This window comes from Methylobacterium sp. GC_Met_3 (assembly GCF_026540775.1).
Lineage (GTDB): Bacteria > Pseudomonadota > Alphaproteobacteria > Rhizobiales > Beijerinckiaceae > Methylobacterium.
The window spans coordinates 1-56,468 of the sequence record NZ_JALNUL010000024.1 but is presented as its reverse complement, the minus strand read 5'-3'; the positions used below and the strand labels follow the sequence as shown (position 1 = coordinate 56,468).

51 protein-coding genes (1 of these 51 running past the window's edge) are annotated in these 56,468 nt (G+C 70.6%); 27 read left to right on the top strand and 24 right to left on the bottom strand.

The window, feature by feature from the left end; translation table 11 throughout:
- From OXS27_RS22175 to OXS27_RS22165, 3 genes are all read left to right on the top strand, one after another.
- Positions 1–184: the end of a cobyric acid synthase gene (locus OXS27_RS22175; protein WP_267358694.1), read on the top strand. The gene continues 1,259 nt to the left of window position 1, outside the view; the window shows 184 of its 1,443 coding nt (coding positions 1,260–1,443); its start codon lies off the left edge, out of view; its stop codon occupies positions 182–184.
- A gap of 79 nt (positions 185–263) precedes the next feature.
- A complete protein-coding gene (locus OXS27_RS22170) occupies positions 264–1,610 on the top strand; it encodes an MFS transporter (protein WP_243925308.1) in 1,347 nt (448 codons plus the stop codon).
- Positions 1,611–1,711: 101 nt separating this feature from the next.
- The gene (locus OXS27_RS22165; RefSeq protein ID WP_243925309.1) at positions 1,712–1,888 is read left to right on the top strand and encodes a hypothetical protein; all 177 of its coding nucleotides are present in this window, start codon (positions 1,712–1,714) and stop codon (positions 1,886–1,888) included.
- A 146-nt stretch (positions 1,889–2,034) separates the two neighbouring features.
- Here OXS27_RS22165 and OXS27_RS22160 read toward each other — a convergent pair whose 3' ends face one another.
- The 3 genes from OXS27_RS22160 to recG form a co-directional block, all read right to left on the bottom strand.
- Positions 2,035–2,949 (bottom strand): NAD(P)-dependent oxidoreductase, encoded by a 915-nt coding sequence (locus OXS27_RS22160; RefSeq protein ID WP_267358693.1) that lies wholly within the window; start codon positions 2,947–2,949, stop codon positions 2,035–2,037.
- 160 nt (positions 2,950–3,109) lie between these two features.
- Positions 3,110–3,433: a hypothetical protein gene (locus tag OXS27_RS22155; protein WP_267358692.1), complete on the bottom strand. Its 324-nt coding sequence runs from the start codon at positions 3,431–3,433 to the stop codon at positions 3,110–3,112.
- A 274-nt stretch (positions 3,434–3,707) separates the two neighbouring features.
- Positions 3,708–5,924 carry an ATP-dependent DNA helicase RecG gene (gene recG / locus OXS27_RS22150; RefSeq protein WP_267358691.1) on the bottom strand — a complete coding sequence of 739 codons (2,217 nt, stop codon included), beginning with the start codon at positions 5,922–5,924 and terminating at the stop codon, positions 3,708–3,710.
- A gap of 86 nt (positions 5,925–6,010) precedes the next feature.
- Between recG and OXS27_RS22145 the strand changes: the two genes are divergently transcribed.
- Positions 6,011–7,039 carry an alpha/beta hydrolase gene (locus OXS27_RS22145; protein ID WP_267358690.1) on the top strand — a complete coding sequence of 343 codons (1,029 nt, stop codon included), beginning with the start codon at positions 6,011–6,013 and terminating at the stop codon, positions 7,037–7,039.
- A 131-nt stretch (positions 7,040–7,170) separates the two neighbouring features.
- Entirely contained in the window at positions 7,171–8,385 is a 1,215-nt protein-coding gene (locus tag OXS27_RS22140; RefSeq protein WP_267358689.1) for a UbiH/UbiF family hydroxylase, read from the top strand.
- 35 nt (positions 8,386–8,420) lie between these two features.
- Here the strand turns inward: OXS27_RS22140 and OXS27_RS22135 are convergent, their stop codons facing one another.
- Both OXS27_RS22135 and OXS27_RS22130 read right to left on the bottom strand, forming a co-directional pair.
- Positions 8,421–8,765 (bottom strand): hypothetical protein, encoded by a 345-nt coding sequence (locus OXS27_RS22135; protein ID WP_243925317.1) that lies wholly within the window; start codon positions 8,763–8,765, stop codon positions 8,421–8,423.
- A gap of 171 nt (positions 8,766–8,936) precedes the next feature.
- Positions 8,937–10,223, bottom strand: a complete 1,287-nt coding sequence (locus tag OXS27_RS22130; RefSeq protein WP_243925318.1) for an AMP-binding protein — start codon at positions 10,221–10,223, stop codon at positions 8,937–8,939.
- A gap of 464 nt (positions 10,224–10,687) precedes the next feature.
- On the opposite strand from OXS27_RS22130, the gene OXS27_RS22125 reads away from it, so the two are divergent.
- Entirely contained in the window at positions 10,688–11,473 is a 786-nt protein-coding gene (locus tag OXS27_RS22125) for an invasion associated locus B family protein (protein ID WP_243925319.1), read from the top strand.
- 175 nt (positions 11,474–11,648) lie between these two features.
- Here OXS27_RS22125 and OXS27_RS22120 read toward each other — a convergent pair whose 3' ends face one another.
- The 3 genes from OXS27_RS22120 to OXS27_RS22110 all read right to left on the bottom strand — a co-directional run bounded on the left by OXS27_RS22120 (position 11,649) and on the right by OXS27_RS22110 (position 13,859).
- A complete protein-coding gene (locus OXS27_RS22120) occupies positions 11,649–12,638 on the bottom strand; it encodes a DUF4424 domain-containing protein (protein WP_267358688.1) in 990 nt (329 codons plus the stop codon).
- Between the two features lie 84 nt (positions 12,639–12,722).
- Positions 12,723–13,061 (bottom strand): heat shock protein HspQ, encoded by a 339-nt coding sequence (gene hspQ, locus OXS27_RS22115; protein ID WP_243925321.1) that lies wholly within the window; start codon positions 13,059–13,061, stop codon positions 12,723–12,725.
- A 48-nt stretch (positions 13,062–13,109) separates the two neighbouring features.
- Positions 13,110–13,859 carry a DJ-1/PfpI family protein gene (locus OXS27_RS22110; RefSeq protein WP_243925322.1) on the bottom strand — a complete coding sequence of 250 codons (750 nt, stop codon included), beginning with the start codon at positions 13,857–13,859 and terminating at the stop codon, positions 13,110–13,112.
- Positions 13,860–13,912: 53 nt separating this feature from the next.
- Here OXS27_RS22110 and OXS27_RS22105 point away from each other — a divergent pair, with 53 nt between their 5' ends.
- Positions 13,913–14,896 (top strand): helix-turn-helix domain-containing protein, encoded by a 984-nt coding sequence (locus tag OXS27_RS22105; protein WP_267358687.1) that lies wholly within the window; start codon positions 13,913–13,915, stop codon positions 14,894–14,896.
- A gap of 78 nt (positions 14,897–14,974) precedes the next feature.
- Here the strand turns inward: OXS27_RS22105 and OXS27_RS22100 are convergent, their stop codons facing one another.
- The 4 genes from OXS27_RS22100 to OXS27_RS22085 all read right to left on the bottom strand — a co-directional run bounded on the left by OXS27_RS22100 (position 14,975) and on the right by OXS27_RS22085 (position 19,909).
- On the bottom strand, positions 14,975–15,457 hold the full coding sequence (locus tag OXS27_RS22100; RefSeq protein ID WP_267358686.1) for a DUF1203 domain-containing protein: 483 nt from the start codon (positions 15,455–15,457) through the stop codon (positions 14,975–14,977).
- Positions 15,458–15,743: 286 nt separating this feature from the next.
- Entirely contained in the window at positions 15,744–16,793 is a 1,050-nt protein-coding gene (locus OXS27_RS22095; protein ID WP_243918907.1) for a CoA ester lyase, read from the bottom strand.
- 253 nt (positions 16,794–17,046) lie between these two features.
- Entirely contained in the window at positions 17,047–18,393 is a 1,347-nt protein-coding gene (locus OXS27_RS22090) for a tlde1 domain-containing protein (protein WP_267358685.1), read from the bottom strand.
- Positions 18,394–18,568: 175 nt separating this feature from the next.
- Positions 18,569–19,909 (bottom strand): MFS transporter, encoded by a 1,341-nt coding sequence (locus tag OXS27_RS22085; RefSeq protein WP_267358684.1) that lies wholly within the window; start codon positions 19,907–19,909, stop codon positions 18,569–18,571.
- 140 nt (positions 19,910–20,049) lie between these two features.
- On the opposite strand from OXS27_RS22085, the gene OXS27_RS22080 reads away from it, so the two are divergent.
- Positions 20,050–20,403: a hypothetical protein gene (locus tag OXS27_RS22080; RefSeq protein WP_243918901.1), complete on the top strand. Its 354-nt coding sequence runs from the start codon at positions 20,050–20,052 to the stop codon at positions 20,401–20,403.
- A 31-nt stretch (positions 20,404–20,434) separates the two neighbouring features.
- On the opposite strand, the gene mfd is transcribed toward OXS27_RS22080, so the two are convergent.
- A complete protein-coding gene (gene mfd / locus OXS27_RS22075; protein WP_243918899.1) occupies positions 20,435–24,034 on the bottom strand; it encodes a transcription-repair coupling factor in 3,600 nt (1,199 codons plus the stop codon).
- 519 nt (positions 24,035–24,553) lie between these two features.
- Between mfd and OXS27_RS22070 the strand changes: the two genes are divergently transcribed.
- Positions 24,554–24,901: a BrnA antitoxin family protein gene (locus tag OXS27_RS22070; RefSeq protein WP_267358683.1), complete on the top strand. Its 348-nt coding sequence runs from the start codon at positions 24,554–24,556 to the stop codon at positions 24,899–24,901.
- A gap of 21 nt (positions 24,902–24,922) precedes the next feature.
- Here the strand turns inward: OXS27_RS22070 and OXS27_RS22065 are convergent, their stop codons facing one another.
- Positions 24,923–25,153 carry a hypothetical protein gene (locus tag OXS27_RS22065; protein WP_243918895.1) on the bottom strand — a complete coding sequence of 77 codons (231 nt, stop codon included), beginning with the start codon at positions 25,151–25,153 and terminating at the stop codon, positions 24,923–24,925.
- 11 nt (positions 25,154–25,164) lie between these two features.
- Positions 25,165–25,461, bottom strand: a complete 297-nt coding sequence (locus OXS27_RS22060; protein ID WP_243918909.1) for a succinate dehydrogenase assembly factor 2 — start codon at positions 25,459–25,461, stop codon at positions 25,165–25,167.
- A 189-nt stretch (positions 25,462–25,650) separates the two neighbouring features.
- On the opposite strand from OXS27_RS22060, the gene OXS27_RS22055 reads away from it, so the two are divergent.
- From OXS27_RS22055 to OXS27_RS22045, 3 genes are all read left to right on the top strand, one after another.
- Entirely contained in the window at positions 25,651–26,628 is a 978-nt protein-coding gene (locus tag OXS27_RS22055; RefSeq protein ID WP_267358682.1) for a quinone oxidoreductase, read from the top strand.
- The gene (gene pncA, locus OXS27_RS22050) at positions 26,625–27,251 is read left to right on the top strand and encodes a bifunctional nicotinamidase/pyrazinamidase (protein WP_267358681.1); all 627 of its coding nucleotides are present in this window, start codon (positions 26,625–26,627) and stop codon (positions 27,249–27,251) included. Before OXS27_RS22055 ends, pncA begins: the two co-directional genes overlap by 4 nt.
- A gap of 90 nt (positions 27,252–27,341) precedes the next feature.
- A complete protein-coding gene (locus OXS27_RS22045) occupies positions 27,342–27,542 on the top strand; it encodes a hypothetical protein (protein WP_243918883.1) in 201 nt (66 codons plus the stop codon).
- Between the two features lie 64 nt (positions 27,543–27,606).
- On the opposite strand, the gene OXS27_RS22040 is transcribed toward OXS27_RS22045, so the two are convergent.
- From OXS27_RS22040 to rimO, 3 genes are all read right to left on the bottom strand, one after another.
- Entirely contained in the window at positions 27,607–27,837 is a 231-nt protein-coding gene (locus tag OXS27_RS22040) for a hypothetical protein (RefSeq protein WP_243918881.1), read from the bottom strand.
- Positions 27,838–28,051: 214 nt separating this feature from the next.
- Entirely contained in the window at positions 28,052–29,134 is a 1,083-nt protein-coding gene (dinB, locus tag OXS27_RS22035; RefSeq protein ID WP_267358680.1) for a DNA polymerase IV, read from the bottom strand.
- A 299-nt stretch (positions 29,135–29,433) separates the two neighbouring features.
- The gene (gene rimO / locus OXS27_RS22030; protein WP_267358679.1) at positions 29,434–30,795 is read right to left on the bottom strand and encodes a 30S ribosomal protein S12 methylthiotransferase RimO; all 1,362 of its coding nucleotides are present in this window, start codon (positions 30,793–30,795) and stop codon (positions 29,434–29,436) included.
- Between the two features lie 373 nt (positions 30,796–31,168).
- Here rimO and pabB point away from each other — a divergent pair, with 373 nt between their 5' ends.
- The 6 genes from pabB (at position 31,169) to OXS27_RS22000 (ending at position 37,284) form a co-directional block, all read left to right on the top strand.
- Positions 31,169–32,539 carry an aminodeoxychorismate synthase component I gene (gene pabB / locus OXS27_RS22025; protein WP_267358678.1) on the top strand — a complete coding sequence of 457 codons (1,371 nt, stop codon included), beginning with the start codon at positions 31,169–31,171 and terminating at the stop codon, positions 32,537–32,539.
- Positions 32,536–33,159, top strand: coding sequence for an aminodeoxychorismate/anthranilate synthase component II (locus OXS27_RS22020; RefSeq protein ID WP_243917520.1), 624 nt, complete (start codon positions 32,536–32,538; stop codon positions 33,157–33,159). The genes pabB and OXS27_RS22020 overlap by 4 nt, the downstream gene beginning before the upstream one ends.
- Positions 33,146–34,009, top strand: a complete 864-nt coding sequence (locus OXS27_RS22015) for an aminotransferase class IV (RefSeq protein ID WP_267358703.1) — start codon at positions 33,146–33,148, stop codon at positions 34,007–34,009. Before OXS27_RS22020 ends, OXS27_RS22015 begins: the two co-directional genes overlap by 14 nt.
- Positions 34,006–34,452 carry a DoxX family protein gene (locus OXS27_RS22010; RefSeq protein WP_243917518.1) on the top strand — a complete coding sequence of 149 codons (447 nt, stop codon included), beginning with the start codon at positions 34,006–34,008 and terminating at the stop codon, positions 34,450–34,452. The genes OXS27_RS22015 and OXS27_RS22010 overlap by 4 nt, the downstream gene beginning before the upstream one ends.
- Positions 34,453–34,683: 231 nt before the next feature.
- On the top strand, positions 34,684–35,214 hold the full coding sequence (locus OXS27_RS22005; protein WP_243917516.1) for a ferritin-like domain-containing protein: 531 nt from the start codon (positions 34,684–34,686) through the stop codon (positions 35,212–35,214).
- Between the two features lie 372 nt (positions 35,215–35,586).
- The gene (locus tag OXS27_RS22000) at positions 35,587–37,284 is read left to right on the top strand and encodes a HAMP domain-containing methyl-accepting chemotaxis protein (protein ID WP_267358677.1); all 1,698 of its coding nucleotides are present in this window, start codon (positions 35,587–35,589) and stop codon (positions 37,282–37,284) included.
- A gap of 9 nt (positions 37,285–37,293) precedes the next feature.
- Here OXS27_RS22000 and OXS27_RS21995 read toward each other — a convergent pair whose 3' ends face one another.
- From OXS27_RS21995 to OXS27_RS21980, 4 genes are all read right to left on the bottom strand, one after another.
- On the bottom strand, positions 37,294–37,635 hold the full coding sequence (locus OXS27_RS21995) for a hypothetical protein (protein WP_243917512.1): 342 nt from the start codon (positions 37,633–37,635) through the stop codon (positions 37,294–37,296).
- Positions 37,636–37,712: 77 nt separating this feature from the next.
- Positions 37,713–38,585 (bottom strand): nucleoside triphosphate pyrophosphohydrolase, encoded by an 873-nt coding sequence (gene mazG, locus OXS27_RS21990; protein WP_243917510.1) that lies wholly within the window; start codon positions 38,583–38,585, stop codon positions 37,713–37,715.
- A 188-nt stretch (positions 38,586–38,773) separates the two neighbouring features.
- Complete coding sequence (locus OXS27_RS21985; RefSeq protein ID WP_267358676.1) at positions 38,774–41,038, bottom strand: TonB-dependent siderophore receptor; 2,265 nt, start codon at positions 41,036–41,038, stop codon at positions 38,774–38,776.
- Between the two features lie 378 nt (positions 41,039–41,416).
- Complete coding sequence (locus OXS27_RS21980; protein WP_267358675.1) at positions 41,417–42,730, bottom strand: alpha/beta hydrolase; 1,314 nt, start codon at positions 42,728–42,730, stop codon at positions 41,417–41,419.
- A gap of 318 nt (positions 42,731–43,048) precedes the next feature.
- Here OXS27_RS21980 and OXS27_RS21975 point away from each other — a divergent pair, with 318 nt between their 5' ends.
- Entirely contained in the window at positions 43,049–43,213 is a 165-nt protein-coding gene (locus tag OXS27_RS21975) for a hypothetical protein (protein WP_243917505.1), read from the top strand.
- 85 nt (positions 43,214–43,298) lie between these two features.
- Here OXS27_RS21975 and OXS27_RS21970 read toward each other — a convergent pair whose 3' ends face one another.
- Together OXS27_RS21970 and OXS27_RS21965 are read right to left on the bottom strand one after the other, a co-directional pair.
- Positions 43,299–44,936 carry an acyl-CoA synthetase gene (locus OXS27_RS21970; protein WP_243917503.1) on the bottom strand — a complete coding sequence of 546 codons (1,638 nt, stop codon included), beginning with the start codon at positions 44,934–44,936 and terminating at the stop codon, positions 43,299–43,301.
- 219 nt (positions 44,937–45,155) lie between these two features.
- Positions 45,156–45,716 (bottom strand): PAS domain-containing protein, encoded by a 561-nt coding sequence (locus OXS27_RS21965; protein WP_243917501.1) that lies wholly within the window; start codon positions 45,714–45,716, stop codon positions 45,156–45,158.
- A gap of 371 nt (positions 45,717–46,087) precedes the next feature.
- Here OXS27_RS21965 and OXS27_RS21960 point away from each other — a divergent pair, with 371 nt between their 5' ends.
- The 8 genes from OXS27_RS21960 (at position 46,088) to OXS27_RS21925 (ending at position 56,144) form a co-directional block, all read left to right on the top strand.
- On the top strand, positions 46,088–46,735 hold the full coding sequence (locus OXS27_RS21960; RefSeq protein ID WP_243917499.1) for a ParA family protein: 648 nt from the start codon (positions 46,088–46,090) through the stop codon (positions 46,733–46,735).
- The gene (locus OXS27_RS21955; RefSeq protein ID WP_243917497.1) at positions 46,719–47,045 is read left to right on the top strand and encodes a ribbon-helix-helix domain-containing protein; all 327 of its coding nucleotides are present in this window, start codon (positions 46,719–46,721) and stop codon (positions 47,043–47,045) included. The genes OXS27_RS21960 and OXS27_RS21955 overlap by 17 nt, the downstream gene beginning before the upstream one ends.
- Positions 47,046–47,820: 775 nt before the next feature.
- Positions 47,821–49,845, top strand: a complete 2,025-nt coding sequence (locus OXS27_RS21950; protein ID WP_267358674.1) for a methyl-accepting chemotaxis protein — start codon at positions 47,821–47,823, stop codon at positions 49,843–49,845.
- Positions 49,846–50,008: 163 nt separating this feature from the next.
- On the top strand, positions 50,009–51,349 hold the full coding sequence (locus OXS27_RS21945) for a septal ring lytic transglycosylase RlpA family protein (protein ID WP_267358673.1): 1,341 nt from the start codon (positions 50,009–50,011) through the stop codon (positions 51,347–51,349).
- 157 nt (positions 51,350–51,506) lie between these two features.
- On the top strand, positions 51,507–52,739 hold the full coding sequence (locus OXS27_RS21940; protein ID WP_267358672.1) for a D-alanyl-D-alanine carboxypeptidase family protein: 1,233 nt from the start codon (positions 51,507–51,509) through the stop codon (positions 52,737–52,739).
- Positions 52,740–52,749: 10 nt separating this feature from the next.
- Complete coding sequence (tmk, locus tag OXS27_RS21935; RefSeq protein ID WP_243917490.1) at positions 52,750–53,460, top strand: dTMP kinase; 711 nt, start codon at positions 52,750–52,752, stop codon at positions 53,458–53,460.
- Between the two features lie 380 nt (positions 53,461–53,840).
- Positions 53,841–54,893, top strand: coding sequence for a DNA polymerase III subunit delta' (locus OXS27_RS21930; protein ID WP_267358671.1), 1,053 nt, complete (start codon positions 53,841–53,843; stop codon positions 54,891–54,893).
- Positions 54,894–55,145: 252 nt separating this feature from the next.
- Positions 55,146–56,144, top strand: a complete 999-nt coding sequence (locus tag OXS27_RS21925) for a helix-turn-helix domain-containing protein (protein WP_267358670.1) — start codon at positions 55,146–55,148, stop codon at positions 56,142–56,144.
- Positions 56,145–56,468 lie beyond the last annotated feature (324 nt).

Sequence of the window (56,468 nt, the reverse complement as noted above, 5' to 3'; positions counted from 1 at the left end):
GGCCGGGACCTACGTGCATGGCCTGTTCGCCGACGACGCCCAGCGGGCCGCGTGGCTCGTGCGCCTCGGGACCGCCTCGGCAGGCGCGGGCTACGAGGCCGGGGTCGAGGCGGCCCTCGACGGGCTCGCGCGCCACATCGCGGCCCATGTCGATTGCGACCGCCTCCTGACACTCGCCCGGTAGCCGGGGCTCGGGACAGGGATTACTCTGCGTATTCGCCGGCCCTCGCCACGAGGGGCCGCGACCGCCCAGAGGAACGCCGATGCCGTCCACGCAAGCCCCGCCCGGGGAGGATCTCGCCGCGAGCACCGTCCGCACGGTGACCCTGCGGTTGATGCCGCTCCTCGGGCTGCTCTACCTGATCGCCTATATCGACCGGCAGAACGTCTCCTACGCCAAACTGGAGATGGTCGGCAGCCTCGGGCTCAGCGAGACCGCCTACGGGCTCGGCGCTTCCCTGTTCTTCCTCGGCTACTTCCTGTTCGAGGTGCCGGCCAACGTCTTCCTGGAGCGGGTCGGCGCGCGGATCTGGTTCGCGCGGATCATGATCACCTGGGGCCTCGTCACCGTGCTGCTGGGCTTCACCCAGAGCGCCACGATGTTCTACGTGCTGCGCTTCCTGCTCGGCGCCGCGGAGGCCGGGTTCTTCCCCGGCGTGCTGTTCGCCCTCACGCTGTGGTTCCCGCACGCCCACCGGGCGCGGATGATCGGCTGGTTCATGATCGCCAGCGCCATCGCCAACGCGGTCGGCGCGGCGGTCGGCGGGGCGCTGCTCGGCCTCGGCGGGGTCTGGGGCCTCGCGGGCTGGCAATGGGTGTTCCTGGCCACCGGCGCGCCGGCGATCCTGATGGCCGTCGTGGTGCTGGCCGTCCTGCCGGACGGCCCCGAGACCGCCCCCTGGCTGTCGCAGGCCCAGCGCGACTGGCTCAGCCGGACGCTCAAGGCCGAGAGCGAGGCGGGGGGCCATGTCGACCATGGCAATCCGTTCGCGGCGCTCCTCGACCGGCGCGTGCTGATGCTGGCCGGCATCTACGTCTTCCTGCCGCTTGCGGCCTACGGCCTCGGCTACTGGCTGCCCACCGTGGTCAAGGGATTCGGCGTCTCGAACCTGACCAACGGCCTCCTCAACATCATCCCCTGGACGGCTACGGCGGTGGCCCTGTGGTGGGTGCCGCGCCATGCCGCCCGCACCAACGCGCAGGGCAACGCGCTGACCTGGCACGTGGTCGGGCCGGCTCTGGTCGGGGCGGCCGGGCTGGCGCTCTCCGTCGTCCTGCCGGGCAACGCCGTGAAGTTCGCCTGCCTGTGCGTGGCGGCGGCCGGGACCTTCTCGGCACAGCCGGTCTTCTGGTCGATGCCCGGGACCTTCCTGCGCGGCGCCACGGCGGCGGCCGGGATCGCGGCGATCAACTCGGTGGGCAACCTCGGCGGCCTCGTCGCGCAGAACGTGGTGCCGTTCATCCGCGATCAGACCCAGAGCAACCTCGTGCCGATGCTGTTCCTGTCGGTCTGCCTCGCGGTGGGGGCCGGCCTGATGTTCGTGGTGCTCTCTGCCCTGCGCCGGGATGCGGAACGACGGGTTGCGGCAACGACAACGCGGGCCGCCTGAACACGGTACGGTTTCGCGCGTTATCGTTCATCGTGCCGGACCGACCGGCACGATGATGCAAACCCGCACGGCTGCGGGCCATCGTCGAGGAGGGCACCGCAATGAGTCAGGGATTTCCGCTCATGATCCTCGCCTTCGGGACGCTCGGCGGGATCTGGTTCCTAGCCGCCGCGGCCCGGAAGCAGGTCGCCGACGCCAAGGGCAGCCCGGAACGCTCCAGCGTGATTCACCACCATGGCGGCGAGCCGCGGCCGAACATGCCGGGCACCGAGCACTGAGCGCCTGAACTTCGGGTTTCCAAAGGGCTTCAGCCTTTTGGCGGGGTGTCGGGGCAGGGCCCTGAGATCGGACAACGTCCGGCACCAGGGCTCTGCCCTGTACCCGCGAAAGGTCTCGATCTTTCGGAACCAGGACGTGACCGTCCTCAGCCGGCGGCGATCCGGCGGCAATGGTCGAGAGCGGCGCCGATCAAGTTGTCGCTGGCCTCGGGCGTCCGGAAGGCGGAATGCGCCGAGAGCGTGACATTCGGCAGGTCGGCCAGCGGATGACCCGCGGGCAGGGGCTCGACCGTGAACACGTCGAGCCCGGCCTGCGCGATGTGGCCGGTCCGGAGCGCCTCGATCAGGGCGGGTTCGTCGATGACCGCGCCCCGGGCGGTGTTGATCAGCATGGCGCCGGGCTTCATCGCAGCGATGCGGTCGGCCGAGAGGAAGCCCCGGGTCTCGTCGGTCAGGAGCAGGTGGAGCGAGACCACGTCGCTCTCGGCGAGCAACTGCTCCAGGGGCACGAAGGCGACATCGGGATGCGCCTTGGGCGTGCGGTTCCAGGCGAGCACATGCATGCCGACGCCCCGACAGAGCCGCGCCATCTCGGCCGCGATTCCGCCGAAGCCGACGAGGCCCACACGCTTGCCGGTGAGCTGCATCCCCTCGCTGCGCAGCCAGGATCCGGCGCGCATCGCCCGGTCCATCGGGGCGAGCCCGCGGGCCGCCGCCCACATCAGCGCGAAGGCGCATTCGGCGACCGCCGTGTCGCCGTAGCCCTTGATCGTGTGGACCGTGACGCCGAGCTCCGCCTGGAGCGCCTCCGGGTCCATGTAGCTGCGCGCGCCGGTGCCGAGGAACACCACGTGCTTCAGCCCGGCGCAGGCGCGGGCGACATCGAGGGGGAGGGCGGTGTGATCGATCACCGCGATCTCGGCCCCGGCCAGGAGGCCGGGCAGATCCTGCGGGGTGATGGCGGGCTCCGCGTGGATCGCGAAGGGCGGGTCGTCCGGCCGCAGCAGCCGCCGCGCCACTGCCGCCAGCGTCACGTTGGCATCCACGAACACCGCGCGCATCGGCTTCTCCCTGTCCTGCCCCGTCACGATGCGTCGGACGCGCGGAGCGTGCCAGGCCCTGGAAGCAACACGGACCTCCACGGGCGGTGGGCACGGCAACTCAGGACGAAAAAAGCCGGCCCTTGCGGACCGGCCCTGGTTTTCGTTCCGGCGGAACGGATCAGCGCTGCAGCGACGCCGTCTGCGGAGCGATGGTCGGCGGAGTCGCCTGCGCCACCGTCACGGCGCTGCGGGGCGCCGCCGGCATCCAGCCAGTGGCGCACTGCATCACCAAAGCGAGGCCCAGGGCGACGCACAGACCGTTGGCCGCCACCCAGAACGGGCGTGCAGCCCGTCGTACGGCAGCCTGAAGCTCCTCGGCCGTCTTGCTCGCCGACTCGGCAGCACGATCCGAGATCGGCAGCAACCAAGGCTCGGTCGGCAGGGCATAGAGACCGGCCATCTCGTTGGAGCCCGGCAGGTTCTGGAACAGTCCGTTCGACATGTTCATCCTCCAGATTCGTCCGTGATGTCCCGGCTTACCGGGCCATTCGTTCATCTGCAGTTAAGGGACGATTGTGGCTGATGCAAGGTCACGGCCCTTGTCCAAGGTCCGCCGGACGCCATGGCGGGTCCGGCCACGCTTCCGGATCATGCAGCTAAACTTCTGAATGGAATAGATTTTCCGGAACAGCTGTGACATTGCCGCTTCAAAGTGCGGATCCGCACCTCCGGCACCGGGCCGTTCCTGAACGCCGGCTATTCCTGAACGGATTCGTTCAGCCAGCGCCGATCAGCCGGATCGCCGCCTCCCGCTCGAACAGGTAGAGCAGCACCCGCAGCGCCTGCCCCCGGGGGCTCTTCAGGCCGGGGTCGCGCTCGACGATCATCCGGGCATCGTCGCGGGCCGCCTCCAACAGGGCGCCGTCGCTCTCCATCCGGGCGAGCCGGAATGCCGCGAGCCCGGATTGCCGGGTGCCCAGCACCTCGCCCTCGCCGCGCAGCCTCAGGTCGGCCTCGGCGATGCGGAAGCCGTCCTCGCTGGCGCGCATCATCTCCAGCCGGGCCCGCGAGACCTGCCCGAGGGGCCCGCGGTAGAGCAGCAGGCAGGACGAGGCCCGGGAGCCGCGCCCGACCCGGCCGCGGAGCTGGTGCAGCTGCGCCAGCCCGAACCGCTCGGCATGCTCGATCACCATGATGGTCGCCTCGGGCACGTCGACGCCCACCTCGACCACCGTGGTCGAGACCAGGAGCCTGGTGTCGCCCGCGGCGAACCGCGCCATGGCGGAATCCTTCTCGGGCCCCGGCATCTTGCCGTGGATCAGCCCGACCGTGTCGCCGAAATGCTGTTTCAGGTCGTCGAAGCGTTCGGCGGCGGCCGCGAGGTCGATGAACTCGGATTCCTCCACCAGGGGGCAGATCCAGTAGACCCGCTCGCCCCCGGCGATCGCCCGGGCGAGGCCGGCCACCACCTCGTCGATCCGCTCGGTCGACAGCGTGATCGTGCGGATCGGCTGCCGGCCCGCGGGCTTCTCGTCGAGGATCGAGACGTCCATGTCGCCGAAGAAGGTCAGCGCCAGGGTGCGGGGGATCGGCGTCGCGGTCATGACCAGGAAGTCGACCGCCTCGCCCTTGGCGCCGAGCGCCAGCCGCTGATGCACGCCGAACCGGTGCTGCTCGTCGACGACCGCGAGGCCGAGATCGCGAAACGTCACGGCCTCCTGGAACAAGGCATGGGTGCCGACCAGGATGTCGATCTCACCGGCCGCAAGGTCAGCCAGGGTGGACTTGCGCTCCGAGGCCCGGTCCCGGCCGGTCATCAGGCGGAGGCGCAAGCCGCCAGCCAGCGGCTTGAGCCGCTCGAAATGCTGCCGGGCCAGGATCTCGGTGGGGGCCATCAGCGCCGCCTGACGCCCGGCCTCGACCGCCGACGCCATGGCGAGCAGCGCCACCGCGGTCTTGCCCGAGCCGACATCGCCCTGGAGCAGGCGCAGCATCCGCCGGGGCTCCGCGAGGTCGGCGCGGATCTCGGTCACCGCCCGGGTCTGGGCGCCGGTGAGCGCGAAGGGGAGGGCGGCCTCGATCCGGGCGCTTAGGGCCCCATCCCCGGCATTGACCCGGCCGGCCTTGCGCCGCTGGCGGGCGCGCAGCAGGGCCAGCGCCAATTGCGAGGCGAGGAGTTCGTCGTAGGCGAGCCGCTTCCGGGACGGCGTCGCGGGCGGCGGCTGGAGCGGATCCTCGGCCTTCGGGGGCGCTTCCTCGGGGCGGTGCTCCAGGCGCAGCGCATCCGCGAAGGCGGGCAGGCGGTTCTTCTCCAGCCAGGCTGCATCCTGCCATTCCGGCATGACCGGCAACCGGTCGAGGGCCGAGACGGCGAGCTTGTTGATCGCCCGGGAGGTCAGCCCCTCGGTGGCGCCGTAGACCGGCTCGACCGCGGGCAGTTCGGCCAAGCCCGCCTCGTCCACGATCCGGGACGGGTGGACCATCTGGCGGGTGCCGTCCCAGAGGTCGATCCGGCCGGTGATGTAGCGATGCGCCCCGAGCGGCAGCATCTTCTCCACCCGGGGGCGGGGCATGCCGAAGAAAACCAGCGTGATGTCGTGGCCGGAGGCATCCTCCACCACAACCCGGTGCGGGCGCTTGCCCGATCCGATCTGGGCCGGGCGATGCTCCACCACGGTGACGCCGATCGTCACCGGCTCACCTGTCGGCGCCTCGCCGACGGAGCCCATGAGCTTCCGCGCCACACCGCCCTGAGGCAGGTGGAACAGGAGATCCACCACCCGGGCCTCGCGCTCCGGGGTGCCGAGCAGCTTCTCGATGAGCGGCGCCATCTTGGGGCCGATCCCCGGCAGGGCGCGGGCCGGGGCGAACAGCGGATCGAGGATGCTCGGACGGAGCGTGGGGGCTTCGGGGCGCGCGGCCGCCTCCTCCGGCGCCGCCGCGGCGTCGGGGTCTGTCACGGCCGGATCCTGAGTCGCGCGTGCATCTGTCATGGTGGTTCGGCGGACATGGTGCCGGAGGCGCCTTATCATCCGGTGCATCCCGGCGCGCCAGTGCGTCAGGATGGAGACCGACACCCATGGCCAGCGACTTCCTGCCGGGCTTCGACCGGCACCGGATCGAGACCGCCCCTGGCGTGACGATCAACGCCCGCTTGGCGGGCAGCACCCGCTTGGCGGGCAGCACCCGCTTGGCGGGCAGCACCCGCTTGGCGGGCAGCACCCGCTTGGCGGGCAGCACCCGCTTGGCGGGCAGCACCCGCTTGGCGGGCAGCACCCGCTCGGCGGGCCACGCCCGCTCGGCCGGCTCCGGGCCGCCGGTGCTGCTGCTGCACGGCCACCCGCAGACCCTGTCGACGTGGCTCCACGTCGCCCCGCGCCTGGCCGAGACCCGCACCGTCGTCGCCATGGATCTGCGCGGCTACGGCGATTCGTCAAAGCCCCCGGGCGGCGAGCGCCACGCCGCCTATTCCAAGCGCGCCATGGCGGCCGACGCCGTGGCGGTGATGCGGCGGCTCGGCCATGAGCGCTTCGCGGTGGTCGGCCACGACCGGGGCGGGCGCGTCGCCCATCGCCTCGCCCTGGATCATGCCGAAGCCGTGGAGCGGGTCGCCCTGTTCGATATCGCGCCGACCGCGACCATGTACGCGCGCACCGACAAGGCCTTCGCCACCCGGTACTTCTGGTGGTTCTTCTTCATCCAACCCCATCCCCTGCCGGAGACGCTGATCGGGGCCGATCCGGAATATTTCCTGCGCCACCACGTCGAGGGCCAGTCGAAGACCCCCGGCTCGACCCCGCCCGACCTCTTCGCCGAGTATTTGCGCTGCTACGCGGACCCCGCCTGCCGCCACGCGATCTGCGAGGATTACCGGGCGGCGGCTGGCATCGATCTGGAACACGACGCTGCCGATGCCGACGCGCGCGTCACGGCGCCGCTCCTGGCGCTCTGGGGGGCGAAGGGCGTCGTCGGCCAGACCTACGACGTGCTGGAGACGTGGCGCGAGAAGGCCACCGATGTTTCGGGGCGGGCGCTCGATTGCGGTCACACCCTCCAGGAGGAGCGGCCGGACGAGGTTTTTTCCGAACTCTCGGCGTTTCTGGGGTGACCGGGCGGCTGCGGCGCCGTGGCCCGCCCGGGCCGAGGCATGACGCCCTTGGCAGGATTGCGGGAAGGCGCAGATAGAAGCCGCACACTGCGCCGTGGTGATCGGCGGGCCAGCAAACCGTACGGGGAATCATGTCCGAAGCGCGAGAGGGCCGATTCGACGTCGCCGTGGTCGGCGCCGGAGCCGCGGGCCTCGCGGCGGCGCTCGCCATCGCCCGGGAGGGGATCCCCACGGCCCTCGTCGGCCGCCACGCCCCCGTGGCGGACGGGCGGACCGTGGCGCTGCTCGACGGGTCGGTGCGCTTCCTGGAGGCGCTCGGCGCCTGGGCGGCGGTGGCGCCGCAGGCGAGCCCGCTCTGCACCCTCCAGATCATCGACGACACCGGCAGCCTGTTCCGGCCGCCGCCCGTGCGCTTCCAGGCCGCCGAGATCGGCCTCGACGCCTTCGGGTGGAACGTCGAGAGCGCGCGGCTCGTCGAGAGCCTGCGCGCCTGCGCCCGGGCCCAGCCGAACCTGACCCTGGTCGAGGCGGATTGCGTCGGCGCGGTGGCGGGTGAAACGGCCTCTCGTGTCACCCTGGCGGAGGGCGGGACGGTCGAGGCCCGGCTGGTGGTGGGAGCAGACGGAGGGCGCTCGCCGCTGCGGGCTGCGAGCGGAATCCGCGTGCGCGACTGGACCTATGCGCAGAGCGCCATCACCACGATCCTGGCGCATGAGCGCCCGCACCGGGACGTGTCGACCGAATTTCACACCCGCTCGGGGCCCTTCACCCTGGTGCCGTTGCCGGGCGGCCATCGCTCCAGCCTCGTCTGGGTGACCGGGGAGGGCGCGGCCCGGCGGCTCGCCGCGCTGGATGACGCGGCCCTGGGGCAGGCGGTCGAGCGGCAGGCCCAGGCGATGCTCGGCGCCATGCGGATCGACGGCCCGCGCGGCCTCGTGCCGATGCGCGGTCTGGCGGTTGCAACGCCGGTGGCGCGCCGGCTGGCACTGATCGGTGAAGCGGCCCACGTCTTCCCGCCGATCGGCGCGCAGGGGCTGAATCTCGGTCTGCGCGACGCCGCTACCCTGCGCGATGGGGTGCTGCGCGCCGCCCGGGATGGGCGGGATCCCGGCTCACGCCCGGTGCTCGACGGCTACGCCAGCGCCCGGCGGGTCGACACCGCGGCGCGCACAGCTGCGGTGGACCTCCTCAACCGCAGCCTGCTCACCGACCTGCTGCCGGTGGATGCCCTGCGCGGCCTCGGCCTGCTGGTGATGGGCCAGCTCGGGCCCCTGCGGCGGCTGGTGATGCGGGAGGGCGTGCTGCCCCGGCTCGGCGCGCCGGAATTGATGCGCGGGGCGCGGTAAGAGAGACTCGCCCCCGCAATCAATACGAAAGCGGCTCAGAATTCCGGTTGCGCCGCCACATAAGCGCCGAGGCGGGTGGCGAGATCGACCGGGCCGCCGGCCCGTGGCTCGGCCGAATCGCCGATCAGGATCACCGGGATGCCACGGTCACGCAGTTGGCTGCGCAGCTTGGCGGCGCAGCGGGCATAGGCGGGGTCCCGGCGGGTCGGAGCCTGGAGCAGCACGGCGGCCGGCCGCGCGATCACGGCCAAGACGTCGTCGGCCGCCTCCATGGAGGCGGTCACGCTTGCGTAGCCGAGACTGGCGAGCTCGCCCGAAAGGGACCGGTCGACGGCCCGGACACCGTCATCGACCACGAGCACTTGTTGCAGCGCACCCATGAGATTAGGCGGTACTCCATCCGGCACAGCTTGAAAAGATAGCCGTGACCACAATCCTTTGCAGAACCCACGAAGGGGCCGTTCGGATCCGTTGGTCCGTGTGCAGATGCGAGATTAGTCGCGGTACCTGAGCGCCAGATGAACCGCCACGACGCCGCCGTTCAGGGCCGCTCAGACGGCCGCGACGCCAATCACGGCCCCGCCCGACAGGATGAGCCGGTAGCCCGAATCGCGCCATGCACCGGCGTCCGTCTCCGGCGTCGCGCCGCGGGGCAGGGGTGCCGCCGCGCAGGCCGGGCCGCGGCAGGCGAGGCCGCCGTCGCGGGCTGGCGCGAGGGCCAGGAGGTCCGGCGGCAGGGACACACGGTCCGGGTGGGCCAGGGCCGCGGCGAGATCGGGGCGCGTGACCAGAGCCGTCTCCCCGAGGACCAGCGTGTCGAGGCGCAGCGCACCGGCCGGCGGCGAGTCAGAGCGTGGTGAATCCGAGCGTCGTTTGCCGCCGTCCGGCGCGGCGCGGCGGATCAGGGGCGCGGGTGCCCGATGCACCACGTTGAGGCTCCGCACCGTCCAGGGCAGGGTCAGGGCGGCGAGCGCCGGCTCGATCAGGGCGGGGACGACCAGCCGGGTCGGCACGGGCCGCAGCAGGGCGGTCCGGAAACCGGTCTCCTCGAAGGGAATCACCGTCTCCAGGCCGGCCCCGGCCGCGAGCGCGGCGCCGAGGCCGGTCACGAGCCCGCGCAGGTCGTGGGCGGGCAGCAGCGTCAGGATCCGCTCGTCCGCGGAGAGCGGCAGGGCGTCGCAATGCGCCGCGATGGCGGCGGCGAGCGCTTCCGCGCCGCGATAGACCGGCCGTTCCGGATCGCTGCCTTCGAAGGTCACGAGGCCGCGGCTGGCGACCGGCTCAGCCACGCCGCGCTCCAGCGCCATCGCGTCGAGGCTGATCACGCCGTCCGGCACGCCGGGCCCGAAGGCGGCGAGATAGCGCAGGCCGAACTGCCGCATCGCCACGTGGGTCAGCTCCTCCGCGGGCCGGCGTGTGCCGCGGCGGCCCTCGGTGAGCACGCCGACGAGGTTGGCGGCCTCGATCCCGGCGGCGAGCTGCTCCGGATCCCAGGCGGCCGGCATCGCGCAGGGCAGGTGCCCCGCCGCCTCGACGGCGAGATGGGCCAGAGCCGCCTCCGCGCCGCCCGAGAACCACAATCCGATCCGGCTGCCGGCCGGGAGGCGCCACGCGCCGATCCCCCGGGCGAGCCGGCCGACGATCTCGGCGGCGGCCGCGTACGTCCACGTGATCGCCGGGCGCCCGCACCACGCGGTCCGGTCGCCCGAATCACGCAGGGCCGTGCGCTGCGGCGCGGCGCGCGCTGCCGCGAACAGGCAGCCGGACAGGCTGCCGGATCGCGCGAACGCGTCCGGTACGGCCTCGACCGCCCTCTCGGCCACCGCGAACGCGCTCAACCCGCCGCCCCCACTGATACTGAAAACCCGCCAGCATGGTCGGCCGATTACGGTTAACCGACCGCTAAGACCGCCGGGTGACGGCCAACCCCGATTGCCCCACCGGAGACAGGCTCCGCACGCCGATCACGTCCTCGTGCGACGTCGCGCTTGCGGCCGGGCGGGCGGGGGCCTATCGGGGGCCGGCCACGGCCCGGGGGGTGATCACCGGCCCGCCGGGCCGCGGTGTCAAGCCGCGGTGTCATGCCTTCGCCTTATTCCAGGGGAAAGGCAGGCCGCCCGGCCGCCGGGGCGGGAGATGCGCGCAGTCAGGCGCCCGTCCCCTCCGATGGCCGGACCGTTTCATCCGGAGCTCCGGTCGGCGCGCCACGGCGGCGCCCGTCCGGACGGTCCGGCGGATCGGCCGCGAGGCCGGCTCCGCATCAACCCGCTACACCGTATCGCTTTCCAAGGGGTCAGAGCCGATGTCCTTCACCCGCCCTGCGACGCTCGCGCGCGCCGCCCTCCTCGGTCTTGCGGGCCTCGGCCTCACGGTCGCCCCGGCCCTGGCACAGCCCAAGAAGCCTGCGGCCGCCGCGCCTGCTCCGGCCGCGCCGGCGCCGACCGCTCCGGGCACCCCCGCGGCCAATACGCCGGCGGCCCAGACCGGCCCGCAGATCGTCGCGGTGAAGTCCGAGCCGGGCCAGGCCGACTGGACCAAGGTCTGCGGCAAGGACCAGGCCTCGGGCACCGACATCTGCTACACGACCCGCGATTTCGTGTCCGACCAGGGTCAGCCAGTGCTGGCGGTGGCGGTCTACGAGATGAAGAACCCCGCCCAGAAGCAGGAAGTGCGCGTGGTGCGCTACCTGCTGCCGCTCGGCCTGCTGCTGCAGCCGGGCATCCGCTTCAGCATCGACGGCCAGGCGGCGACCGCCGGCCGCTTCGCGGTTTGCTTCCCGAACGGCTGCTTCGCCGAGGCCGGGGGCGTCGATGCCGGCGTGATCGCCGCGATGAAGAAGGGCACGACCCTCAACGTCTCGGTCCAGAATCAGACCCAGCGCGAGGTCACCTTCGCGGTGCCGCTGACCGGCTTCGGCAAGGCCTTCGACGGCCCGGCGATCGACCCGAAGGTGCTTGAGGAGCAGCAGAAGAAGCTCCAGGCGGAGCTGGAGAAGCGCTCCGAGGACATGCGCAAGAAGCTCGAGCAGCAGGGCGGCGCCGCCGCTGGCGCTGCCCCGGCCGCCGGCGCCGCTCCGGCCGCGAAGTAAGCCGACCGCAGGGTCGGGGTTTTCCGGAGGGCCGGGCCGCGAGGTCCGGCCCTTCGCGTATGGCCAGCCGCGGCTTTCTCCCTGTGCGCTTGGAAATTCCGACCTCGCCGGTGCTGATCAAGTGCACGCGGCCCCGTTTCTCACCCTCACCCCTCTGCGGCGGAGGGTGGACACCCTAACGGATCCCGATCGGGCCCGGCCCCGGCAGGACGAACAGGATCCGCAGGTCCTGATCCGGCACATAGTCCCGGGCCTCCCAGCGAACCGTGGTCGGCCCGATTTTCCGGATACCGGTGCGGCAGAAGCTCACGATCGCCTCCGGAATCCCCTTGTCCACCGTCAGGGTAAAGCGACCGATCGGCGAAGCCCAGTTGCGCGCCGTGGTCACGATGTAGGGCACCACGAAGGCCCGCAGGTAAGCGCTCGCGTTCGGCGCCCTGGCGTGCAGACGTCGGATCGCCGCGAGCCCCGGATCGTCCAGGCAGTAGGTCGCCCGGTAGCCGTTGCGGGACGCTTCCTTCGGATCGAGGACATGGAACCCGCTCACCGGGGCGTAGCTGTGCGCGATCCGGACGTCCTTCCCCGGGGGGAAGGTCTGCAGCCAGTGGACCTTCGCCTCGCTGCGCCAGAGCGCCTCGGTCATCCCCTCGGCGTCCGGGAACAGGCCGGCCTTGACCAGTTCCGCCCAGGTGGCCGTGTCGAGCCGCTTTCGGGCCGCCTCCAGCTCGGAGACGCGCAGCGGGTTGAGCGGCAGGCCGTGGCGGCGCAGCAGGTCGGTGACCTCGCGCTCGCCCACGAAGGCGCGCTCCTCCAGCTCCGGCTCGACCGGACGGCCGTCCACCGTGACGGTGAACCCGACGAAGTTCGCGCGCTCGGGCTGCGGCAGCTTGAGGGCCGAGAAGCTGAGCACGCGGCCGTCGATCGGCGGCAGCGGGAACGCGATCCGCACCGTGCGGAACGTGTCCACTTGGCTGCGGAACACGTAGGTCACGTCGATCCGCGCACGGCTGATCGAGAGATCCTCGCTCGCCAGCGCGATGCCCGGCTCCGGCACGAGGATCAGCCCGCCGGCATCGAGCTCCGCGGCGCTGTCGTTGGCCCGCGCCGGGGCGCAGAGCAGGCCGGCGACGAGGACCAGAGCGGCGAATCGGGATCGGGCGACCATGGCGTCGGGCTCGTCCGACGGCAGCGGCCGTCGCCCGAGGCTACCGCGGGGCCCTTGTCGAAAGCTTGACGGTCCCCGCGCCGCTCAGTTCGTGGCCCGAGCGCGCATCCGGTAGGCGCCGGCATCGTCGCGCACGAACATCTCGGCGATGCCGGCGTGGCGCAGGGCCTCGCCCGACGTATCGGGCAGGAGGTTCTGCTCCGACACGTAGGCGACGTACTCGGTCTCGGCGTTCTCGGCCAGCAGGTGGTAGAACGGCTGGTCCTTGCGCGGCCGCACCTCCTCGGGGATCGACAGCCACCATTCCTCGGTGTTGTCGAAGACCGGGTCGACGTCGAACACGACGCCCCGAAAGGGGTAGATCCGGTGGCGCACCACGGCGCCGATGGCGAATTTCGCGGTTCTCAGGGTTACGTCCGTCATGGTTCAGTCCGTCCAGACCGGGACAGATAGGCATGATGACGGGACCTGTCATCCGTCCCGGGCCGCGGCCGCGGATTCGGGGAGGCGGACGCCGAGCTCGGCCGCGATCGCCCGCGCGGTGGCCTCGCGCCGGGCGGTGAGGTCGGCGGCGCGTGCCCGGGCCGCTGCCACGATGGCGGGCGGGGCGGTCCCGGGGGTGCCGCTGTCGAAGGGCGGCTCGGGGGCGTATTGCATTCCGAGCTGGATGCCTTTCGCGGCCTCGGTGCCCCGCAATTCGGCGGCGAGGCGCAAGGCCCCGTCGATCCCGGCGGTGACGCCGGCCGCGAACACCCAGGTGCGGTCCTCCCCGTCGCGGTCGATCACCACCCGCGCATCCACCGGCTCGGCCCCGAAGAAGGGCAGGAGATGGACCGCGTTCCAGTAGGTCGTGGCCCGGCGCCCCACCAGAAGGCCGGCCGCTCCGAGGAGGAGCGCGCCGGTGCAGACCGACAGGACGTGTGAGGCGCCCCCGGCCTGCTGCCGGATCCAGCCGAGCACGGCCGGATCGCGCATCAGCGCCTCCTGGCCCTGGCCGCCCGGCACGTGGAGCACGTCGAGCCGGGGCGCCGCGTCCAGGGTCGCGTCCGGCAGGATCCGCAGGCCGCGCACGTCGCGCACCGGATCCGGGGTGGCCGCGTAGATCCGGTAGGTGCTGTTCGGGATCCGGGCCAGGATCTCGAACGGGCCGGTGAGGTCGATCTGGTCGAGCCCTTCGAACAGGAGCGAGCCGATCTGCAGGTGGGTGTCGGGGGGAATCATCGGAGACCTCCGGGGTGGACAGGGCGACCCTACCGCGTCACGCTCTGGCGCGAATGACAAAGAGCCCTCGTTTTCCGCCAGATGTTCCGCGGGTCGTGGAGGTGCTGGCCTTCCCGGCGGTGCAGCTCCTCGACGTGGCGGGCCCGCTCCAGGTTTTCGCCACCGCCAACGAGCATGGCGGCGTGGGCCAACCTTACGCGCCGCGGGTGATCGCGGCGGGCGAGCCGCATCTGACCGCTTCGGCCGGCCTGCGGCTGGTGGCCGAGCCGCTGCCGGATCTCGACACGCCGGTGGACACGCTGGTGATCGCAGGCGGCCCCGGTGTCCTGGCGGCTTGCGACGACCCGGCGCTGGTGGCCTGGGTGCGGGCGCGGGCCGGACGGGCGCGCCGGGTCGCCTCGGTCTGCACCGGGGCGTTCCTGCTCGGCGCGACCGGGCTCCTCGACGGGCGGCGGGCCGTGACCCACTGGAAGCATTGCGGAGCGCTCGCCAAACGCTACCCCCGAATCCGGGTCGAGTCGGACCCGATCTTCGTGCGCGACGGCCCGGTCTGGTCCTCGGCGGGGGTCACGGCGGGAATTGATCTGGCGCTCGCGTTGGTCGAGGCGGATCTCGGACGCCCCCTCGCGCTGGCGGTGGCGCGCCAACTCGTGATGTTCCTGAAGCGCCCGGGGGGCCAAGCGCAGTTCAGCGCGGCGCTGGCCCTCCAGGCGGGCGAGGAACGGTTCGGGGCGCTCCACGCCTACATCGCGGAGAACCTGTCGGGGGATCTGGCGCTGCCGGCACTCGCCGCGGCGGCGGGGATGAGCGCGCGCAGCCTCAGCCGGCACTACCAGGCGGCGACCGGCCTCACCCCGGCCAAAGCCGTGGAGCGCCTGCGGGTGGAGGCGGCCCGCCGGGCGCTGGCCGAGACCGCGCAGCCGGTCAAGCGCATCGCCCGGGCTTGCGGCTTCGGCTCCGAGGAGACGATGCGGCGCAGTTTTTTACGTCACGTCGCGGCGACGCCGCAGGATTATCGGGCGCGGTTTGGGGGCTAGTGATCCAAATCTGACGCTTGGTATCCACGCGCAGGGTCCGTGCAGGGTGGGTTGCAGTCAGCGGGGCCGAGCTTGCGCTCAGCTGGGTATGCGTCTCACGAGTGATAGCAAGCAGCCCGGCCGTGCGGTGTGAATGTTCACAAATTCAGTGCGTGGATCGCTGAGAGCACGCATAAGCGGGCCGTCAACGTCATTGCCAGAACTGACGTGACCAAGATCGTAGAGACATAGGTGGTCAACATCATAAGCTCGAACTGATACGAGCGGGTTCGCTCGCACGATGGGCGCCACATCGTTGACGACTTCGCCATACGGGCACTCTGTCTCGTGCAGAAAAATCGGACTTGGCGTCCAGTAGACACCCAGGGGTTGCGGTAAATCGTAAGACCCCAGCAGCATCGTTTCACCGGGGCGGGCGAGCTGCAGACAGTGTCTACAGGGAAAAGCACCGCTCGATGTCGCTATGACGCTCCGGATCTGGTTGCCTCGATCATCGAGTCTGGTGCGGCGGAAGCGATTGGCGACCTCCGTCGCGATCGGAATACATTGAAACGCAGTCATTCAGGCACCTCCGCGGCGTGCCGTAAGGCGCGTCGCGGCGTGTCGCATCCCGTTTCTTGCGTTCGAATCGAGGGCTCGACGCCTGAACACCCCTTTGGATCGGGAGCGGCCCACGGCGGCGGGTATCAGGCGTCAGACCTGGGCCAGTAGCGCTTCTCTCCTCTCCGCAAGCTTGAGCGATCCCGGGCAGGCCCGGGATCGCCAGGGGAGGAGAGAACCCCGCAGCCAACGTGGCATGAACATCAGAACCCATACGGGAGGGAGGGCCTCGCAGCCCCGGCCCCGCTCACCCCAGCTTGTACACCGCCGCCAGCTCCGGATCCTTCGCGGCCACCAGCTTGGCCAGATCGACGATGACCTTGGCCTGCTTCCACGTGGCGTCGTCCTGCATCTTGCCGTCGAGCATCACGGCGCCGGTGCCGTCCGGCATGGCCTCGACGATCCGGGCCGCGAAGGCCACCTCGGCGGGGTCCGGGGCGAAGACCGTCTTGGCGATCACCACCTGGCTCGGATGCAGCGTCCAGGCGCCGGCGCAGCCCATCAGGAAGGCGTTGCGGAACTGCGACTCGCACGCCGCGCCATCGGAGAAATCGCCGAACGGGCCGTAGAACGCCTTGATGCCGTTGGCCATGCAGGCGTCGACCATCTTGGCGATGGTGTAGTGCCAGAGATCCTGCTGGGCCGTGGCGCGGGGGGCGTCGCCGGCGGGATCGCTGAGCACCCGGTAATCCGGATGGCCGCCGCCGACCCGGGTGGTCTTCATGCCGCGGGAGGCCGCCAGATCCGCCGGCCCGAGGCTCATGCCGTGCATCCGCGGCGAGGCCGACGCGATGGCGTCGACATTGGCCACGCCCTCGGCGGTCTCCAGGATCGCGTGGACCAGAATCGGCTTCGTCACCCCGTGCCGCGCCTCGAGCTGGGCGAGCAATTGGTCGATGTAGTGGATGTCCCACGGGCCCTCGACCTTGGGCACCATCACGACGTCGAGCTTGTCGCCGACCTCGGCCACGATCGTGAACAGGTCGTCCAAGATCCAAGGGGAGTTGAGGGCGTTGATCCGGGTCCAGAGGCCGGTGCCGGTGGCGGCGAAGTCGGTCGCCTGGGCCATCGCCACGAAACCCTTGCGGGCCGCCTCCTTCTGGTCGGCCGGGACCGCGTCCTCCAGGTTGCCCAGCACCACGTCGACCGTGCCGGCGAGCTCCGGCACCCGGGCGCGGACCTTGTCGTTGTGCGGCGGCACGAAGTGGATCATCCGCTCCAGCCGCACCGGCAAGTCGCGGAACGGGGCCGGCGCGCCGGTGGCGAGGGGCTGGAAGAAGCGGCGGGGCAGTTTCATCGGGTGCCTCTTGTCGGGGGCTGGCGTCTGCTCCCGTTAGAGCCGTTCCCGATCGCATTGCAATCGGGAACACTGGCACGGCCCCGTGAAGACACAGAACCCGATCACGGATTCCAAAGGACAAGTCCTTTGGCGGGTGCAGGGCAGGGCCCTGCGGTACGGATCCTGGACCCCCGTTCGGGGGTCCAGGATCCGTAGGCCGGGGTTTCACCCCGACACCCCACCAAAGGGACGGGGTCCCTTTGGAAACCCATCAGCCCCGGCTGCCCCCGCGCTCGCCCATGCCGACCCGGCCGAACAGGCCGTCGCCGGCCACGACCACGAGGCGCCGGACCTCGCCCCGCAGGAAGGCCTGTAGGAAGCGGTTGTAGTCGCGGAACGAGACACAGCCGTTCGAGGCGCCGGGCTGGCGCAGCATGTAGGTGTGGGCGAGCAGGCCGTCGCGGCCGTGGATCGAACCGCTGCCGCCGACCGGGGTGAGGCGGATCGCCCGCACCCCGTGGAACAGGCGCTCGCGCTCGGTCAGCATGTAGGTGCCCGGCGGCGTCGAGCCGCGCATGCGCAGGTGGACGAAGCGCGGGCTGTCCATGGCCTCGCCGAGGCCGGAATGGGCCTCCAGCACCTCGCCGGACGGGAGCGTCACCGTGCGGGCGGTGATGTCGTAGACCGCCGTGCCGCCGACGGATTCGGGCTCCGGGCTGATCCGGGTGCGCGGGGCCGCCTGCGGCAGGGTATCGGGGCTGGCATAGGCTAGGGCCTGACGCGGCTCCAGCCGGGGCGCGGCGGCGCCGACGCCGAACAGCTTCTCGAAGAAGGACGGCTCCTCCGCCATGGCGGCGCGGAACACGTCGCGGGTGCGGGGCAGGGCGCGGGCCGCCACCCGGGCGGGCAGGGCGGCACGCGGTGCGGCAGGCTGCGGCCGCAGCTCGGCCGGGCGGGCCACCGGCAGCGGCACCAGGGCGGATGCCGGATTGGGCACGAAGGCGGCGGGGGTCGGCTCGGCCATGGCAAGCCGCAGGGGCGCGGGCGCCTGCGTGCCAGCAATCCCCTTGGGCGCGGCCAGCCCCTTGGACGCGGCGACAGGCGCGTCCGGGGCCTGCGTGGTCCGGATCCGCTCGGCCTTGACCTGCTCAGCGCGCGCGACCTGCCGGGCGATCTCCCGGACCGCCCGAGAGGGCTCGGACAGGGCGACCTGGGTTGTGGCGGCGACCTGGAAGTCGGTCGGCAGCGCGGCGCCGCCGAAGTCGGTCGCGGCGCCGGAGCCCAAAGCGGGACTGGGATCGAGCATCCAGGCGAGATTCGGCTGCGGCGCGGCGTGCGGCGCGGTGGCGAGGGCCGGCCGCAATGCGGGCCCCTCGGAGGGGGCGGGGCCCTGCGGCTGGATGAGGATCGCCCAGCCGGCCAGGGTCACGGCGGTCAGGCCGATGAGCCCCGTGAGACGGGCGCGGCGGCGGGCCCGGCGCATGGCGCTCGGGTAGGGCACACGGGTGCGGGCGACGGGATCGTAGAGCGTCTCGACGTAGACGATGCGCTGCGGCGCGGCCCGCCGCACGGGCTCCGCGACCTGATACGCGGTTCGGGACATTGCAGCCTGAGCCATTCGGGGAACTCGCGCACGCGCTTCCCCGGAGGCAGCCGCCGCCGTTCGCCCGCGGAAGCCGTTTCCGCGCACGTGGCCTGGGTTGCCCACCTGGGAAGGACATCAACCGTCCACCCATTAAGCGGCCTTATGGTTAAGTCTTGCTGAAGACGCGCACGCCGCCGCGAATACGCGTTCAGGACGCCTGCGCGGGGGTCTCCATCGGCGCGTCCATCGGCCCGTGCCGGCGCGCGACCAGCAGGCAGAGCAGGGCCACCGGCACGCCGATCAGGGACGTGCCGACGAAGAACCACGTGAACCCGGTCCATTCGATCACGAAGCCCGAGAACCCGGCGAGCAGGCTGCCCGGCAGGGCGCAGAGCGAGGTCAGCAGGGCGTACTGGCTCGCCGCATGCGCGGTGGCCGAGAGCCGCGACATGTAGGTGATCAGCACGATCGACGCGAAGGCGTAGGCGAAGCCGTCGATCCCGACGGTGAACGCGAAGGTCCAGAACGCCGCCCCGCCATGGCCGCCGTGCCACGCGAGATAGGCGAGCGCGAGGTGCGAGGCCGAGGCCACCACGGTGCCGATCAGCAGGCTCGCCATCATGCCGATCCGCGGGATGATGGCGCTCGCCAGGAACGTCCCGCCGAGCGCGATCCAGAAGCCGAACAGTTTCGTCACCGTGGCGATGTCGGTGTTGGAATAGCCGAGCGTCTTGAACAGCGGGATCGCCATGGCGTTCGAGACGTAGCCGGGCATCCGGAAGCCCGCGACCAGCGCCAGCACCGGCACGGCCAGCGGCCCGAGGCGGGCCAGCAGGTCGCGGATCGGCGCCCAGACGGTCTCGACGAAGCCGCCGGTGGCGGGGGTCTCGGGGGCGGGGGGTTCGGGCGCCAGCAGCGCCGCGATCGTGCCGGGGGCCATGAGCGCGGCCATGCACAGATAGGCGACGCGCCAGCCATACGCGTCGGACAGGTAGAGGGCGCCGGCCCCTGCCGCGAGGTTGCCGATCCGGTAGCCGATCTCCGACCACGACGACATCAGCGCCTGCTGCTCGGGCGGTGCGGCGGTGATGCGCCAGCCGTCGATGACCACGTCCTGGGTGGCACCCGCGACGCCGAGCGCCAGGGAGAACGCCACCGTCCAGGCGAGCCAGTGGGCCGGATCGCCGAAGGCGACGCCCGCGAGCGCCAGCGCCACCAGGATCTGGGTGGCGACGATCCAGCCCCGGCGCCGGCCGAGCCAGCGGCCGATGAGCGGCGCGTCGTGACGGTCGAGGAAGGGGGCCCAGAGGAACTTGAGCTTGTAGGCGATGGTGAGTTCGCTCATCAGCCCGATCGTGGCCAGCGGCACCTTCGCCTGGACGAGCCACGCCGACTGGGTCGCGTAGACGAGCAGGAACGGGATGCCCTGCGCGAAGCCGAGCCCGAGCACCGCGGCGACGCGCCGGTCGGCGAACAGGGGGGCGAGGAAGGCGCCTGTGGCGGCCTTCACCGGCTCGGGCGCGCCGGTGACCGGTGCCGGGTTTGCCATCCACGCGTCTCCTGAGTTTCAGGGAGGAGAAGCAGAGATGCGCTGTCAGCGCAACGATCAGGCCCTGCGATGGCACGGCGCGACGGCGTGCGGGAATCACGCTATGCTGATGCCGTGAAAGGACGGCGACGGAGGTCGACATGGACGCCCCCACGGTCCTCACGGCCGCCGAGGCCCAGGGACAGGCCACCTACGGCATGGCGAACCTGCGCTCGAAGACCACAGGTTTGCCGTTCATCGTGTTCATCTCGCAGAGGGGCGGCGCCCGGCACGACGCCCGCGTGAAGGTCTCGCTCGGACCTCGGGTCCAGCCCGATCAGATGGGCTCGTATCAGGTGAGACCCTTCCGATACACGGACGGCCCACGCCTCGATCCCGCCGACGAGGCGCGCCTGAAAGCCTGGGTCGCGCTGAATCGCGACGTGCTCATCAGCTACTGGGACGGGCACATCGAGTTCACGGAAGACGCGATCGACTTGCTCAAGCCGGTGTGAGTCCACGCCGGCTCAGGCCCTCACAAGATCGTCACGCCGCCTTCTTCGCCCGCCCGGCGATCGTCACCAGGCTGCGCAGTACCTCGGTGGCGGTCTTGAGCCGCGCCGGGACGGTGTTCAGGTCGCGCACGAACACCACGCTCATGTCGGGCCGCACCTTCGCGAAGGAGGCCTGCTCGGCGACATAGGCCACCAGCCCCTGCGGGTTGGCGTAGGACTTGTCGCGGAAGTGGACCACCACGCCCTTCGGCCCGGCCTCGACCTTCTCGACATTGGCCTTGAGGCACAGGATCTTGATCGTGCCGATCTTGAGGAGCTGCTCCACCTCGGGCGGCAGCGGCCCGAACCGGTCGATCATCTCGGCCCCGAAACTCTCCATCTCGGCATCGTCCTGGATGGTGGCGAGCCGCCGGTAGAGCGCCAGCCGCACCCCCAGATCCTCGACGTAATCCCCCGGGATCGTGACCGGCGCGCCGAGCGCGATGGTCGGCGACCACGCCTCCTCGGGCAGGTCCTCGATGCCGGCCTTGAGCGCGGTGACCGCGTCTTCCAACATCTGCTGGTAGAGTTCGTAGCCGACTTCCTTGATGTGGCCGGACTGGGCGTCGCCCAGCAGGTTGCCAGCGCCGCGGATGTCGAGGTCGTGGGAGGCGAGCTGGAAGCCCGCGCCCAGCGTGTCGAGGCTCTGCAGCACCTTGAGCCGCTGCTCGGCCTGGGCGGTGAGCTGGCGGTTGGCCGGGGTCGTGAACAGCGCGTAGGCCCGGGCCTTCGAGCGCCCGACCCGGCCGCGCAGCTGGTAGAGCTGGGCCAGACCGAACATGTCGGCCCGGTGGACGATCAGGGTGTTGGCGGTCGGGATGTCGAGGCCCGATTCCACGATCGTGGTCGAGAGCAGCACGTCGAACTTGCCCTCGTAGAAGGCCGTCATCACGTCCTCGAGCTGGCCCGCTGCCATCTGACCGTGGGCCACCGCGACCTTGATCTCGGGCATCTCGGTGTCGAGGAATCGTTTGACCTCCGCGAGATCCTCGATCCGCGGAACCACGTAGAAGGCCTGCCCGCCGCGGTAGCGCTCGCGCAGCAGGGCCTCCCGGATGGTCAGGGGATCGAACGGCGTCACGAAGGTGCGCACCACCAGCCGGTCGACCGGCGGCGTGGCGATGATCGACAGTTCGCGCACGCCCGTCATGGCGAGCTGGAGCGTACGCGGGATCGGGGTCGCCGACAGCGTCAGCACGTGGACGTCGGCCTGCAGCGCCTTCAGCCGCTCCTTGTGGGCGACGCCGAAATGCTGCTCCTCGTCCACGATGATCAGGCCGAGATCCCTGAATGCGATGTTCTTGGCCAAGAGCGCGTGGGTGCCGACCACGATGTCGACCGTGCCGGCGGCGAGACCGGCGCGGGCCTGCTTCATCTCGGCCGCGGAGGCGAAGCGCGAGAGCTGTGCGATCTGAATCGGCAGTCCCGAGAAGCGCTCGGCGAACGTGCGAAAATGCTGGCGGGCCAGCAGGGTGGTGGGCACGATCACCGCCACCTGCTTGCCCGAGATCGCCGCCGCGAAGGCGGCGCGCAACGCCACCTCGGTCTTGCCGAAGCCGACATCGCCGCAGACCAGCCGGTCCATGGGCCGGCCGGCATTGAGGTCGTCGAGCACCGCATCGATGGCGTTGGCCTGATCCTCGGTCTCCTCGAACGGGAAGCGGGCGGCGAACTCGCCGTAGAGCCCCTCCGGCGCCTTGAGGGCCGGCGCCTTCCGGACGAAGCGCTGGGCCGCGACCTTGATCAGCTCGCCCGCCATCTCGAGGATGCGGCGCTTCATCTTGGCCTTGCGGGCCTGCCACGCGCCGCCGCCGAGCCGGTCGAGGGCGACCTCGGCATCCTCCGAGCCGTAGCGGGTCAGGAGCTCGATATTCTCTACCGGCAGCAGCAGCAGGCCGCCGGTGTACTGCAGCTCCAGGCAATCGTGCGGGGCGCCGGCGGCGTGGATCGTCTTGAGCCCGACGAACCGGCCGATGCCGTGGTCGGCATGGACCACGATGTCGCCGGGCTGGAGCGCCTGGACTTCCAGGATCACGTCCTGGGGCCGCTTGGCCTTGCGCTTCTGGCGGACCAGCCGGTCGCCGAGGATGTCGCCCTCGGACACCACGGCGAGTTCGCCCGCAACGAAGCCCGATTCCAGGCCCCAGACCGCCACAGCCGCGTCGGTGCCGCGCTTCAACGCGTAGACGTCGGTGAGCCGGGTGATCGCCACGGGCTTCTTCAGGCCGTGATCGGTGAGCACGCCGCAGAGCCGGTCGCGGGAGCCGTCGGACCACGCGCCCAGGATCACATGATGACCGGATCCCTGGAGGTCGCGGATATGCGCCACCGCGGCGTCGAACACGCTGGTGTTCTCCTCGGCCCGCTCCGGCGCAAAATTCCGGCCGGCCTTGGCGCCGCAATCGATCACCGCACGCTCAGGAGACTCGGGCTGCGCGAAGGGTGTCAGCCGCGCCACCGTGGCGGTGGCGATCCGCTCCTTCAGCTCGTTCGGCATCAGGTAGAGGGCGCGCGGCGGCAGCGGCTTGTAGGGGGCGACGCCGGCCTGCGGCGTCTTCATCGCGGCTTCGCGGGCCTGATAGTAATCCTGGACCAGCGCGATCCGCTCGGCGGCCGCATCCTCGACCTGCGGGTCGAACACCAGCGGCACGCCGCCGAGATAATCGAACAGGGTGTCGAGGCCGTCGTAGAACAGCGGCATCCAGTGCTCGAGGCCGGCATAGCGCCGTCCCTCGCTCACGGTCTCGTAGAGCCGGTCGTCCCGGGTGGCGGCGCCGAAACTCTGGATGTAGCCCTGGCGGAAGCGCCGGATCGTCTCGGTGGTGAGCTGGACCTCGCTCATCGGCATCAGGTCGAGGGAGCGGAGCTGGCCGGTGGTGCGCTGGGTCTCCGGATCGAAGGCGCGGATCGATTCCAGCGTGTCGCCGAAGAAATCGAGGCGGATCGGCGCCGGCAGGCCCGGCGGCGACAGGTCGAGGATACCGCCGCGCACGGCGTACTCACCGGTATCCCGCACCGTCCCGGTGCGCAGGAAGCCGTTGGCCTCGACCCAGGCGACCACGTCGTCCATGGCGACGACGTTGCCGATCGCCGCCGAGAACGCCTCCCGGGCGATGTGGGCCCGGGGCGGCACACGCTGTACCAGGGCGTTGACGGTGGTGCAGAGGATGCGCGGCCGGTCCTCGGCCGAGCGGGTCCGGGCGAGGCGGGCGAGCGCGGTCATCCGGGCGGCGGCCGTAGCCGTGGTCGGCGAGACCCGGTCGTAGGGCTGGCAGTCCCAGGCGGGCAGGCTCATCACCTCCATCTCGGGCGCGACGAAGCCGAGGGCCGCCTGGAACGACGCCGAGCGCCCGGAATCGCGCGCCACGTGGACCAGCACGGCCGGCGCATCGACGGTGGGGGCCAGCGCGCGGGCGAGGTCGGCGAGCGCCAGGGCGTCGAACCCCTCCGGGGCGCTCGCCAGGACCGGGCTGTCGCCGCGCTTGAGGGCGTCGATCGCCTGGGCGAGCGCCGAGGATTTCGGCAGGGCGAAGCGCGCGACCTGCTGTTTGGCGGGCGCGGGCGCGGAAGGCTTCGGTTGCGGCTTGGCCATCGGGTCTTTCGCGGGGGATCCCGCCGGGCACGTCAGGGGCAGAGGTCGGGTGGCGTTAGCCGATCGGGCCGCCACGATAAAGCGTTCCCGGGGTCACGGCTGAACGGACCCTATATGGCCGTTCTGCTGCAGTCACGGAACGGTTGTTGGGCTGCGTTTCGGGGAAGCGCGCCGCTGCTGGAGAGATGACGCGACAGGGGGAGCACCGACGAACGTTCCGGACGCGACGAGCCCCCTCTCCCGTGCGGGAGAGGGTTGGGGTGAGGGGCGAGAACGCTCAGGATCGAACATCGCCGCGCCGATAGAGCGCTCCTCTTCCTGAAGGCCCCGATCCCTTGCCCTGTCCCTCTCCCGCACGGGAGAGGGGACCCGCGCCTCGTCCGGCGATGACGGGGAAGAGCATTGCATCACCGTCGGCCAAGCCCTCGATGGTGTCTTCACCGTCGTCTACACCTTGCGCGGACCGGGTGACGCGGCTCGTCACCGCTTGGCCTGCGAACAGGAAGGAGCGCGCACGCGATGGCGCACGCTGACGCGATCACCTTCACCCGCTTGGCGGACGGTACGCTGCTGCAACGGCAGCCCGACGGAACGTTCCGGCCTGTCGCTACCGACAGCGACCGTGGGCAGCTCGCGGCGCTCACCCAGGAAGCGATCGAGCACATGAGCTCATCCGACTTGGACCATCCCGGGCTCGACGACGCCTTCTGGGACGATGCCGCAACGGGCTCGCCGGACAGGGAGGCAGTCTCGATCCAGCGCGACAGCGACGTGCTGCGTTACTTCCGGAACGCCGGCCGGGGCCATCAGGCGCGGATCAACGCGGTGTTGCGGCGCCCCATGCTCGCCGTCGGGAAGGGGCGCTGAGCGCTTTCCCAACCGGCTCCTTCACGCATCCGGCCCGACGATCTCGGCCAAAGCCGCCTCGACCCGGCCGCGGAAGAAATCCGCGTTGGGCATGTCCTGGGTCATTGCCTCCGCGCGGGCCGTGGCCTGCCGCAGGATCTCGCCGCGGAGCGCCGGATCGGAGCGCTCCATCATCTCCAGCATGATCCGCACCACCAGTTCGGTCGCGATCGACCGGGCCGGGTGGTCGTAAGGAGGCTTGGGTTCGTCCATCACGGTCCCTCTCAGGAATGGATCGGCGCATCGTGCCGGTGGAACGCGCGCACGCGCTGCCAGACCGATGTGTCGTAGTTCGAAGGTGTCTCGACCTCGCCGGTGAGCCACTTGAACAGGTCGCGGTCCGGCACCTCGATCAGCGCCTCGAACTGGTCGAGTTCCGCCTCCGACAGCTCACCGATCTCGGCATCGGCGAAGCGGCCCATGATCAGGTCCATCTCGCGGATGCCTCGGTGCCAGGCGCGGAAGAGGAGGCGGCGGCGGCGCGGATCGAGGTCGGCGCTGGTGCGGGTGGTGCCGGACATTTTCTTCGGGACTTCCGGTCGGAGGGACGGGCGGGCGTTCATGCCAAGATAGGCGGCCATCCGCCGAGGATCCAGGATCCGGCCCCGGAGGCCCAGCGGGGCGAGGGCCAAAAAGCAATTGCCTCCGTCAGACGCTTCGTTATTTCGAATGCCAACGCCCCGCACGGGGCGGCGAGCGGGAGTCCAGCGATGCCGAAGGCGATCCGGGTCTACGAGTACGGCGGCCCCGAGGTGATGAAGTTCGAGGACGTGCCCCTGGCCGAGCCCGGCCCCGGCCAGATCCGGGTCAAACAGGCGGCGATCGGCGTCAACTTCATCGACATCTACTTCCGCACCGGCGCCTACAAGGCGCCGCACCTGCCCTACACCCCCGGCAAGGAGGGGGCCGGCACCGTCACGGCGGTCGGCGAGGGCGTGACCCAGTTCAAGCCGGGCGACCGGGTCGCCTACGGCTCGGTCGCCGATGGCTGCTACGCCGAGGAGGCGCTGATTCCGGCCGCGGCGGCCGTTCCGATCCCGGACGGCGTCGACGAAAAGACCGCCGCCGCCATGATGCTCAAGGGCCTGACCGCCGAGTACCTGCTGCATCGGACCTACGCGGTGAAGCCCGGCGACACGATCCTGTGGCACGCCGCCGCCGGCGGCGTCGGCCTGATCGCCTGCCAATGGGCCAAGCATCTCGGTGCCACGGTGATCGGCACCGCCGGCAGCCCCGAGAAGGCCGCGCTCGCCAAGCAGAACGGCTGCGACCACGTCATCCTGTACCGCGAGGAGGATGTCGCCAAGCGGGTGCGCGAGATCACCGGCGGCAAGGGCGTGCCGGTGGTCTATGACGGCGTCGGCCAGGCGACCCTGATGGGCTCGCTCGACAGCCTCGCGCCGATGGGCCTGCTGGCGAGCTTCGGCTCCGCCTCCGGGGCGATCACGGGGCTCGACCTCGGCCTGCTCGCCCCGCGCGGCTCGCTCTACGTGACCCGCCCGACGCTGGCGACCTTCTCGTCCAACCGCGCCACCCTGGAGGAGGCCGCCGCCCGTCTGTTCGAGGTGGTCGGCAGCGGCGCGGTGAAGATCGCGGTCAACGCCACCTACCCGCTGGCCGAGGCGCAGCAGGTGCATCGCGACCTCGCGGGCCGGGAGACCACCGGCTCGATCGTGATGCTGCCGTGACACCCGGCGCCTCCGACCTGCTCCTCGTGATCGACGTGCAGGTCGATTTCCTTCCGGGCGGGGCGCTCCCCGTCCCGGAGGGCGACGCGGTGGTCGGGCCGGTCAATGCGCTGCAGGGCCGCTTCCGCAACGTCGCCCTGACGCAGGACTGGCACCCGGCCGACCACGTCTCCTTCGCGGACAACCATGCCGGGCGGGCCCCGTTCGAGCGCGTGGCGCTCCCCTACGGCGAGCAGGTGCTGTGGCCCCGGCACTGCGTCCAGGGCAGTCCGGGCGCGGCGTTCGCGCCGGGGCTCGCCACCGACCCGGCGGGACTCGTAATCCGCAAGGGCCTGGATCCCCGGATCGACAGCTACTCGGCCTTCCTGGAGGCCGACCGGACCACCCGCACCGGGCTCGCCGGGGCGCTCCGGGAGCGCGGGATCAGCCGCCTCGTCCTATGCGGCCTCGCCGCGGATTTCTGCGTGGCCTGGAGTGCGCTGGATGCCCGTGACGCGGGCTTCGAGGTCTGGGTCGTGGCGGATGCAGTGCGCGGCATCGACGTGGACGGGTCGCTCGCGCAGGCCTGGGCGCGGATGGACGCGGCCGGCGTGCACCGGATCGAGGCGGCCGAGATCGGCTGAATCCCAGGGAGGCGAACCGCCGCACGGGTTGGGCGCGACCGCCCCCGCCCCGACGCGTTGGCCTGACATCCGCATCCGACAGGAGCCCACATGTCAGGCAAGCACCCCAAGACCGAGACCCCGACCGACGCCGACCTCAAGGGCAATCCCGGCATCGGCACCTCGAAGGGCATGACCGGTGCCGACCCGGCGGATCTGCAGGCGGATTCGACCTTCGAGGGCGACGTCGACAACGAGACGAAGCTCGACGGCGGCATCGACCCGAACCATCGTCCGCGCAAGAACGCCTGAAGACGAGCACCCGCGGTCGCGGGACGACCCCGGACCGCTCGACCGGTCCGGGGCCTCGGAATCCTCAGCGGGTGCGCGCCGGCGCCGGGCGGTTCTGGGGCGTGACCGGTCCGGTGATGGCCGGATCGCCGTGCGGTGGCGTCTGGATGAAGATCTGGCCGGGGCTCGCCGTATAGCCCCGCTGCATGGCGGCGTTGGCGGCACTGAACCCGGAGGTGCCATCGGCCAGGGCCGCGCCGGCTGAGGCGGTCAGCATCAGGGCCGTGGCGACGACAAGGGAAGCGCGTTTCGACACAAGCTGGCTCCTGCGGTTGGGTCCGACGCGCTCGGTGGCATCAGTCGGGATTCCCGCTATCTGGGTCTCCACAGGCCAAGACTGTGTGCGACACCGCACAATCGGCAGCGGATTGCAGTATGAAGCCGACTTTCCAGCTTCAGGTCCTGTCGTTCCACCCAGCGTTCAGAGCATCGTCTCGGAAGCTGGCCGCCACATTTCGGGGCGCGGCCTGCTAAAGTCCCAGCCCGAGCTGCATCGGCTCCTCATCCTCCCCCTGGGCGAAGCCCGACAGCGACACGCCGATCAGCCGGGCACTGCGCCGCAGCGGGAACAGTCCCGCGAGCAGATCGAGGCCGATCCGCTCCAGGCTCGCCCGGTCGGGCACGGGGGCGACGAGTGATTTCGCCCGGGTGACCTGGGCAAAATCCGAGAACTTGAGCTTCAGGGTCACGGTCCGGCCGCGCATGCCCTTGGCGACGGCGCCGGCCCAGACCTTGTCCAGCAGGGGTGCCAGCCGGGCGGCCAGGACCTCGAAGGCGGCGGTGTCCTCCGAGAAGGTGGTCTCGGCGCCGATCGACTTGCGCACCCGGTGGGCGCGCACCGGCCGCATGTCGATGCCGCGGGCGACCGCGTGGTAGTACCCTGCCGACGAGCCGAAGATCTCGCGCAGGCGCTCCGGCGCCCAGGCGCGCAGGTCCGCCCCGGTGTGGATCCCGAGCCGCTTCATCTTGGCCTCGGTGACCGGACCGACCCCGTGGAACCGGCCGATCGGCAGCGCGGCCACGAAGTCCGGCCCCATGGCGGGGGTGATGACGAACAGGGCGTTCGGCTTCTTGTGGTCGGAGGCCACCTTGGCCAGGAACTTGTTGTACGAGACCCCGGCCGAGGCCACGAGCCCGGTGCGCTCCAGGATCTCGGCCCGGATCGCCTTGGCCACCGCGGTGGCGGTGGGCAGCCCCAGAAGATTCTCGGTGACGTCGAGATAGGCCTCGTCGAGGGCCACCGGCTCGATGAGCGCCGTGTGCCGGGCGAAGACCGCGCGGATCTCCTCCGAGACCCCCCGGTAGACCTCGAAGCGCGGCTTCACGAACAGCAGGTCCGGGCAGAGCCGCCGGGCGGTGGCCGAAGGCATGGCCGAGCGGACGCCGAACGTGCGCGCCTCGTAGCTCGCCGCCGCCACCACGCCCCGCTCCCGCGAGCCGCCCACCGCCAGGGGTTTGCCGCGCAAGGACGGGTCGTCGCGCTGCTCCACGGAGGCGTAGAACGCGTCCATGTCGATGTGGATGATTTTTCGGAGCGCGACCTCCGGATCCATCGCCGCCTCGGAGATCCGCGGTTAGTTCCCGATCTGTTCTGAAAGAGCGCGGCGGGGTGGCCGGGTCAAGGCGTGTTGGATGGGGCTCAACAGGGATGTTCCATCCGCACCCTGGAGCGACCGATCAAGCTGGTCTGTCCCACCTCTTGAGGTGCGAGCGCAGCGAGCCTCGAAGGAGGGCTCCAGCCAGCCGCGCGATCCCTGGAAGTCTCCTTCGAGGCTTCCCCTGCGCTCCGGCACCGCCGGATGAGGGGGGCGGTTTGGAGGTTCTGTTCAACCGCCCGTGGCGGGTGACTGCCTCAGGCCACGCTGCCGTACAGGTCGTAGGCCTCGGCCCGCTCGATCTTCACGGTGACGATGTCGCCGACCCGCACCGGCCGCCGGAAGGCGGCGTGGACGGTGCCGTCGATCTCCGGCGCGTCGGCCTTGGACCGGCCCCGGGCGACCCCGCCCTCGACGGCGTCGACGATGATCGGCATCCGCTTGCCGACCTTGGCCCGCTGGAGCCGCAGCGCGATGCCGTTCTGGGTCTCCATGAACCGGCGCTTGCGCTCGGCCTTCACCGCCGGCGGCACGAAATCGCCCAGCGCGTTGGCGGTGGCGCCCGCCACCGGCTCGTATTCGAAGCAGCCGACGCGATCGAGCTTGGCCTCCTGCAGCCAGCCCAGAAGCTCCTCGAACTCGGCCTCGGTCTCGCCGGGGAAGCCGACGATGAAGGTCGAGCGGATCGCCAGATCCGGGCAGATCTGCCGCCAGCTGCGGATCCGGTCGAGCTGGCGCTCCTGATTGCCGGGGCGGCGCATGCGCTTGAGCACGGAGGGGCTCGCATGCTGGAGCGGCATGTCGAGGTAGGGGAGCACCTTGCCCTCGGCCATCAGCGGGATGACCTCGTCCACGTGCGGGTAGGGGTAGACGTAATGGAGCCGCACCCAGGCGCCGAGCTCGCCGAGTTCCTTGGTGAGGTCGTAGAACTTCGCGCGGACCTGACGGTCCTGCCACGGACTCTCACTGTAGCGGATATCGACGCCGTAGGCGCTGGTGTCCTGGCTGACGACCAGCAGTTCCTTCACGCCGGCTTTGACCAGCTTTTCCGCCTCGCGCAGCACGTCGGCGGCGGGGCGGCTGACGAGGTTTCCGCGTAGAGACGGGATGATGCAGAAGCTGCAGCGGTTGCTGCACCCCTCCGAGATCTTCAGGTAGGCGTAGTGGCGCGGGGTGAGCTTGATCCCCTGCGGCGGCACGAGATCGAGGAACGGGTCGTGGGCCGGCGGCACCGCCTCGTGGACCGCTGCCACCACCGACTCGTAGGCCTGGGGCCCGGTCACCGCCAGGAGGTCCGGGTATTTCGCGCGGATCTCCTCGGGCTGCGCGCCCATGCAGCCCGTGACGATCACCCGGCCGTTCTCCGCCATGGCCTCGCCGATCGCCGAGAGCGACTCCGCCTTGGCGGAATCGAGGAAGCCGCAGGTGTTGACGATCACCACGTCGGCGCCGTCGTGCCGGCGGGCCAGCTCGTAGCCCTCCGCGCGCAGGTGGGTGAGGATCCGCTCGGAATCGACCAGCGCCTTCGGGCAGCCCAGAGAGACGAACGAGATCTTTGGGGCCGAAGCCTTGAGATCCGAAGCCTTCGGAGCGGGCGTGGGGGCTGGCGTGGCGGTCATGGGCGCATTCGACAGATCGGACGCCGCCCGCGCGTGTGGCCGATGAGACAGCCATACGGAGCGCGAGGACGAGAATTCGGGATCATGATCTTATAGCGGTTCTCAACCGCCCGCGCGAGGCCGGCCGCCGCAGGGGTGTCCGGCTCCAGGCACGAGGCTACCGGATCACAACGGACTTCTGTTTACTATTATATCCTTACCGGCGGATCCTGAGACCGCGCATAAGGGTTTGGGGCCGTCGTCCTGCACCCTGGACACATCCCGCCCGCACCGCGCGGCGGTGCCTGCGTGGAACTGCCGCTTCCCCCGCGGCATCGCCTGTGCGACGGCAACGGGTAACGCACAGCCAGAGATAGCGGCCCCGAACCCGGTCATGTGGACCCGAGAGATCCCCTTCATCGATCCCGTCGCGGCCGCCGCCCGGTTGCGGTCCCTGCCGGGTCTCGCCTTCCTCGACAGCGCGATGCGGCACGACCCGCTCGGGCGCCATTCGATCGTGGCCGCCGACCCGTTCGCGCGCTTCCGCTTCCGCGACGGCGTCGCGACCCTGAATAGCGAACCGGTGCCGGGCGGCCCCTTCGCGGCCCTGCGCGCCTGCCTCGCCCCCTACCGGATCGAGCCCAGCCCTGAAAATCCCTTCCCGGGCGGGGCGATCGGCTACCTCGCCTACGACCTCGGCGCGGCGTTGGAGCGGGTTGCGCCGCCGGCCCGGCGGGCGGGGCTCACCGACGACATCGCCCTGAACCTCTATGACACGGCCCTGGTGATCGACCACGCCGCCGGCACGGCCCGACTCGTCGCCACCGGCTTTCCGGAGACGGAACCGGCCGCCCGTCAGGCCCGCGCCGCGGCACGGCTCGCCGCCTTCGCCGACCGGCTCGGCACCGAACCGCCAGAGGCACCGGGCCAATCCGGGAAAGGCCTCACGTGGCGCTCGAACTTCGACCGGCAAAGTTATGAAGATGCTGTCGAAAAGGTCCGCCTCTATATTCGGGCGGGCGACATCTACCAAGCCAACATCGCCCAGCGTTTCAGCGCCGATCTACCGGCGGATTTCGACCCGTTCGCCCTCTACCGGCGCCTGCGCGCCACCAACCCGGCGACCTTCGGGGCCTATCTGGAGCTGGAGGGGCTGAGCATCGCCTCGTCCTCGCCCGAGCGCTTCATCCGGCTCGACGGCCGGCACGTGGAGACGCGGCCGATCAAGGGCACCGCCCGCCGGCTCGACGATCCGGAGGCCGACCGGGCCGTAGCCGAAGCCCTTCTGGCCAACGTCAAGGAGCGGGCCGAGAACGTCATGATCGTCGACCTGCTGCGCAACGACCTGTCGCGGGTGTGCAAGCCGGGCAGCGTCGCCGTGCCCACCCTGTGCGGCCTGGAGACCTACGCCAACGTCCACCATCTGGTGTCGGTGGTGACCGGACAACTCCGCGACGGGCTCGACGCCCTCGACCTCCTGGAGGGGACCTTTCCGGGCGGCTCGATCACGGGCGCCCCAAAAATCCGCGCCATGGACATCATCACGGAGATCGAGGGCGACGCGCGGGAACTCTATTGCGGCGCCATCGGCCGGATCGGCTTCGACGGGACGATGGACACATCGATCGCGATCCGCACCGTGTTCATGGACGCGCACCAAGCGGTGCTGCAGGCGGGGGGCGGGGTGACCCTGCTGTCGGAGCCGGGCCCGGAATACGACGAGACCCTGGCCAAGGCCGCCCGGGTGTTCGAGGCCTTCGCATGATCCTCGTCCTCGACAATTACGATTCCTTCGTCTTCAACGTGGTCCGCTACTTCGAGGAGTTGGGCGAGGACGTCCGGGTCGTGCGCAACGACGCGCTGGATGTGGCCGGCATCCGGGCGCTCGAACCGGAGGCCCTGGTGGTCTCGCCCGGCCCCTGCACCCCGGCGGAAGCCGGGGTCTCGCTGCCGGCGATCCGCGACCTCTCCGGCACGGTGCCGATCCTCGGGGTCTGCCTCGGCCATCAGGCGATCGGCGCGGCCTTCGGCGGCACGGTCGGGCGGGCGCAGCGCCCCCTGCACGGGCAGATGACGCCGATCGCCCATACCGGCGAGCGCCTCTTTTCCGGGTTGCCCGCGCCGATGCCCGTGGGGCGCTACCACTCGCTGGTGGTCAATCCCGGCCCCGACATGGAACGGCACCTCTCGGTCGACGCGGTCTCGCAGGAGGGGGAGGTGATGGCGCTGTCGCACCGGACCCACCCGACCTACGGCATCCAGTTCCACCCGGAATCGGTGCTGACCGAAGGCGGCCACGCCCTGTTCGCCAATTTTCTGGACCTCGCCCGCGCGTGGCGGGAACGGCGTGATGGGCCGGGGGGACGCCGCGATGCTGTGGCGTGACGGGACGCTCGAGCCCGGGACCACGGCCCCCCTCGACCACACCGACCGCGGCCTGACGCTCGGCGACGGCCTGTTCGACACGGCCCTGGCGCTCGGGGACCGCGTGGCCTTCGAGGACGCCCACATCGCCCGGCTCGTGGCCTCCGCGGAGATTCTTGGGATTCCCGCCGAGCCGGAGCGGATCCGCGCCGCCATGCGGGCGCTGGCCGGGCAGGGGGGGCCTCTCGGGGAGCGGCTCGCGATCCGCACGACGCTGACGCGCGGCTCCGGCCCGCGGGGCCTCAAGCCCCCGGAGGATCCGCACCCCACGCTGTTCGCCACCGCGGCGCCGAGCGCCCGGAGCGCAGCCTTCGCGCCCCTGCGCCTGTGGCCGACCGCCATCGCCCGCAACGACACATCGCCCGCCAGCCGCCTGAAGACGCTGGGCTATGGCGACGCGGTGCTGGCCGCCCGGGAGGCCGCCGCGGCCGGCTTCGACGAGGCGTTGTTCTGCAACACGAAGGCGTGCGTCACCTGCGCGGGCACCGGCAATCTGTTCGCCCTGTTCGGCGCGATTCTGGTCACGCCGCCGCTCGAAGACGGCGTGCTCGCTGGCATCATCCGGGCGGAGGTTCTGGGTCTCGCCGCCGGCTGCGGGCTGCAGGCCGAGGAGCGGTCGCTGACCCTGTCCGAGTTCCTGGGGGCGGACGCCGTGTTCCTGACCAACTCCCTGCGGCTCCTGTCCCCCGTGACGGCCCTCGGCGGCAAAGCCTTCCCGGGCGCCGGGCACCCTACTGTGGCCTGCCTGATGGCGGCCCTCCGGGCCCGCGTGGCCCAGGCCTGCAACGTGACGGAGGATAGGGTCGCGTGACCGAGCAGACGATCGAGACCGGGCGGCGCTGGCTGCGCTACGGGCTCGCGGCGATCTACCTGTTCATCGGCGTGGTCCACCTCATGGCGACCGACGCGATGCTGCCGCTGATGCCCGACTGGGTGCCGGAGCCCCGCCTCGTCATCCAGGCCACCGGCCTGTGCGAGATCGCCGGTGCGCTCGCCCTCCTGACGGACCGATTCCGCCGGGCCGCCGCGATCGGCCTCGCGCTCTACGCGGTCTGCGTCTATCCGGCGAACCTCAAGCACGCCTTCGACCACATCCACGTCGACGGCATCCCGGATTCCTGGTGGTATCACGGGCCGCGGCTCGCCTTTCAGCCGGTCTTCGTCTGGGCGGCCCTCTGGGCCGGCGGGCTGATCGACTGGCCGGTCCGCCATCCCGGACGATCGGCCGGGAGCCCACCCGGCGCCACCCGCTGACGGGATCCCGTGATCCAGGGATCACGGCGGCCCAGGATCCGGCAAACCCTGGATCACGCCGGCCCTGGATCACAGGATCACAGGCCGCCGGCCGCGCATGCCGCGGCGCAAAAAAGTTCCTCCCCAGGGCCGAGAGATCGGGAAAAGATCGGGCGGATACGCCCGGCGGGACCGGCGTTTGCCGTCCGGAGGCTGCGCACCTGGCAGCTTGCCCAAAGGAGATAGACCGCCATGGCCAAGCAGAAGACGCTGCACGACGCCTTCTACGAGACCCTGAAGGACGTCTACTACGCCGAGAAGCAATCCGTGAAAGCGCTCAAGAAGTCCGCCAAGGCGGCGGAGCACGACGAGTTGCGCCAAGCCTTCGAGACCCATGCCGAGGAGAGCGCCCAGCAGGTCGAGCGGCTCACGCAGGTGTTCGAGCTGATCGGCAAGCCGGCCCGGGCCAAGACCTGCGAGGCGATGCAGGGCATCGTCTCTGAGATGGAGGAGGATCTGGAGGATTTCGAGGATAGCCCGGCCGCCGACGCGGTGCTGGCCGCCTGCGCCCAGGCGGTGGAGCATTACGAGATCGCCCGCTACGGCACCCTGAAGACCTGGGCCGCCCAGCTCGGCTACGCGGACGCCGCCAAGCTCCTCGACGAGACCCTGCAGGAAGAGAAGAAGACCGACGCGCTGCTGTCCAAGATCGCCGAGTCGATCAACACCGACGGCACCCCTGAGGATGCCGAGCCGTCCAAGAAGGGCAAGAAGGCCACTTGAGCGGAGGCCGCCGCCCCACACGGCGGCGGCCCGGCCGCCGCCGCTCCAGAAGCGGCGGCGGGCTCGGTGCCGTAAACCGTATCCCGACAAAGTCCTGCCGTTGTCTCCGATCGCGTCCATACGCAGCCAGAACAATCTTCGCTTCTAGAGCAGCGTGATCTCTTATCTCGCGCCGAAGCAGACACGAAAATCGATAAAACCGCGCATCAATACATTAAATCTCTGAAATCGGATTTTTGCATCCATACCGAAACATGCATTGAGAACAAATCTTCGGCATGCTACGGCTGAAGCACGTCAAAGATCGATCGTCTGTAAAAACAGTTCTGTTTCATCGAGCGTATTGCACATATTCTGCTGGATGCATCCGAGATGAAAATCCTCAATAATATAAAAATTCTGACCAAGATTGCGACACCTCTGCTTATCACGATGCTGGTGAGCGCGATCACGGTCGTTTACGCGCTCAATACCATGCACGTCATCCAGGAGCGCAGCGGCTACGTCGCGGAGTATCTCACCGTCCGGCTGGCCGGTCTGCAGAGCGCGCGGATCCATCTCGGCGACGCCGCGCTCATGAACCGCAACCTCATGATCGGCGAGCCGAAATCCGATCTCACCACGTTCGAGGACCGCTACAACACGGCCGCCAGGGCGACGCTCGACGATCTCGATCGCATCATCGCCGCGTCGCGGTCGACCGACGATACCGAGAAGGTCCAGAAGATCCGCCGGATCGCCGCTCCCGTGCTCGAGATGGTCGCGAACAGCAACACCGCGGCCCTGGACGGCGACCGCGATGCGGCCATCCAGATCTCGTACAAGGACGCAGCCGGGTTGCGCGCGGCCTTCCACGCGGCGATGCAGGCCCAGATCGCCGACTTGGAACGCCGGATCGACGACGGCAAGCACGCCACGCAGGCCGATGTCGAGCGCGGCACCACCATCCTGATCGTCACGGCCGTGGCGGGGCTGCTCGCGTCCCTCGCGATGGCCGGCGCGATCGCGGTGTTCGGAATCACGCGCCCCCTCGACAGGCTGGTCGCCGCCCTGCAGCGCATGGCGGGCGGCGCGAGCGACATCACCCTCGAGGCCGCGACCCGCCGGGACGAGATCGGCGCGGTCGGCCGTGCCGTCGAGGGGATCAAGGCCATGGTGGCCCGCAGCGCCGTCGAGGAGGCGGAGCGGCGGCACGCGGACGAGGCCGCCTCCGCCGCCGAGCGCAAGCGCGCCATGGTGGAGTTGGCCGACGCCTTCGAGCGGGCCGTGGCCGGCATCGTCGGGATGGTGTCGAGCGCGGCCGCCGAGCTGCAGGCCACGGCCGGACGGATGTCGGCCAGCGCCCAGGAGGCCGCCAGCCAGTCCACCACCGTGGCCGCCGCCGCCGAGCAGGCCGCCGCCAACGTCAACACGGTGGCGGCGGCCACCGAGGAACTCGGCAGCTCCATCCAGGAGATCAGCCGGCAGGTGACCGGCTCGACCGACCTCGCCCGGCGGGCCGTCGGCGAGGCCGACCAGACTGCCGCCCAGGTCTCCGCCCTGAGCGAGGCCGCGAGCCGGGTCGGCGACGTGGTGCAGCTGATCTCGAACATCGCGGCCCAGACCAACCTGCTGGCGCTCAACGCGACGATCGAGGCGGCCCGGGCCGGCGAGGCGGGCCGCGGTTTCGCGGTGGTCGCCGCCGAGGTCAAGGAGTTGGCCGGCCAGACCGCCAAGGCCACCGAGGAGATCGCCGGCCAGATGGCCCGGATCCAGGGCGCGACCGGCGAGACGGTGGGGGCCATCGGGACGATCACCGGGCGCATCCGCGAGATCAACGCCGTCGCGGCGACGATCGCGGCGGCCGTCGAGCAGCAGGGGGCGGCGACGCAGGAGATCGTGCGCAACGTCGGTCAGGCCACGGCCGGCACCCAGCAGGTGACCGACAACATCGCCGGCGTGGCCCAGGCCTCGGAGCAGACCGGCCGGGCGGCCGACCGGGTGCTCACGGCAGCGACCGACCTGTCACGCCAGTCCGAGCAGCTCGCGTCCGAGGTCGAGCGGTTCCTCAACACCGTGCGGGCGGCGTGAGGGCCGCGGTCAGTTCGGCTTCTCGACCGCGCTGAGGGGCGTCCAGTAGCAGCGCTCCTGCCCGGCCGCCGGCGCGAGGCAGCCATAGGTCGTCGTCCGGCTCTCGAGCCGGACCGCCTCGCCGGGCGTCCAGTTCCGGCACTCGCCGCTCGCGAGGCTGCCCCGCAGGAGCTGCCCGAACCCCGATTCGTCGCCGGCCATGACCAGCTTGAACAGGCGGTCCGTGACCTCCTGGGTGTGACAGCCGAACCGGCCCTGAACGATCGTCTCGGCCCGGGCGGGCCGGGGCAGGGCGGTCGCGGCGAACAGGGCCAGGACGGGCAGGGTGAGGAGGGGGAGAGCGAAGCGCATGGGCGGCACCATATCCGCCGGTTGAGGTCTGTCGAGCCCCCGGACGCGCGGCACCCCGCGCAGGATCGTCGCGCCGGCTATCCGGCCCGCTCCGCCTCGTCGCGTTTCACCGCCTGCCATGCGGCCTCCATGGCGGCGAGATCCGAGCGGCCGAGTTCGCCCCCGGCCGCCGCCAGATGCGCCGCCATCGCGGCGAAGCGGCGCTCGAACTTGGCGGTGCCGTCCCGCAAAGCCGTCTCCGGGTCGATCCCGGCATGCCGGGCGAGGTTGGCCACCGAGAACAGCAGGTCGCCGATCTCGTCCGCCACGGCCCGCCGGTCGCCCGCCGCCAGGGCCTCGGCGACCTCGTCGGTCTCCTCGCGGACCTTGCCGATCACCTGAGCGGCGTTGTCCCAGTCGAAGCCGTAGCCGGCCGCCCGCCGGGAGATTTTTTCCGCGCGAGCCAGCGCCGGCAGCGCCAGGGCGACCCCGCCCAGCGGGTCCGGCGCGGTTTGCGCTTCGCCGCGCGCGGCGCGTTCCTGCGCCTTGATCGCCGCCCATTGCGCCTCGACCTGCGCCGGGTCGCGCAAGGCGGAGCCCTCCGGCAGGAGCGACCCGTCCGGCGCGAAGACGTGCGGGTGGCGGCGGATCAGCTTGTCGGCGATGGCGCGGGCCACGTCGTCGAACGCGAAGGCGCCCTGCTCCTCGGCCATCCGAGCGTGGAACACCACCTGAAGCAGCAGATCGCCGAGTTCGTCGCGCAGGTCGTCGCGGTCGCCCCGCGCCACCGCGTCGGCGACCTCGTAGGCCTCCTCGATCGTGTAGGGCACGATGGTGGCGGATGTCTGCGCCACGTCCCAGGCGCAGCCGCGGACGGGGTCGCGCAAGGCCGCCATCAGGCGCAGCAGCCGGCTCAGTTCCGTCTCCGCCACCCCGTCGCCCGCGCGGCCCGACTCGTGTGTCTCGCTCATGCCGATGGGGTTAGAGCCGTTCCCGACCGCGTGGCAACAAGGATCCTGGGTTTCCAAAGGGCAAGCCCTTTGGCGGGTTCTCAGGTCGGAGCCCTGCGTGTCGTGGCCCTGAGACGACGACCAGGGCTCTGCCCTGGACCCGCGAAAGGTCTCGACCTTTCGAAACCAGGATCCGATAGACTTTCACCTCACCACTTGTAGCTGACCTTCGCCAGCACCCGCCGGGCGTCGCCGTAGAAGCAGGACACGCTCGACTGACAGGAGGCGACGAAGCGCCGGTCCCCGATGTTCGAGGCGTTCACCTGGAAGCGCCAGTTCTCGACATCGTAGTGCACCTGCGCGTCGAACAGCACGTAGTCGGGCACCCGCAGGGTGTTGGCCACATCGGCGAACGAGCTGCCGACGTAGCGCACGCCGCCGCCGAAGCCGAAGCCGCGCCACGGCCCGAGCGGGATGGTGTAGTCGGCAAACAGCGAGGCGAGCGTCTGCGGGATGTTGACCGGTGTCTTGCCGACCCGCACCGGATCGGGGTCCCGCAGGGTGGAGAAGTCGAACTTGGTGAAGGACGCCACGAGGTTGAGCCCGTCGGCGACGTTGGCCACCAGCTGTGCCTCGAAGCCGGTGGAGCGCACTTCGCCGACCTGCGTCTGGAAGATCGTGTTCAGCGGGTTGGGGGTGAGCACGTTGTTGCGGTGGATGTCGAAGCCCGCCAGCGTCAGGAAGTAGCCCTGGCCCGGCGGCTCGAACTTGACGCCGCCCTCGACCTGATCGCCCGTATCGGGCTTGAAGGCCCGGTTGTTGATGTCCACGCCGATCTCGGGCTGGAACGAGGTCGCGTACATGATGTAGGGCGCGAGGCCGAAGTCGAAATTGTAGATCGCCGCCGCCCGGTAGGTGAAGGCGCTGTCGTTGCGGCCGTTGGTGTTGGACGGCGTCAGGCGGTCGTAGACGGTGTTCTGGACGAAGTCCTGGCGGCCGCCGAGGATCAGGGTCAGCTCCGGGGTGAGCTTGATCTGGTCCTGGAAGTAGAGGCCGACCTGCTGGAACGAGTCGGCGTTGATCAGATAGGGCGAGGCCGAGACCGTCTGCGGGCCGTAAGCGGGCGCGAAGATGTTGAGGCTCGGGGCGGGGAAGCCCGAGGCTTGGTTGTCGTGGATCTGGAAGTTCCGGTACTCCACGCCCATCAGGAAGTCGTGCCGGAAGAACCCGTCGGAGAACTTGGCCTCGGCCTGGGTGTCGACGTCGAGCTGCGCGATCTTGGCGCTGTCCCGGAACAGGTAGCGGCCGAGCTGGGTCTGGAGCGGATCCGAGTAGCCGAGCTGGCCGATGTAGGAATTCTGGTAGCTCTGCGTGTAGGCGTAGCGGGCGTTCTGGCGCACCGCCCAGGTGTCGTCGAAGACGTGCTCGAACTCGTAGCCGATGAAGGCCTGATCGCGCTGGTAGGTGTTGAAGCCGGCATCGCCGACGTTGAGCGAGCGCGGGATGCGCAGGCCCAGCACGGTCGGCCGCGCCGTGCCCTGGTAGGGCAGGAAGTTCGCCGTCACCGCCGTGTTGTCGTGCTGGAAGCTCGACAGCACCGTGAACTTGGTCGATCCGTCCGGCTTATAGGTGAAGGCCGGGGCGATGTAGTAGCTGTCGTCCGGCGCGCCCTGGACCTGCGTGCCGCCGTTGCGGGCATAGCCGGTGAGCCGGGTGAACCAGTGGCCCTCCGCGTCGGCCGGGCCGCCGACGTCGAAGGCGGCGTAGCGCTGGTCGAACGAGCCGCCGCCGACCTCGATATAGCCGAACGGATTCTCGGTCGGGCGCTTGCTGATCTGGTTGATCAGGCCGCCGGGATTGCCGGCGCCGAACAGCACCGCGGAGGGGCCGCGCAGCACCTCGACCCGCTCCAGCCCGAACGTGTTCACCCGGCTGTAGGCGAAGCCGTAGTTCAGGAGCTGCAGGCCGTTGAGGTAGAGGCCGTAATCGCTGACCACGAAGCCGCGCAGCTGGAAGAAGTCGAGCCGCGTATCGGCGCCGAAGGTCCCCGCATAGGTGCCGGCGACGTACTGGGTCGCCTGCGTCAGGGTCTGGGCGTTCTGGGTGTCGAGCTGCTGGCGGCCGACCACGGTGATCGATTGCGGGGTCTCGATCAGCGGCGTGTTGGTCTTGGTCGCGGTGGCCGAGCGCTTCGCCACGAAGCCGTCGATCGGGCCGGTCGGGCTCTCCACGGCCCGCACGCCCGCGCCGGCCCGGGCCGCGACCGGGGCGCCGCCGCCCTGGCTCTCGACGCTCAGTTCCTCGAGCTGCACGCTGCCCCCGGCCGGGGGATTGTTCAGCGCCCCGCGGCGCGGCGGCGTCGCGTCCTGAGCGAGGCTCGGCGCGGCCTGGGCCAGGACGGCGAGCGAGGCGCCGGCCAGGAGGGCGCGCAGGGTGGCGCCACGGGTCTTCGAATGGGGGTAAGCAACGCGCATGGGACCTGGCCGTGTCGGGCGAAGCGGGCAGCCGACCGCGTTCGCCGGGAAGAGCTCCGGCGTTGCTATCGCGCTGTTTAGAATTGTGCTAAACTACTGTTGGGATTGTGTTTTCTTACGCCTGGCGTACGCGCGGCCGTGCTTGGCCGCAAGCCGCCCTCGCGCGTCTGGCGACGGCTGTTGCCGCGGCGACACGCTCTGGTAGTGGGCCTGCGAGGGCGCGGATCGTGGTTGGATCGGTCTGACGGGCGGCCGCGCGTCTCCCTTCCCCCTCTGCGGGGGAGGGAGGGCGCGCCGCGGCCTTCGACCCGGGTCAGCTGGAAACCGGGTCTCTGATCGCGCTGTGGACATCGCAGGATAGCAGGGGAGGCCCGCCGCCTACTTCACGCGCCCCGCGAGCCACTCGGCCAGCACGTCCGCCACGGCGTCGCTGTTGGTCTCCAGCATCATCATGTGGCCGTTGCCGCGCAGGCCCCGGTCGGCGAGCGCGATCACGTCGGGCTTGGCTCCGGCCTGGGTCAGGAAGGCGGCCGTACAGGCATCGTAGGTGGCGTGGAACGAGGCCTCCGCGGTCACCAGCACGGTCGGCACCTTGGCGAGGTTCGGCAGGGCCCGGGCGGGCTCGCCCTGGAGCCAGCAGCGGATCCGCCCGTCTCCCGCCTTGGGTTCGGAACCCTTGGCGTCCGACCCCTTGGATTCCACCCCCTTGGCGTCCTGCACCACAACCAGATCCTCGGGCGCCTTGACGGGCGGGTCGAAGGTCAGCGGCATGCGGGTCAGCCCGTAGGCGCGGGCGCGGCCGTCGCCGCTCTTTTCCCAGAACTCCTTGCCGCCGCGGAACTGCACGTCGAAGAAGGGCGGCCCGCTCGGCTCGACCGCCACATGCGCCTTCACGAGGTCGGGCCGCGCATCCGAGGCCGCCCAGCCGAACAGGGATGCCTGGCCGTGGGTCAGCAGGATCGCCGGTCCGATCTTCTCCAGCAGGGCCAGCAGCGCCGGATCGACCAGCTCCTCGGTCTGCTGGGTGTTGGCGAGGAACGGCACTTGGCTGGCGAAGAACTGGTCGAAGCCGACATTGCCCTGCACCCCGGGTCCCCCGGGCCAGCGGGTGTGGAGCTTGGCCTGCGGGTACAGGTCGTAGACCTCCGGGGCCGTGTGGGTCCGCTCCAGGCTGCGGGTCCCGAGGCGCTCATAGGGGCCGTAGACCTCCGGGTTGGTGCCCGAGCGACCGCGCCCGACCTGATCGACCACGTAGACCTGATAGCCCTTCTCGACGAAGTGCTGGACCCAGCCCGGGCGCCCGTCCGCGGTGGCGAGGTAATTCACGCCGGTCTGGGCGAGCCCGTGCACCATCACCACGGGGTAGGGCTGCGTGATCCGGGCCGGGGTCCGCGACTGCACGAACATCTGGCCGACCATCACGGTCTTGTCGCCGAGCTTCTGGTAGCGGCCGCCGATGTAGAAGTAGCCCGCCCGGGTCACCGGCTCGGCCGGGGCCGGCCCGGGGGACGACGCCGCGGGCGGGGCGGCTGGCTCGGATGCCGGCCCCAGAGCTGGCCCTTGAGCCGAGCGCTGCACCGGCACCGCAGACGGCACCGTCCCCTGTGCCCGGGCGGCCCCCCCGGCCAGGGCCGATACCTGAACGGCGAGCAGCGCCACGAGGGCGCCGTTCGCGATGCCGTTGCCGGCCATGCCGTCTCTCCCGGGCGCACCCTGCTCCGCGCGGGCGCTTATTGCGGGAAACGCAACGCGCCGCCACCTCAGAAAGCTGCACGCAAGCCGGTTGCGCGGCCCGGAATCTCGGGTGTGATGCGCGCTCGTGTAACGAACCCGTCACCACGTCCGCAGAAAGTGCTTCGCCGAGCCCGAACCCAGGCGCATGCCAGGCGCGACCTTGGCGGTGCTGGCGCCGCGAGGCCCGCGCGCCCACCTTCTGATGGTGCCGACGCCGTGCTCGCCGGCCCCTCGCCCGGATCGCTTCGGGCGAGACCTGAGTTAAGGACCTCCACCGTGGACCCCGCAACAGCCAAGACCCTGGTCTCTGCCGCCCTGGTCGCCTCCATCACCCTGTTCAGCCTCGTGTCGTTCCAGGCGTTCTTCGCCCAGATCGCCGCCGATCTGCGGGCCGCGCGGGTCCCGGTGCGCACCGACCGTCGGGATCCGCCGCAGGACTGACGACGGTTTCCAGGGCTCTGCCCTGGACCCGCGAAAGGGCTCACCCTTTCGAAACCGGACGTTGTCCGCGTGGGCCGGACGCCCTTCAGGCCTCGTCCTTCCGGGCGCGTTCGCGCAGGATGTACTTCTGCACCTTGCCGGTGGAGGTTTTCGGCAACTCGCCGAACACCACGTGGCGCGGCAGCTTGTAGGACGCGAGCCGGCCCCGGCACCATTGGATCAGCTCATCGGCGCTGGGTGAGGCTCCGGGTTTCAGCTCCACGAAGGCGCAGGGCGTCTCGCCCCACTTGGCGTCGGGCTTGGCCACCACCGCGGCGCTGGCCACCGCCGGGTGCTTGAACAGCGCATCCTCGACCTCGATCGACGAGATGTTCTCGCCGCCCGAGATGATGATGTCCTTCGAGCGGTCCTTGAGCTGGACGTAGCCGTCCGGGTGCTTCACCCCGAGGTCGCCGGTGCGGAACCAGCCGCCCTTGAAGGCGGCCTGCGTGGCGGAGGGATTCTTGAGATAGCCGCGCATCACCACGTTGCCGCGCATCATCACCTCGCCGATCGTGGTCCCGTCGGCAGGCACCGGCTCCAGCGTCTCGGAATCGCGCACGTCGAGGGCTTCCAGCACCGGATAGCGCACGCCCTGGCGGGCCTTCTTGGTCGCCCGCTGGTCGGCCGCGAGCGCGTCCCAATCCGCGTGCCACGCATTCACCACCGCCGGCCCGTAGCTCTCGGTCAGCCCGTACAGGTGCGTGACGTCGAACCCCGCCTCCGACATGCCGGCGAGCACCGCCTCGGGCGGCGGCGCGGCCGCGGTGAAGAACGCGACGCGCTGGCCCAGCTCCCGGCGCTCGGCATCGGAGGCGTTGATCAGCATCTGCATCACGATCGGCGCGCCGCAGAGATGCGTGACCCCGTGCTCGGCCATCAGCCGATACATCGCGTCGGCCCGCACCTGCCGGAGGCAGACATGGGTGCCGGCCACGATCGACAGGGTCCAGGGGAAGCACCAGCCGTTGCAGTGGAACATCGGCAGGGTCCAGAGATAGACCGGGTGCTGCCCGAGCCCGCCCGTGACCACGTTGCCGAGCGCCAGCAGCGCCGCGCCGCGATGGTGGTAGACCACGCCCTTCGGGTCGCCCGTGGTGCCCGAGGTGTAGTTCAGCGCGATCGCGTCCCACTCATCGTCCGGAAGCTGCCACGCGTGCTCCGGATCGCCGCCGGCCAGGAACGTCTCGTAATCGGTCCCGCCGAGCCGGTCGCCGGGGCCGTCATAGACCGGGTCGTCGACGTCGATCACGAGCGGCTTCGTCTCCAGGTCCTCCAGGGCCGCGGCGGCGATGCGGGAGAACTCCCGGTCGGTGATCAGCACCTTGGCCTCGCCGTGCTCCAGGCAGAAGCGGATCGCGGCGGCGTCGAGGCGGGTGTTGAGGGTGTTGAGCACGGCCCCGGTCATCGGCACGCCGTAGTGGCACTCGATCATCTCGGGGGTGTTGGCGAGGAGCGCCGCCACCGTGTCGCCGCGGCCGATCCCCCGGGCCGCCAGCGCGGAGGCGAGGCGGCGGACGCGGGCGTAGAGGTCCCGGTAGGGCCGCCGCAGGGCGCCGTGGATCACCGCGATCTGGTCGGGGAACACCCGCGCGGCCCGGTCGAGGTAGAGCAGGGGGGTCAGCGGCTGGTAATTGGCCGGCACGCGATCGAGGTCGCGGTCGTAGATCGTGTCGCGGGCCATCCCGTCCTCCCCAGCAAGTCTTTGCCGGAACAGTAGCTTGCCGGCGACGGCGGCTCCAGTCGTGGTTTCGAAAGGTCGGGACCTTTCGCGGGTCCAGGGCGGAGCCCTGGTGCCGGACGGTGTCCGATGCCGGACGTTGTCCGGTGTCGGGCTTCGCCCGATCTCAGGGCTCCGCCCTAAGAACCCGCCAAAGGGCGGGGCCCTTTGGAAACCCGGCTCTTAATGCCGCGATTCGTCCTCGGGCTCGGGCAGGAAGCGGGCCAGCTCGAAGCCGATCTCGATCATCAGGTGCTCGATCCGGTCCGTGAGCGCCGGCCGCTGCAGGGCCCGGGCGAGTTCGCGCAGGGCGATGACGTGCTCCGCCATCCGGTTCACCACGCGCTCGCCCTGCACGAGGTTGGCCGCCTGCTCCTCGGTCCGGTCGATGGCGATGCCCCGCCCCCGTGTGGCCCGGCCGTCCGGATCGTGCTCGATCCGGCCGCGCATCAGCAGCGTGCGGATGCCGGCGCGGGTCTCCCGGGTGCGGAATTCCGCCTCCATGGAACCGCCGATCACCGCAGCCGCGTGCAGGTAGCTCTCGATCCGCAGACGATCCTCGGGATGCGTGCGGTCGAGGAAGGTTTCGAGGGAGACGCCGCTCGCGGCCGCCTCCGGGTCGAGGCCGAGCAGGCCCGCGAAGGAGGCCGAGAGTTCCAGCTGGCCGGCCCAAAAATCGTGGACCCAGGTGCCGACGACGCCGGAGGCATCGAGCACGGATTGCGGGATCGGAATTTCGGCCATGCCATTCCTCGCGGAGGCGCCCGGCGTTTTTAAACTTGAGGTTTTCAAACCCCCCGGCCTCCCCTTTGTCACGCAGATAAGCTAGAGTATCACTCGGCCGCTGGGAAGTCTCTTAACCCATTTCAGGTCAAAAATATTAACCTAAAGTTGAATAGGCGCGTGTAGCACCGGATCGACCTGCAGGGTTCGGGCCAGGCACGATCTTAACGAGTCATTAACCATAACGGCTACACCGTACGTCGAGGCATCCACGGGTCCCCGGATCGCAAACGGAAGCGAGTCGATAACCTGAGGTTGGCCTCGACGGCGCAGTGACCCGGGAGTCACTCGCGCCCGGACGGATGCGCGGGGCCTTCTGGAGGACGCCCAGGATGAAAGCGATCACCTTCGTCACGCAGAAGGGCGGCAGCGGCAAGAGCACGCTGTGCATCTCCCTGGCGGTGGCCGCCCGGGAGGCGGGCCACACGGTCTGCATCCTGGAGATGGACCGGCAGGCCACGATCTCGGACTGGCTGGACCACCGCACCGTCGACGGCCCTGAGGTGGCGCAGATCGACGCCACCCAGATCGACGCCGTGATGGAGCGCCTGCGCGAGTCGGCCTACGATTACGTGTTCATCGATACGCCCGGCGTCGATTCCACCGGCACGCTGTCGGCGATCCGCGCGGCGGATCTCTGCATCATCCCGTGCCGGCCCACCCCCGCGGATCTGCGGGCGTTCAAGCCGACGCTGGCGGCCGTCTACCGGCTGGAGAAGAAGTTCGCCTTCGTGCTGAACCAGACTCCGCCGCGCTCCTACCGGGTCCGCGACGCCTCGGACGGGCTCGCCGTGCTCGGCATCCTGCCCGACGTGAACATCGTCGCCCGCACCGACCACCAGGACGCGATCGGCCTCGGCCAGGGCGTCACCGAATTCAACCCGAAGGGCCAGGCCGCCGGGGAGGTCCGCCGCCTCTGGTCGTGGATCGAGCGCCGCACGCAGTCCCTGAGGACGGGCCAGCATGTCCAAGCCGCCTAAGCTCAGCCTCGCGGCGATCGTGGCCTCGGCGAATCCGCAGGGTCGATCCGCTTCGGCGGCCCGGCCGCAGGGCGCCGAGATCGTCTCGCTCGCCCTGGCGCCCCCGGCGCCGAAGCAAGCGGCCACGCTCAAGCAGCGCGCCCGGCAGATGTCGGTCTATCTGGAGCCGCCGGTCTACGACCAGCTCCGCGACCTCGCCTACGCCGAGCGGACCAAGATGCACGCCCTGATGCTGGAGGGCCTCGAACTGCTGTTCAAGCAGCGTGGCGCCCGCTCGATCGCGCAGCTGACCGAGACGCAGGGCCGCTGAGGGCGGCTCAAGGTCCCAGGGCTACGACACGACACGGGCCCCATCTTCGCCGAACGCGGCGCGGGTCCCGTCTCCCGTGCGGGAGAGGTCTACGCGCGCAGAAAGCCGGGTGAGGGCTGAGACCTGACCGGATCAGGTTCGCCCCGTACGAGCCGCTGTGACGCGCTCCATCCTGGACCTTCTCGCCCCTCGCCCCAACCCTCTCCCGCACGGGCGAGGGGGCGCGTTGCGGTCGTCAAAACCCTCCGTGCACCACAGTCGCATCCTGTCGTCCCAGGATCTGAGCACGGTCGCACGCGCTGGCGGGATGGAGCCTGCAGCGCGCCAGGCCCGCTCTCGTCCGACTCCACGAGCGGAGTCGGCCAAGGCGGCCTGCGTCAGGACGAGGTCTCGCGCATCAAGAACCCCGCTTCCCTGAGAGGCGCAGCGTTCACAGGGGCCGCCGCCTCGTCGCGCCCCATCACGTCCCTTCACGCCTGCCCACAGACCTCCCACCGAGCAGAGGCGGCCGCCTGCGGCCGCCCGATCGGGAACGGCTCGGAGCCACCTACCATTCGGGATGACATCTGTGTGTCGGGAGATCTTTACGGACACAATGCTCTCTGATTTACAACGTATCCACTTTATCGTTTAGGCTGACTGCGTTAGTTTGATAATCTATCATCCAATCAACGCAACGCACAGGATCTTTCATGGAGGTTGATTTCCCGAAGACAATTTGCTGCACTCGGCCATATCTTGCAAACATCTGACCCGACAGAGTGCGGAGACGTCCTTGACACATCCTGGGTTGAATTATCTTCGATCACCCGTCGCGTTCCGCCGTGGCATCGGCCTATCCAGCCGCGCGACGTTCATCGTCCTGGCCATCGTCTGCGCGTCCTTCATCGCCTGCTCGAGCTACATCTACGCCACGCAATCCGTGATCTTTCGGACGAGTCTCGAGAACAGCATGTCCAACCTGAGCGCCGCATCGGCGCGCAGCGTCGGCCATTGGTTGAACGGCAAGGTTCAGTTGATCCAGCTCATGGCGCAGCAGAGCGCGGTCGTCGGCGTCGGATCGAAGGTCGGCGACGTGCTCGGCTTGCCGCTCCCGCGCGAGACCTTCCTGAGCAGCTATGTGGGTGGGCAGGACGGCCACCTCGCCCAGGTTCCGGCGCAGCCCCTTCCGCCCGGCTTCGATCCGCGCACGCGGCCCTGGTTCAAGCAAGCTGTCGCGGCGGGCGGGCCGATCCTGACCGAACCCTACGTCTCGGCGGGCGGGACGTCGGGGAAAGACGAACTCACGATCACCGTGGCGACCCCGATCTTGGACAGCACGCACAGCCTCCTCGGTGTGCTCGGCGGCGATTTCGACCTCGCCGGGCTCGCCCGGTTGATCGGGGGGATCGAGGAATCCGGAACGGGCGGGCCAAGCTACGGCTACCTCGTTTCCCGCGCGGGCACCGTGCTGATCCATCCGCGCGGCGCGCTCGTCGGCAAGCCGCTCACGGATCTGATCGCCGGGCCGCTCCCCAAGATCGAGCCGGGCACCGTGCTGGAGACCCATGAGGGCGACAGGGCGACCTACACGGTCTTCGCCCGCATTCCGAACCTGCCACCGTCCCTGGACTGGTATTTCGCCCTCTCGGTCGACGGCGCCACGGTCACCGCACCGATCACCCGCATGGCCCGGGACATGGCTTGGTCCACCCTGATCGCCCTGGGTCTGGTCGCCCTCGTGGTCAGCCAGATGATGGTGCGGATCGTGGCACGTCCGCTGAACCGGCTGGTCGCGGATCTGCAGCGGATGAGCCGGGGCGAGCGTGACGCCGCCATCGCCGAGGCCCAGCGCCGGGACGAGATCGGGCTGGTCGGCCGGGCCGTGGAGGGCATCCGGGTACTGGTGGCCGAGAAGGCCCACGCGGAGGCCGAGGCCCAGCGCTCGGCCGTCGAAGCGGCGGCGGTCGAGCGCCGGCGCGCGATGCTCGCGCTGGCCGACGGGTTCGAGCGGGCGGTGGGCGCCGTGACCGGCACGGTGGCGGCCGCGGCCGCGGCGCTGCAGGAGACCGCGCGGAAGCTGAGCGCCAGCGCGGGCGAGGCGGCCGTGCAATCGGCGGGGGTGGCCGCCGCGGCCGGGCAGGCCGCCGCCAACGTCCGCATGGTTGCGGCGGCGGCCGAGCAGCTCGGCGCGAGCGTGCAGGAGATCGCCGGTCAGGTGGAGGGCTCGTCGCGGCTCGCCGAGACGGCGGTGGGCGAGGCGGACCGGACGGGGGGCCTGATGCAGGACCTCTCCGAGGCCGTGTCCCGGATCGGCGAGGCCGCCGGGCTGATCGCCTCGATCGCCGGCCAGACCAACCTGCTTGCGCTCAACGCCACGATCGAGGCGGCACGCGCCGGCGAGGCGGGCCGGGGCTTCGCGGTGGTGGCGGCCGAGGTCAAGGCGCTGGCCGGCCAGACGGCGCGGGCCACCGAGGCGATCACCGGACACATCGCGCGCATCCAAGGCTCGACCGGGCAGGCCAGTTCGGCGATCGGCGGCGTGGTCGAGCGCATCCGGGATCTCAACGCCGTGACCGGCTCGGTGGCGGCGGCGGTGGAACAGCAGGGCGCGGCCACGCAGGAGATCGTGCGCAACGTCGGGCAGGCCGCGATCGGCACCGACGCGGTCACGGCCAACATCACCGGCGTCGCCGATGCGGCCGGGCAGACCGGCACGGCCGCCCAGCAGGTCCTGGCCTCCGCGACCGAACTCACGCAGCAATCCGACCGGCTCGGGCAGGAGGTCGCCCGCTTCCTGGAGACCGTCCGCGCGGCCTGAACGGCACGCAGGGCTGGTTCCTGAACCGGGGCCGCCGGCAAAGTTCAGGCTTCCTTTACGCAACCGATACAAGTGTGGGTGGACCCAGCCGGTGCCCTTTCGCACGGCCGGGTCGGGTCCGCCGTCGGACCCCGGTCACGCGTAGAGTTTGGTGAATCCCACGATGGTGCGCACGACCCTTCCCCGGCCTGCGCGCCTCGCCCTGCGGCTCCTGGCCGTCTCGGGCGTGGCCCTGGCCACCGCCAACTGTGCCACCACGCCCCAGCAGCAGAAGCTCAGCGCCGGCAACGGCGTCGACCCGAAATACGGGGTCAAGGCGAGCCCGCGCCTCTACAACGAGGGCGACGTGATCCCGAAGGGCGGCGGGCGCCGCTACACCGGTAAACCCTACGTGGTCGCGGGCCAGACCTACGTGCCCAAGGAGGATCCCCGCGGCTACGTGCGGGAGGGCCTCGCCTCCTGGTACGGCTCCGCCTTCCACGGGCGCATGACCGCCAACGGCGAGGTGTTCGACCGCCACTCGATCGCGGCCGCCCATCCCACTTTGCCGCTGCCGAGCTATGCGCGGGTGACCAACCTCGACAACGGCTACTCGATGCTGGTGCGGGTCAACGACCGCGGCCCGTATCATGCGGGCCGGGTCATGGACGTCTCGGAGGAGGCGGCCGAGGCCCTGGGCTTCCACCGCCGGGGCACCGCACGCGTGCGCGTCGAATATGCCGGCAAGGCCTCGGTCGCCGGCAGCGACGACCGCAAGCTGCTGGCCAGCCTGCGCACCGACGGGCAGCCGGCCGGCCGCTCGACCGTGATGGTGGCCGATCTCGGCCCCACCGCGGAGACCGAGCGCTACGAACGCTCCACCCCGGCGCCGCTCGCCTTCAAGCCGGCCCAGGACCGCGCACAAGAGCCGGCGCAGGAGCCCGCGCGGACGCGCGAGGATTCCGCCCCGGCGCCGCGGCCCGCACCGGTCCGCGCGCCGATCGTGCTGGCCTCGGCGGCCGTCACGGTCCCGGCGGCGGTTCAGCCCACCGCGTCGCGCGTACGGGAGTTCCGCCCGATGCCGGTCGCGGCCCGGGGCGCGAACCTGCAGGTGGCGGGCCTCAACCCGGCCGCCCTCGCCCCGCCCTCGGCCGGGCACGGGGGGCCCTCGAAGCCCGCCGCGTCCGGCCGCAACGCCCTGGCGGAGACTGCGCGTCATCCGGGTTCCGCCCGGCTGGCCCAGGGGGGGCCGGCGGCGATGCCGGGTCCGGCCAAGCTGGCCATGGCGCGCCTCGCCGCGGCGGCGCCCGCCAAAGGTCCGGCGCCCAAGACCCTGCCGTTCAAGGTCGCCGCGGCCCCGCGTGCGCCGGCGATGCATGCGGCCGCGCCGCAGGCCGTTCCGGCCAAGGCGGCCTCGATCAAGACGGCGTCCGCCCCGGTTGCGGCGAAGGTCGCGCCGGCCAAGGGGGCGCCAACCCAGGCGGCCGCCAAGGCGCGGCCGTCCCGCATGGCCGGGATCTACTGACGCCCGCACGGCCTCCGCGTAGGCGCCCCGGCCGCCCCGGCTGCCGATGCGGCATTTCGCATTCGATCCGGCACTGAAACCGTAATATGGTCACGCTTGTTATTGGGATACGGCCGGATTGCCTCCGGCCGGGCCACGAGCGCGGGACGGAACGGCGATGCGCAGGACCCTTCTCACCCTTCTGGCCGCCGCCTGCGCATTCGGGGCCGGCCTCGCCGCCGCGAACGCGCAGGGCTTCCAGACCGCGGCGCCGCACGCGATCCTGATCGACGCCGATTCCGGCTCGGTCCTGTTCGAGAAGGCCGCCGACGAGCGCTTCTCCCCGGCCAGCATGGCCAAGCTGATGACCACCGACATCGTGTTCGAGGCGCTGAAATCCGGCCGCCTGTCGATGGACACCGAGTTCACCGTCACTGAGGACGCGTGGAAGCGCGGCGGGGCGGGGGGCGGCGGCTCCTCGATGTTCGCGCAGGTCAACAGCCGCATCAAGATGGCGGATCTGCTGCGCGGGCTGATCGTGCAGTCGGGCAACGACGCGGCCATTACCATCGCGGAGAACATGGCCGGGTCCGAGGACGCCTTCGCCGGGCTGATGAACCAGCGCGCCAAGGAGATCGGGCTGACGAACTCGACCTTCCGCAACGCCACCGGCTATTCGGCGCCCGACCAGAAGGTCACGGCCCGCGACATGGCGAAGCTCGCGCTGCACATCATCGAGACCTACCCGGATTACTACAAGATCTTCTCCGAGAGGGAGTTCACCTGGAACAAGATCCGCCAGCAGAACCGCAACCCGCTGCTCGCCCTCGATATCGGCGCGGACGGGCTCAAGACCGGCTACCTGGAGGAATCCGGCTACGGGCTGACCGGCTCGGCGGTGCAGAACGGCCAGCGGCTGGTGCTGGTGGTCTCCGGTCTGAAGACCGCCCGCGACCGCGCCGCCGAGGCGCGCAAGCTGATGGAATGGGGGTTCCGCGCGTTCGAGCCCCGGCAGATCTTCGCGCCCGGCGAGACGGTGGCGGAGGCCTCGGTGTTCGGCGGGCAATCGGGCTCGGTGCCGCTGGTCGCCAAGAAGCCGGTGCGGGTGCTGCTGCCCCGCGGCTCCAGCGACCGGGTGAGCGCCCGGGCGATCTACACCGGCCCGCTCGTCGCCCCCGTGGAGGACGGCCAGCGGGTCGGCGTGCTGCGCGTCCAGCGCGGCGACACGATCGCCCTCGACCAGCCGCTCTTTGCCGGCGCCGCGGTGGAGCCCGGCACCCTGCCGCAGCGGGCCATGGATGCGGCATTGGAATTCGGCACCGGGCTCGTGCGCAAGGCCCTCGACCGGGCCGGCAAGGGGAACGACAAGGGGGGCGACAAGGCCGCCGCCGGGGCCGCCAACCCGTCGTGATCGTGCTGCCGTGACCGTGCCACGCATCGGGGACGCCGCGGAGCGGCGGGGCGCCTTCATCACCGTCGAGGGCGGGGAGGGCGCCGGCAAGTCGACCCAGATCGCCCGCCTCGCCGCGACCCTGCGGGCGCGCTCCGGCCGGGGCGTGTGCGTGACCCGCGAGCCCGGCGGCTCGCCGCGGGCGGAAGAGATCCGGACGGCGCTGCTCGGCGGGCTCGCCCAGCCCTATGGCCCGTTCGCGGAGGCCCTGCTGTTCAGCGCCGCGCGGATCGACCACCTCGACCGACTGATCCGCCCGGCGCTCCAGCGGGGCGAGACCGTTTTGTGCGACCGTTTCATCGACTCGACCCGGGCCTACCAGGGCGCGGCCGGCGGCCTCGAACCGGGCGTGCTGGACGCCCTGGAGCGGGTCGTGGTCGGCCCGACCCGGCCCGACCTCACCCTGATCCTCGACCTCGACCCCGCGGCCGGCCTCGCCCGCGCGGCCGGCCGCGGCGCCCGGACCGGGCAGGGGGCCGACCGGTTCGAGGCGGAAAAGCTCGATTTCCACATCCGCCTGCGGGAGGCGTTTCGGGCGATCGCCGGGGCCGAGCCGGAGCGGTGCGCGGTGATCGATGCGGGGCGCGACCCCGATGCGGTCGAGGCCGCGATCCGCGCGACCGTCGCGGCCCGACTGCCGGATCTGCTGCCGGGGGCGGGCGCGCGGGGTGATGCCGCGTGATCGGGCCGGCCGGTTTGCGGCGCGTCCCGTCTGCGCTATCTTCGGGAGTGGGACCGGCGGGGGCTACCGCCGATCCCTGGCCTTCACCCGTTAAGGTGTAGCCAACTCAAGATCAGTGGGTGAATGGCGCGCTGGAGATGGAACCTCCACTCGCCATTTTCCGATCTCGAGAATGCCAGAGAGAGAACCATTCTCTGCACGCCCGGCCGCATCGGGCCGCGTGCGGCCGTCGCGGAGTGGGTTGGTGAGGCCCACCATGCGAGGCCGGTGCGCGACCGGCCCCGAGGCGCTGGGCGCCGCCTGTCCCCTTCTGTAAGCGGAGCCGTGGCGGCGTCGCCAGAGGGGTTGGAACCCGCCAGGACGAGATTTCGGGACGCGCCATGAAGCCCATCGACCGCGCCGCCGACGACGTCGAGCCCGGCGACCTGCCCGGCATCCCGCGCCCGCGCGAAACCCTCACGCTCGTCGGCCACGCGGCGGCGGCCGAATCCTTTGCGGCCGGGATCGCGGCGGGGCGCCTGCACCATGCCTGGCTGATCGGCGGCGCCCCCGGCATCGGCAAGGCGACGCTGGCCTACGGGGTCGCGCGCCGCCTGCTCGCCCATCCGGGGGGCGGGGGCCCGGCCGGGCTCGACGTGGCGCCGGACGATCCCGTCACCGGCAAGGTCGCGGGCCTGTCGCACCCGAACCTCGTGGTCCTGCGCCGCCACAGGACCGTTGGCGCCAAGGCGCTGCCGACCAAGATCTCGGTCGACATGGTCCGCCGCGCGCTCGACCTGTTCGCCACGACGGCGGCGGATTCCGGCTGGCGCATCTGCATCCTCGACAGCGCCGAGGACCTGAACGCCAACGCGGCCAACGCCCTGCTCAAGGTGCTGGAGGAGCCGCCGCCCCGGGCGCTGTTCCTGATCCTGTCGCACCAGCCCGGCCGGCTGCTCCCGACGATCCGCTCCCGCTGCCGCGCGCTGATGCTGCGGCCGCTCGAGCCGGAGGAGGTCGGCCGGGTCCTGCGCGCCCTGCCCGCGCCGTTTTCACAGCCCGACGACGCGGCCCTGGCCCGGGCGGTCGCTGCGAGCGAGGGCTCGGTCGCCCGGGCGCTGGCGATGCTCGATCCGGTGACCGCCGGCCTCGTGGCCGAGGTCGAGACCCTGCTGGCGCGGGCGCGCAGTCCCGATTGGGGCCGGGTGCTCAAGCTCGCCGAGACCCTGGCGGGCCGGGACGCGGAGGCGCGGTTCGAGGCCGCCCAGGACGCGGTGCTGCGCTTCGTCTCGGGCGAGCTCGACCGGCGCCGCGACGAGCCGGCGGCACGGCTGGCCGCCCTGGTGGAGGTCGCCGAGCGGTTCGGCCGCGCCGCCCGGGAGGCGGCGATCTACAACCTCGACCGGCGGCCGGTGGTGCTGTCGCTGTTCGGGGATCTGGCGGAGGTGGGGTAGGGGGGTCGGCTCGAGCCTGCCGCGTCATCAAACCTCGGGGTTTCCCGAAAGCGGTGATGTGCGGGCAGACCGGTACTTTCGGCCTTGGGTGGTTTTCTGCCGTTCCGCTTTCAAGCGGCAGTACTTTGGAAGTGGACATTACCTCCGCGAAGCAGCCCGGCACATGGGTGTTGTGATGCTATATTTTATACAATAAATACCCGGATCTGCAGCCTGCGCCTTCGGTCGGCGAGCTGTGAACCGAGGCTACGGATGCAACCGTTCTTCTCGACAGACGGAATTCACCCCAAGAACGCGTTCCGGAGATGGCGGGAGACGATCTGCGAACGATTGATCCCGATCGAGCAGCAACCCCTTCACGACGTTCCGTTTCAGGGCCGGCTGGACGTCACCAGTATCGGGCCCGTGCCGATCTCCAGAATGGCTCACACAGCCATGCGGACTGAAGCGACGCCCGACGCGATCCGGCGCCATGGGCAGTCCGACCGCCTGTACGCGGCCATGAAACTCTTCGGCCACGACACCCTTCAACAAGGCGATCGAGAGGCTGTGACCCGGACGGGTGACTTCGTCGTCGTCGACGCACGCCAGGCCGTCTGCGAAGCAAACACGGGTATCTCCCTTGTCATCGATCTGCCGCGCGAGCGCTTCGAGGCCATGCTGGGCCCGTCTCGGCTGTTCTGTGCCCTTACGGTCGGAGCGGACCTCGCTTCCGCGACCCTGGCAAGCAGCTTCATCCAAGAGCTGGTGCGCGTGGGCAGTCAGCTCACGCCCGACGCTGCCGCGCGTATGGCGTCGATCGGAACGGACCTGATCATAGCGAGCATCGCCGAACGAATGGCACATGAGGTGCCCCGTTCCGTCCACGGCAACGTCACGGTCCAGCGTGCGAAGGCCTATATCGAGGCCCATCTGGGCGATCCGAGTTTGGATCCACCACATCTGGCCGCCGCAATGGGGCTGTCGCTCCGCCGCCTTCAGGAACTGTTCCACGAGCGCGGCCGGCACATCTCCGACTACATCTGGGAGGGCCGCCTGGAGGTGGCCGCCAAGCGCCTGATCGACCCGGCCTGCGCCCACCTGTCCATCGGTATGCTGGCTTACGGTTGCGGCTTCAGCAGCCAGGCGCATTTCGCGCGCCGCTTCAAAGACCGCTACGGCATAAGTCCGCGCGAACACCGGCAGGCGCACAAGCAGGACGCGCAACGAGTCGCGTCCACTTTCGGGCTTTCGTCCTCGTCCGCCGAGTGACTGGATTGGGTCCCTGTCGGACTGGCTGCTCAGGGTGGATTCCTGCCCATCCGGTTTTGGACGGCGAATGCATTCAAGCGGACATGGCCTCGGGGACCGTACCGTTTGCAGACGCTGCAATCGCGGATCAGCAGAACACCCTGAGGCTAATCTTTAGGCGGGCTACGCCGAAGAGCGCAGCAAATGGTGCAGCAGGATGCCTTTGGATACATGATCACGTTTTCGTGGCTTATTAATTCGGTTATTAGCCACCTAAATCGGGTAGAAACAAACAGAAATACTTTATCTAGTTCTGTTGCCATCAAGCAACGCGATCAAGGTACA

Bases quoted from the DNA above. Each gene is read 5' to 3' on its own strand.
- OXS27_RS22170 (WP_243925308.1), top strand. From the start codon at position 264: ATGCCGTCCACGCAAGCCCCGCCCGGGGAGGATCTCGCCGCGAGCACC.
- OXS27_RS22165 (WP_243925309.1), top strand. From the start codon at position 1,712: ATGAGTCAGGGATTTCCGCTCATGATCCTCGCCTTCGGGACGCTCGGC.
- OXS27_RS22160 (WP_267358693.1), bottom strand. From the start codon at position 2,949: ATGCGCGCGGTGTTCGTGGATGCCAACGTGACGCTGGCGGCAGTGGCG.
- OXS27_RS22155 (WP_267358692.1), bottom strand. From the start codon at position 3,433: ATGTCGAACGGACTGTTCCAGAACCTGCCGGGCTCCAACGAGATGGCC.
- recG (WP_267358691.1), bottom strand. From the start codon at position 5,924: ATGACAGATGCACGCGCGACTCAGGATCCGGCCGTGACAGACCCCGAC.
- OXS27_RS22145 (WP_267358690.1), top strand. From the start codon at position 6,011: ATGGCCAGCGACTTCCTGCCGGGCTTCGACCGGCACCGGATCGAGACC.
- OXS27_RS22140 (WP_267358689.1), top strand. From the start codon at position 7,171: ATGTCCGAAGCGCGAGAGGGCCGATTCGACGTCGCCGTGGTCGGCGCC.
- OXS27_RS22135 (WP_243925317.1), bottom strand. From the start codon at position 8,765: ATGGGTGCGCTGCAACAAGTGCTCGTGGTCGATGACGGTGTCCGGGCC.
- OXS27_RS22125 (WP_243925319.1), top strand. From the start codon at position 10,688: ATGTCCTTCACCCGCCCTGCGACGCTCGCGCGCGCCGCCCTCCTCGGT.
- OXS27_RS22120 (WP_267358688.1), bottom strand. From the start codon at position 12,638: ATGGTCGCCCGATCCCGATTCGCCGCTCTGGTCCTCGTCGCCGGCCTG.
- hspQ (WP_243925321.1), bottom strand. From the start codon at position 13,061: ATGACGGACGTAACCCTGAGAACCGCGAAATTCGCCATCGGCGCCGTG.
- OXS27_RS22110 (WP_243925322.1), bottom strand. From the start codon at position 13,859: ATGATTCCCCCCGACACCCACCTGCAGATCGGCTCGCTCCTGTTCGAA.
- OXS27_RS22105 (WP_267358687.1), top strand. From the start codon at position 13,913: ATGACAAAGAGCCCTCGTTTTCCGCCAGATGTTCCGCGGGTCGTGGAG.
- OXS27_RS22100 (WP_267358686.1), bottom strand. From the start codon at position 15,457: ATGACTGCGTTTCAATGTATTCCGATCGCGACGGAGGTCGCCAATCGC.
- OXS27_RS22095 (WP_243918907.1), bottom strand. From the start codon at position 16,793: ATGAAACTGCCCCGCCGCTTCTTCCAGCCCCTCGCCACCGGCGCGCCG.
- OXS27_RS22090 (WP_267358685.1), bottom strand. From the start codon at position 18,393: ATGGCTCAGGCTGCAATGTCCCGAACCGCGTATCAGGTCGCGGAGCCC.
- OXS27_RS22085 (WP_267358684.1), bottom strand. From the start codon at position 19,909: ATGGCAAACCCGGCACCGGTCACCGGCGCGCCCGAGCCGGTGAAGGCC.
- OXS27_RS22080 (WP_243918901.1), top strand. From the start codon at position 20,050: ATGGACGCCCCCACGGTCCTCACGGCCGCCGAGGCCCAGGGACAGGCC.
- mfd (WP_243918899.1), bottom strand. From the start codon at position 24,034: ATGGCCAAGCCGCAACCGAAGCCTTCCGCGCCCGCGCCCGCCAAACAG.
- OXS27_RS22070 (WP_267358683.1), top strand. From the start codon at position 24,554: ATGGCGCACGCTGACGCGATCACCTTCACCCGCTTGGCGGACGGTACG.
- OXS27_RS22065 (WP_243918895.1), bottom strand. From the start codon at position 25,153: ATGGACGAACCCAAGCCTCCTTACGACCACCCGGCCCGGTCGATCGCG.
- OXS27_RS22060 (WP_243918909.1), bottom strand. From the start codon at position 25,461: ATGTCCGGCACCACCCGCACCAGCGCCGACCTCGATCCGCGCCGCCGC.
- OXS27_RS22055 (WP_267358682.1), top strand. From the start codon at position 25,651: ATGCCGAAGGCGATCCGGGTCTACGAGTACGGCGGCCCCGAGGTGATG.
- OXS27_RS22045 (WP_243918883.1), top strand. From the start codon at position 27,342: ATGTCAGGCAAGCACCCCAAGACCGAGACCCCGACCGACGCCGACCTC.
- dinB (WP_267358680.1), bottom strand. From the start codon at position 29,134: ATGGATCCGGAGGTCGCGCTCCGAAAAATCATCCACATCGACATGGAC.
- rimO (WP_267358679.1), bottom strand. From the start codon at position 30,795: ATGACCGCCACGCCAGCCCCCACGCCCGCTCCGAAGGCTTCGGATCTC.
- pabB (WP_267358678.1), top strand. From the start codon at position 31,169: ATGTGGACCCGAGAGATCCCCTTCATCGATCCCGTCGCGGCCGCCGCC.
- OXS27_RS22020 (WP_243917520.1), top strand. From the start codon at position 32,536: ATGATCCTCGTCCTCGACAATTACGATTCCTTCGTCTTCAACGTGGTC.
- OXS27_RS22015 (WP_267358703.1), top strand. From the start codon at position 33,146: ATGCTGTGGCGTGACGGGACGCTCGAGCCCGGGACCACGGCCCCCCTC.
- OXS27_RS22005 (WP_243917516.1), top strand. From the start codon at position 34,684: ATGGCCAAGCAGAAGACGCTGCACGACGCCTTCTACGAGACCCTGAAG.
- OXS27_RS22000 (WP_267358677.1), top strand. From the start codon at position 35,587: ATGAAAATCCTCAATAATATAAAAATTCTGACCAAGATTGCGACACCT.
- OXS27_RS21995 (WP_243917512.1), bottom strand. From the start codon at position 37,635: ATGCGCTTCGCTCTCCCCCTCCTCACCCTGCCCGTCCTGGCCCTGTTC.
- mazG (WP_243917510.1), bottom strand. From the start codon at position 38,585: ATGAGCGAGACACACGAGTCGGGCCGCGCGGGCGACGGGGTGGCGGAG.
- OXS27_RS21985 (WP_267358676.1), bottom strand. From the start codon at position 41,038: ATGCGCGTTGCTTACCCCCATTCGAAGACCCGTGGCGCCACCCTGCGC.
- OXS27_RS21980 (WP_267358675.1), bottom strand. From the start codon at position 42,730: ATGGCCGGCAACGGCATCGCGAACGGCGCCCTCGTGGCGCTGCTCGCC.
- OXS27_RS21970 (WP_243917503.1), bottom strand. From the start codon at position 44,936: ATGGCCCGCGACACGATCTACGACCGCGACCTCGATCGCGTGCCGGCC.
- OXS27_RS21965 (WP_243917501.1), bottom strand. From the start codon at position 45,716: ATGGCCGAAATTCCGATCCCGCAATCCGTGCTCGATGCCTCCGGCGTC.
- OXS27_RS21960 (WP_243917499.1), top strand. From the start codon at position 46,088: ATGAAAGCGATCACCTTCGTCACGCAGAAGGGCGGCAGCGGCAAGAGC.
- OXS27_RS21955 (WP_243917497.1), top strand. From the start codon at position 46,719: ATGTCCAAGCCGCCTAAGCTCAGCCTCGCGGCGATCGTGGCCTCGGCG.
- OXS27_RS21945 (WP_267358673.1), top strand. From the start codon at position 50,009: ATGGTGCGCACGACCCTTCCCCGGCCTGCGCGCCTCGCCCTGCGGCTC.
- OXS27_RS21940 (WP_267358672.1), top strand. From the start codon at position 51,507: ATGCGCAGGACCCTTCTCACCCTTCTGGCCGCCGCCTGCGCATTCGGG.
- OXS27_RS21930 (WP_267358671.1), top strand. From the start codon at position 53,841: ATGAAGCCCATCGACCGCGCCGCCGACGACGTCGAGCCCGGCGACCTG.
- OXS27_RS21925 (WP_267358670.1), top strand. From the start codon at position 55,146: ATGCAACCGTTCTTCTCGACAGACGGAATTCACCCCAAGAACGCGTTC.